The organism is Acinetobacter sp. YH12233, from assembly GCF_013417725.1.
Taxonomy (GTDB): Bacteria; Pseudomonadota; Gammaproteobacteria; order Pseudomonadales; family Moraxellaceae; genus Acinetobacter.
Map to the genome: position 1 here is coordinate 1 of NZ_VPDK01000016.1, position 55568 is coordinate 55568.

The window sequence follows — 55568 nt, forward strand, 5'->3', positions numbered from 1 at the left end:
TATATTTCTGTGACCCACATTCGCCATGGCAGAAAGGTACATGCGAAAATATGAATGGTTTAATTAGGCAATATTTACCTAAAGGGATTGATTTAAATCAGGCAGATCAGCATTATTTAAATCAAGTCGCCATGTCACTGAATACTCGTCCTAGAAAAGCGTTAGATTGGCTTACACCATTAGAGAAATTTGCTCAGCTTGTTGATTATCATAAGGCTTTTGAAACTGTCGCACCTCATGTTTGAATTCGCCCAGCCTCTAAAAGAGCGGTTTCAATATCCCGGTTAAGATGACAGCCATCTGCCACTTTCTTCTGAATCGGGGTGAGTAAATGCTGTAAGCGCTGAATGTTGAGATGCTCTCGGTTTAATACATGCTCAACCAGATGAAAATGGCCGCCTGGCTTCAGAACCCAGTAAATTTCATGCAGACTTTGGTGCAGATCTGGAATACTACATAAGGTCCAGGTTGATACGATATTTTCCAAACTATTCTCTGCAAAAGGCAGGGCTTCTGCACGGGCCTGAATCTGTTCGACCGCAAAAGGGCTTTGACTGATACGCTGCTGAGCTAGTTTAAAAATGTCCGGGTTAGGTTCCAGCGCATAGACTTTATCGACGGCCTGATAAAAAGGCAGATTTAATCCTGTACCGAAGCCAATTTCCAGGACTTCACCTGTAATAGGCAATAATAATTCGCGGCGTAAATCCATCAGGGATGGGGTCTGCATGACCTGATTTAGCAAATGTGGAAAAATATGTTGTTGATAGAATTTATACAGCATGGTCGCATTCAAATGATTCTTAGACAGGCTTAGATTAACCGAAAATAATCAGATTAGCTAAAGCCCTCCGCTCACCAAAATTGATCAACTTGTTACTAATTTCAACTATTTATTCATTAAAAAAATCGTACTATCAAGCAAGATATTCTTGAAAAGATTTGATGGAATAAAGACAGAATTATGTTCAAACATCTTCGATACTATGCTTTGGCGGCCAGTCTTTTACTACCGCTTTATGGTCACACTTCTGTAGACCATAATGTTGCCAAAGGACTGCCACCGATGGCTAAAGACCAATCTATTTCAGTCTTGCAGCCGTTTAAAGGTGATTTCCGCATTCTCGGATCAAAAATTTATACCGACGATGAGCAGGCCAAGTTCTCTCCGATCGATTATGCGGTGAGTTGGGGGCTGTTTGCACAACCTGAAATTGCCCGGCACATTACAGTCAACCAGTATAACCGTTACCTGAACTGGAAAATGGATCGCGTGCCAGTGCCTATTGAACAGGCTAAACAGATGGTATCCAATATGCACATCATCCCTGCCAATCCACAAATTGCCAAAGCAATTAAACAGGTAAAACGGGGTGACCTGGTGCGTTTGCAAGGGGAACTGGTGGAAGTACGTGATAAAGACCTCGTCTGGAAATCCTCTTTAACTCCAACCGATACCGGTGATGGCGCTTGTGAAGTGTTTCGGGTCAGCTCAATCAAGTGGATTGAGAAAGTAGGTAAAGGTTAACACTGGAAAACTTAGAGCTTTCTGAAAGGGGCGTTTAGAGTGCTTCTGGGTGACCAGGCTTTATTGATATTTAATTTATTTGTAGCCTCAGAGTTTTTCATTTTTAAAGTGAACTACTTTTTCCAAAAAATAATTTTAATCTTAAATATGAATGTCATTTTGTTCTGTTATTTTGATATAAAAAACCGCCAGAAATAGGCGGTTTTTTATTTGGCAGAATAACTTATTTGGCAGCCAGTGCTTCACCTTCAAACGCAATGCCATCCCAGCCATTTTGCATGAACTGGCGGATATTCTGATGATCCGTTGCTTCTGGTGTTGCCAATACAGCCGCATAGTGTTCTGCAAACAGGCTCAAGGTTTGTGCCTGATCTAGGCCATTCAGTTGGGCAAATGAAAATACTTTGGCACTGCCTTGGTTTTCAGTGGCAGCATTAGCCTGTTGACCATTTTTAAAAGCAGTGGGTGTATGAGCATAGCGCGCATCGATATATGCAATCACATCTGCAAATTTAGCTTCGCCCGCAGCCAATTGAGCCAGTAATTCCTGAGCCATGTGGATTCCCTCTAGACTTAAATCAATTTGAATGGCGTCGAATATACCAATTTTTTGGCAAAGATCCATGTTCATTCTGCAATTTTAGGTGCATGATGTTATTCATTATTCTCGTCCCACATAGTGGCTGACGAAAGTTAAGATCGGATAAGGATGGTGTAGACATGAACTGGCTATTGGTGGCAATGGGCGGGGCAATCGGGGCAACACTGCGTTATGGAACAGGAATGTTAATTGCCAAGCCACAGATGATATTTCCGTGGCCGACCTGGTGGATCAATGTTATAGGCTGCCTGTGTGCCGGGATTTTCTTTGCCTTTAGCCAGAAATACAGTTTCCTGCAAACTGAAGCACGGCTATTTTTGATGGTAGGCATCTTGGGCGGCTTTACGACTTTTTCCAGTTTTGGCCTAGAAACTTTTCAGCTGCTTAAGCAGGGTGCAGTCACGATTGCCCTCAGTTATGTGATCTCTAGTGTGATTGTCGGAGTATTTATGCTGGGTGTGGGCTTTTATTTCACCCAGTTGGCTTTAGCGCAGGCATAAAAAAGTCAGGAAATTGGAGGTAATTTCCTGACATAAACCACGATTTAAATTGAGAGAAAAATTGGAGGTTTTAAGTTTAACCACGTTTAAAACGGGCAAAACGTTTGTTAAAGCTCGCTACGCGACCTTCATTACTGGTTTGACGTTGCTCACCGGTATAAAACGGATGTGAAGCACTCGAAATATCCAGGGTGACATAAGGATAGGTCTTACCTTCATATTCCTTGGTCTGGCTAGAAGTCATGGTGCTGCCAATCACGAAGTAGGCATCAGCATTGGTGTCATGAAATAAGACTTCTCGATATTCGGGATGAATGTCTGGACGCATCGTAATATTCCTCTTGTAATTTAAGAGTAATGTTATAATGTAACATTTGATATTTCAAGTGAAGTAGGGTTACAGCTTGTAAGCTTATTACTTCAATCTAACTGCGACTTGGCACAATTTCCTCAAATACATCACTCAAATCATCATGTACTTTCAAATGAATCAGATTCCAGTATTGTCCGGAAATAGTACGGTTCACCATCAGGGTATCTGGCGACGGTTTGAATACATCCCAATATTTTAGAGAAGGTTTGAGCAATTCCATTCCATCATGATGTGCTGAGTTTTCAGCAAAATCATAATTGGTAGTTAAAGGACGCATCAGTACTTCTAGCCATTGTTCATACAGATCGGCCGGGAATTTTCCGGTTTCTGTCAGGGTATGCAAGGCATCCAGTTGCTGTTCAATGGTCGAAATATCCTTGTCACGGGCTGCATGGATCAACTCTTTGAAATGAGTAATGATCTCGGTAGAAAGCGTTTTAACACCGCCGTAATCGTAAATAATCACCGAGCCATCTTCACGGAAGGCAAAGTTCCCTGGATGCGGATCACAATGGAAACGTTTCAGATAGAAAATTTCCTGACCAATCGCACGGAATAAACGGCGGCCTAGGGCATTACGGGTTTCTAGCGGCCATTGGCTGGCTGTTTCCATACTTTCACCCTGTTCCAAGCTTAGGGTCAGAATATGGCGGGAAGAATATTCACTAAATACTTTCGGAATCACAATTTGGTGATCGAGCGATTCATGAAAGGCACGTGCCACTTCCAGATTCTGAGCTTCAATTTCATAATTGAGTTCATTGTCCAGACTATGCTGGATTTCCTTGAATAGCTGATCCTGCAATTTGCGGTCAATTTTTAGTACACCCATCAAACGCAAGGCCAGACGAACCTGTTTCAGGTCACTTTCACAGGCTTCTTCCACTCCCGGATATTGCACCTTGACCACAACCTGCTGACCATCGGGTAGAGTCGCTTTATGCACCTGTCCGATCGAGGCTGCGGCAAAAGGCTGCTCATCAAACTGCTGGAATAGGTCCTGCAAAGATTTACCTAATTCTTTTTCAACCTGTGACTGAATCTCTTTAAATGGCATCGGTGGAGCCTGACGCTGCAATTTGGAAATGGCTCGAGCAACTTCAGGCGGGAAAATATCTTTATATTGTGAGGCAATCTGGCCGACTTTCATCACCGCACCTTTCATTTCCCCCAAGGTATCAGCAATCTGTACTCCAATATCCTGAAATAATTTACTGCGTGCAGCATTTTTCTGCTCTTCATCCGCAGTTAAATTTTTAATCGAATTGGATAGGGTTTTACTTGCAATACTTGCGGTCATTCCAGCCAATTTCATAAAGCGGCGACCAGGCGTTCGAGCCGTTTTTGCCATGCGAGATTCCTCAAAATCACCATTTTTATGGGTGTATTTGATCATAGGTGACAAACTATAAATTGCCTATATTTAATTGTAGATGTTATGTTGCAAAGCTTCTCAAAGTATTCATATTTGCTTGATATTGTTTATTTGATTTATGCAATTTTTAAACCAACTCGGCGTATGTACGGCAGTTTTTAAATCAATTATTTAATTATTCTGGAGAGAGCAAAGCATGATTTTTAAGTGCCTTTCCATGATGAAAGTCTTAAAATAATCGCATCTCAAGATCAAGAAATTTCAATGAAAGTCTATCGATATTTTACTGGTAAAGATGATGTGAATTTTTGTGCCCGTGTGACCAAGGCACTCAATGAAGGCTATGAACTTTATGGTGCACCGACCATGACCTTTAATGGAACAGATGTCATTGTCGGGCAAGTGGTGATTAAGGAAGTGGCGGATGAGTCGGAAATTCCACAGGGATTAAAAGATGCGTTAAATCAGTAATTCAATGCATCTTTTTAAATAATAAGAGGATTAGGCATGCTGGCTTAAACGTTTATTATTACCATAAAGCCGTGCCAGCAGCAGGACACAAGCCACACTGAGACCGACAATCAGTCCGACCCAGACGCCTGCCGCCCCCATATCTCCAAACCGGGACAAATAAACCCCCACCGGGAAGGCAATCACCCAATAGGCAATCATGGTGATCCACATTGGGCCTTTGGTATCCTGCATACCGCGTAAGCAACCTGCAGCACTGATCTGCCAGGCATCCATCAGCTGATAGGCCACTGCAAAGAGCACCAGATAAAGCGCAATCTGGGTCACCATAGGATCAGAGGTATAAAGCGCTACGATTTCACTACGGAACACCCAGAGTAATAACATGATGAGCAGAGCCAAAATCGTCGCGGTCATCAGACCTAAGCCTTGTACTCTACGCATGGCATCCCAGTTCTGTGCACCATAATAAGTTCCCACCCGAATGGTTAGTGCAATGGCGAGAGACATCGGAATCATGAACAGCTGTGAGGTAACAGAAATAGCAATCTGGTGAGCGGCCACAATGGTTTCACCCAATGGGCTCAAGACTATCGCTGCGGTACTAAAAATACTCACTTCAAAGAAAATTGCCAGTCCGATCGGAAAGCCCAGCTTTAAAATCCGTTTCAGCCAATATCCGTTCAGCTTTTCCCAGTGACTAAATGGCTGACTACTTTGATAAACCCGATTTTTAAAAATATACAGCGCCAAGCTGAGTAACATTAACCATTGCAGAATTGCTGTGGCAAAACCACAACCGGCACTGCCCAGTGCCGGAATAGGGCCAACTCCATACATAAAAATGAAGTTTAATGGAACCAAAAGCAGTAGCGCCATGAGGCTAATAGCAGTGACCGGACGTGGATAACCAATGGCTTCAGAATAACCACGTAAAGCCGCATACATGGTCACAGCAGGCATACCAAAGCCGATGGCATGTAGGAACAGACCAGCCTTAGGTTGCAAGCTTTCTGGGACACCTAGTAAAGGTAAAGAGAGGGGCAAAACTTGTAAAACCAGACCCGCAATCACCCCAAGGATGAATGCGACCCACAATGATTGCCGCGCAATTGTGGCAATTTTCTCAGGTGTACGTGCGCCTTTCGCTTCCGCTACCAAAGGTGTAGTAGCAATCATAATGCCACTAAACAGTAGCATGACTGGAATCCAGAGGCCGACACCAACCGCAATCGCTGCCAGATCAGTTGGTGAGAGACGCCCGGCCATAATGGTATCAATCAGGCCCAAACCTGCCTGGGAGAATTGTGTGACCAGAATGGGCAACATCAGATGGAACAGCTGTTTTAATTCATAACGACGGGTTGTGGCTGTCAAAACATTCGACACAAAAATTACTCATTAGTGATCATGTGCTTAGAGATAAGGTTTAGCGTTGTAAAGTGAGAAGCACACCAATAAAAATCACCACGCCACCTAAAAGACGTTGCCAGTTCACCGGCATTTTTTCATTGCCCAGCAGACCAAACTGATCGACGATCATGGACATCACCATCTGACCAAAAATAATCATTCCGGTCAGTGTCAGGAAGCCCATTTTAGGTGCAGCATAAATGCTCATGCTGATCGCATAAACACCCAAAAAACCACCTAACCAGAGATACCAGGGAATTGCCATCAGCTCCTGTAAGCCTGGTTTGGGATGTGACTGAAACAGCACGATGCCGGCAAGCACTATTGTACCAATCAAAAAGGAAAAAAATGCAGCTTGAATAGGAGAATATAAATATTCTTTTAATTGGGTATTAATAGCCGTCTGTAAGGTCAGCAAGACCCCGATTGCAAAGACCAAAGGCAGTAAAATAAGGAGCTGGGAGGATATTTTCATAATTTTAACTATCTAATTCTATTTAAATTTTTAAGCATTAGGTGATGGCGATTTTAATTTTAGCAGTGTTGTTGCCGAGTCATGTTAAAATTACGCTAGATCTTGTAGTTGTTTTTGAGTAGTTCTTTGGCTGAATTGAATCCTGCACTTATTCCCTTATCCCTGTATATCCATATGCCGTGGTGTGTACGTAAATGTCCGTACTGTGACTTTAACTCGCATGCCGTGCCTGATGGGGAATTGTCTCTCGAGCTGGAGCAGGAATATCTGCATGTGCTGGTAGAGGACTTTAAAACTCAGGTTGATTTTGCCCAAGGCCGTTCGATTCATAGTGTATTTATCGGTGGGGGAACGCCATCACTGATCTCTGCTGCAGGTTATCAGTGGCTGTTTACCGAACTGAAAGCACTGATTCCTTTTGAAGAGAATTGTGAAATCACACTGGAAGCCAATCCAGGTACGGTGGAGCATGATCCATTTGCTGGCTATTTAGCAGCTGGTATTAATCGTCTTTCTATTGGCGTGCAAAGTTTTAATACCGAGCACTTAAAAAAGCTGGGCCGAATCCATAGCAATGAAGATGCGATCTCGGCGATTGGCCTGGCGCGTGATGCTGGTTTTCAACGGATTAATGTGGATTTGATGCATGGCTTACCTGAACAGACACTAGAGCAGGCACTCAATGACCTGAAACTGGCAGTCGAGAATGGTGCTACGCATATTTCCTGGTATCAGTTAACTATTGAGCCGAATACTGTGTTTTTCCGTACTCAGCCGATTTTACCGGTCGATGAAGTACTGGAAGAGATTCAGGAACAGGGCGAGGCTTATTTAAAAGCCAATGGCTTTATCAATTATGAAGTCTCTGCCTGGCGTAAAGAATTACCATCGGCACATAACCTGAATTACTGGCAATTTGGTGATTATCTGGCCATTGGAGCAGGGGCGCATGGCAAAGTGACTCAACCGGATGGTGTTTACCGTTTCCAGAAAACCCGTTTGCCCAAAGACTATTTAGCCAAAGTGCCAGCAGAACATTTGCAGTTTAAGCGCATCGAAGCGGCAGATATGCCGTTTGAATTTATGATGAATGCCTTACGTTTAAATGAGGGTGTGGAAGCGAAGCTTTATCTTGAACGAACAGGTTATAGTCTGGATACACTGGATGAATTGCTGACTTCATTGCGCCAACGTCAATTAATGGTAGAAGATGCAGAACGTCTGGCATGTACTGAGCAAGGTCACATCTTTTTAAACTCTGTGCTGGAAGAGTTTCTTTAATTGCCTAATCTATCCGAATAATTAATCCAGTTTAAAAAGAAAAAGCCCGATGAGTTACATCGGGCTTTTTCTTCTCTCTCCACTATGCATTTAAGCCATTCGGATTAACGATACTTAGGTGGCAACTTGTGATGCGGGCCATTGTGATGATTTTTGTTGAAGAAGCCTTTATGGTCTTTCTTGCCAAACTTATCATGACGATCATGCTGGTTAAAATGCGCTTTAGGAGGTGCTTTATGGAAACCCCCTTTATGCGGCATTGGTTTCTTATCAAAATGATGCGCTGCTGGCGTTGGATGACGATGATCCGGTCCAGGAGCTGCCATTACTGACATGGTAGCTGTTGTTGCGATCAAGCCAATCATTAAAGAAGAAACTAATTTTTTCATGATCATACTCATATTTATTCAATGAGTTCATCATAGGAGTCAGTGATGTAGGGAAGATGGAGCCGTAGACAAGACTTTTGTAAATTTCAGAATTTCTTTTAATTTCGTATATAAGTAATTAATAAATAACAATTTTTATTAAAGCTTCTATATTTTTATGGGCAATTTTTGATTTTAAAATCATCAAAATTCTTCTCAGTTTCTTCATGTTTTAACCTGACTAAAATCAGATGAAGAAATTTAGGACAAGATGATGAATGAAAAGCGAATATTTAATTATCTTTTAAATTTAATTAATTGATCTGGAAACTAAAATTAGTCAATTTAAGGTACAAAAAAAGCACTCTAATGAGTGCTTTTTTTCATCTTCGCAATATTAGATTGCAGTGATGTTAGTCGCTGTAGGACCTTTTTGGCCTTGAGCTACGCTGAAAGAAACCTTTTGGCCTTCAGCTAAAGTTTTGAAACCTGAACCTTGGATTTCGCTGAAGTGAGCGAAAACATCTGGACCATTGTCTTGTTGAATGAAGCCAAAACCTTTAGTTTCGTTGAACCACTTTACTGTACCGGTAACTGTGTTAGACATAATATAACCTATTGAATCTTATGGATTTATAGTCAAAATTTCAGATGACTAGCTGTAACTTTGAAAAATAAAAAGGATGGAGCTTATTGATCTTTAAAACGAAGGTTTATGACTAAAACTGCGATACTTAAAAGAAGACTAACCAAAACAAGAATTTTTCTAGTTATCGCCATCATACCCTGTATTTATAGATATTCAAGTAAATTATATGGATTATTTAATAGACGTCTGAAAATTATAGATATAAATTTGTGTAGTTTGTGTACGCAGCAGATTTTTCTTTGTATCCAGTCATCATTTTGACATATGAAAAAGAGCGCCGTAGCGCTCTTTTTAAAGCTAAAACCTAAACTTTTGACTTAGTAATCAAAACTGAAGTGTTCTGCTGCCAGTGAAGTCATGGTTTTGGATGGATTCACCATTGCTTCAGCATGGCCTTGGGCACGTGGCAATAAACGCTCAAAGTAGAAATCAGCAGTTTTAATTTTCGCTTTGTAGAACTCTGGAACTTCTGCACCATCACCAGCAACCAGTTTCGCTGAAGCCACTGCAGCTTGTTGTGCCCAGAAGTAAGCCATCATTACATAGCCTGAGAACATCAGGAAGTCCACAGAAGCAGAGGATACGATGTCACGGTCTTTACGTGCTGCCAGCATGATACGTACAGTTAACGCATTCCACTGTGCACATAGCTTGGTCAGGTCCCAGGCAAAACGGCGCATGTATTTATTGCGTGCATGCTGTCCACAGAATTTCAGAATTTCAGCGGTGTAATCACGAATCACTTTACCTTTAGAGGTTAGCAGGACCTTACGACCAATCAGGTCAAGTGCCTGAACGCCAGTCGTTCCTTCGTACAGGGTAGAGATACGTGAATCACGAACGATTTGCTCCATGCCCCATTCTTTGATGTAACCATGACCACCAAATACTTGCATACCGTGGTTCGCTGCTTCATAACCCATTTCAGTCAGGAAGCCTTTCAGAATAGGGGTATAGAAACCTAAGTGATCATCCTGCTGTTCAAATTCAGCAGTATCACCACGCAGCAGAGCATCATTCATGTTATCTGCGATTTGTGCAGCATGATAGATCATGGCACGACCACCTTCAGCAATCGCTTTCTGGGTCAACAGCATACGGCGTACATCAGCATGGTGGATAATCGCATCCGCCACTTTTTCTGGATCTTTTTTACCAGACAGGGCACGCATCGACATACGTTCTTTGGCATATGGCAATGCGCCCTGGAACGATAGTTCTGCATGACAGATACCTTGGATTGCGGTACCAATACGCGCGGTATTCATGAAGGTAAACATGGCATGCAAGCCTTTGTTTGGCTCGCCAATTAAATAACCTACTGCATTGTCAAAGTTTAGTACCGCTGTTGCAGAGGCACGGATCCCCATTTTGTGTTCAATCGAACCACAGTTCACCGCATTGCGTTCACCAATACCGCCATCTTCAGTGGCAATAAATTTCGGTACGATGAACAGGGAAATGCCTTTAGTGCCTTGTGGCGCATCTGGAAGACGTGCCAAAACGATGTGCACGATATTTTCAGTTAAATCGTGTTCACCCGCAGAAATGAAGATTTTAGTGCCAGAAATCGCATAAGTACCATCAGCTTGCGGTTCTGCTTTAGTTTTTACCTGACCCAGGTCGGTACCACATTGTGGCTCAGTCAGACACATGGTTCCTGACCAGGTACCTGCAACCAGATGCGGTAGATAGGTGTTTTTCTGCTCGTCAGTACCATACTGGATGATGGTATTGATACAGCCCACGCTCAAACCTGGATACATCTGGAAAGACCAGTTTGCTGTACCCATCATTTCGGATTTGATCAGGTTTAAAGACATCGGCAGGTTTTGACCGCCAAATTCTTCAGGATAAGACAGACCTTGCCAGCCACCTTGCACGAACTGATCATAAGCTTCCTTGAAGCCTTTAGGTGTGCGTACTTCGCCATTTTCAAAATGACAGCCTTCTGCATCGCCGGTCTGGTTCAGTGGAGAAAGTACATTTTCACAGAAATCTGCCGCACCTTCTAGAATCATGTCTACCGTATCTGCATCGGCATATTCGCCATTTGACAGTTTTTGGTAATGTGCAGGGTAATCAAGCACTTCATTCATTAAGAAGCGAATATCACGTAAAGGAGCTTTATATGCTGGCATGCGTTTAATCCTGATTAAAATAGTTTTGGATTATCTGTATCGACTCTATGATTATTCACATTGGGGATAAAAAAACATTGATAAAGACAACAAATAAAAATGTCAGAAAAGCGAATCGAGAAGATCAGACAAGTTTAAAGATTAAATAACGGAACTCTCCATCTTTAAATAAGGCACTTCTATTTAAAAATGCTTATCTGTCTGGACTTTAATCAACATTTAGGGAGATTGTCTAGGGGTATTTTTGTATGAATTGTACACGAATGTTAGGGTCTAATCATTGGATAAATCATGTCATTAAATCCAATTTAATTTTATTATTTTTAATGAAAGGAAAAGAGCGAACGGATTAATGGCTAACCCGTTCATCTCAAAAATATTCAGAATTAAAGAAAATCTTTCAACTCAGGTTTTACTCCGTTCCAGATATAAAAAGATTCAATGGCCTGACCGACTAGCATGCCGAAACCTTCAGAGGTAGGGACGCCACGAGCTTGAGCTTGATCCAGAAAAGTGGACGGTTTGCCATAGGCCATTTCATAGGCATGTTTAAACTGTAGAGCTTCAGGTAGTACCAGCGCATCACCACTAAGACTGGCAGAAGTCGCATTAATTACAATATCAAACTCACCGGCTAAATCAGTTAAGGCAATCGCTTGTAACTCCGCTTGAGGCACAGCGTCTTTTACATCGGCAACCAGTTGTTCTGCACGTGACAAGGTACGGTTAGCAATAACAATCTTCTTCACACCGGCCTGTAGCAATGGATAGATCACGCCGCGAGTCGCGCCACCAGCACCAATAATCAGGATGTCGGTATTTTCCAGAGTCCAGTCAAGAGCACGAATAGCCTCGACTAAGCCTTGTCCGTCAGTATTGTCACCATGCAGAATGCCATCTTTCATCCATAGGGTATTCACGGCTTTGGCGATTTTGGCACGTTCGGTAAGGACCTGGCACTGGGCAAAGGCCTGTTCTTTGAAGGGCACAGTCACATTCATGCCAATACCGCCCTGAGCAAAAAATTCCTGGATATTGGCTGTGAAACCATCCAGAGGGGCAAGGCGTTTGGTATAGGTCAGATCGACCCCGGTTTTGGCAGCGAAAGCCTGATGCAGTTCAGGAGAGCGTGATTGTTCGATGGGGTTGCCAATGACGGCAAATTGCTTGCTCATTTCACCATGTCCATGTGCGGAAATGGCCATTAATATACGTGAAAATGCAGGAGGGCTAAAGCCTGTCAGCAGTGAAAAGCAGGCTAAAGATTAAAGGTTTAGGAACTACAGATCTCAATAATATGTTCGACAAAGAGCAAGGCCATACTAAATAAGGTTCCGGCAATCGTGAGGACACTCACAGAAATGGCAACTACATCTAAAATCAGGTTATGACTGATAACAGCGGTACTAATCGCACTAATACCAAGCGCCAGAAATAGCCAAAAGGCCAACGTAGCAGGATTAAGGTGAAGCTTAAACATTGTTATTTTTACCTAGCAGAATTTATCTTTATCAGAGTTAAGATCAAGGAGTAGATCCTGAAATATCTTTCTGAGTTGCAGTATAGAGGATTTATCCATTAAAAAAGCCCTCGATCTGAGGGCAATTTGTATTTAAATATTTTGATTGCTTTATTTTGTTTTTAATTCTGTTAACCAGTCATATGGTTTAAGGTAGTAATCGGTCAAGCGTTTTTCTGGTGATCCTTCGGCCCATTCTGGACGGTATAACCAGCCGGTAAGAGGTGGCAGGCTGACTAGAATTGATTCAATCCGGCCACCGGTCTGCAGACCAAACAGTGTGCCACGGTCATATACCAGATTGTATTCCACATAACGGCCACGACGATACAGCTGGAAATCACGTTGTGCTTCAGTATATGGCTTGTCCTGATTGCGCTGGAAAATTGGCAGAATTGCTTCGAGATAACCATTGCCTACAGCCTGTATATATTGAAAACAGGTTTCAAAATCCCATTGATTCAGGTCATCAAAGAATAGGCCACCGACACCGCGCTGCTCATCACGGTGTTTTAGATAGAAATAATCATCACACCATTTTTTATGTTCTGGATAAACCTCTTCGCCAAAAGGCGCACACAGGTCATATGCGGTCTGGTGCCATGACAGCACATCTTCATCATTTGGATAGAAAGGGGTGAGGTCAAAACCGCCACCAAACCACCAGATCGGATCCTGACCTTCTTTTTCCGCTACAAATAAACGTACATTGGCATGTGAGGTCGGGACGTTCGGATTTTTAGGATGGATAACCAAAGATACACCCATGGCTTGAGCTTTAGCTCCGGCTATATTCGGATGGCGTTCAGTGGCAGAAGCGGGCAGTTTGGAAATATTGATGTGAGAGAACATCACACCGCCTTTTTCAATCACCGTACCATTTTGCAGCACACGTGAACGGCCACCGCCACCTTCAGGACGTTCCCAGTCATCAATCAGGAATTCAGCTGTACCGCCACCGGCACGTTCCTGCTGTTCCAGCGCGGCACAAATCCGGGCTTGCAGGTCGAGGAGAAAATCGCGAACGCGTTGAATATCTGCAGAGGTAGGATGCTGCATCAGAACCCTCATAGGGAAATAAAAAGACTGCTTACATCAAAGCATAAAATGGCCTAAAAATTAAGGTGTTTTTCTGGAGGCTCACCATCTGTAACAACATTCAATCTAATGTTTTAGAGCAATTTGCTTCAGCTCAAATCCGACCACACTACTAGGTTGAATTCTTTTTTTGAGCTCCGCACAATAACCCTAACAGCGCTCTATGCAGCGCATTAACCTGACTGATAAGGTGGTAGGCATTCATGACTGTGCAGGCAAATTCTCTCATTCAAAAATATAATGTCCCCGGTCCTCGCTACACCAGTTATCCAACTGTACCTTATTGGGAAGAGTCAGGATTTTCACTAGAGCTTTGGAAGCAGACACTAAAACGTTCTTTTCAGGAGTCGAATGCGACTGAAGGCGTTAGCCTGTATATCCATCTACCATTTTGTGAAAGCTTATGCACCTTTTGTGGCTGTCATAAACGGGTGACCAAACGTCATGAAGTCGAGCTGCCTTATATACAAGCTGTGCTGAAAGAATGGGAGTTATATTGTGAGCTGTTGCAAGAGAAACCCATCATCAAAGAAATTCATCTCGGCGGTGGGACACCAACGTTCTTTTCTATTGAAAATTTAACCCAGCTCATTCAAGGTATTTTGTCCAAAGCCGAGATTGCAGCAGAACATGAATTCAGCTTCGAAGGTCATCCAAACAATACCACGCGTGAGCATTTGCAAGGCTTATATGACTTGGGCTTTCGTCGGGTCAGTTATGGCGTGCAGGATTATAATGAAACCGTACAAAAAGCCATTCACCGCATTCAACCTTATGAAAATGTTAAACAGGTGACTGAATGGGCACGTGAAATTGGTTATGAATCGATTTCGCATGATCTGGTTTTTGGTCTGCCATTTCAAAGTCTGGATGATGTTTTAAATACTATTGATCAGACCAATTCATTGTTACCAGACCGTCTGGCCTTATATAGCTATGCACATGTGCCTTGGATTAAAGGGAATGGCCAGCGCGGTTTTAAAGATGCGGATGTGCCAAAAGATGAGATCAAGCGTCAATGTTATGAAGAGGGTAAGAAAAAGCTCCTAGCGCATGGTTATCATGAAATTGGTATGGATCATTTCGCGCTAGAAAAAGACAGCATGTACCAATCCTTTCAATCCGGAACTTTGCACCGCAATTTTATGGGTTATACCGCGTCTAAAACTCAGGTGATGATCGGACTCGGAATCTCTTCGATTAGTGATAGCTGGTATAGCTTCGCACAGAATGTGAAAACCATTGAAGAATATTATGAACTGCTAGAGCGGAATCAGATTCCAGTGGTAAAAGGGCATATCCTGACTCAGGAAGACCTGATCATTCGTAAACATATCCTGAATCTGATGTGTAGTTTTACTACTTCATGGGAAAGTGGAGACATACAGTTTGCTGAAATTGATGAAGTGCTAAAGCAGCTTGAGGAAATGCAGCAGGATCAGCTAATCAAAATTGAAGACTCTTCAGTCACGATTTTGGAGAAAGGGAAACCATTTGTACGCAATATTTGCATGGCTTTTGATTTACGTTTAAAGCGTCGTATGCCAGAGAACCGGATTTTCTCAATGACGATTTAAGAATCCCTCTTAGGATCTTATAAATCCCTCCAAACCTCCCTTTAAAAAAGGGAGGCTTCCCTATACTTATATAAAAGGAAATTTCCCCTCTTTGAAAAAGAGGGGGCAGGGGGAGATTCTTTTAAAAATCTTCCTTCTGATACATATGTGCCATACGCTCATGCTTGGTTTTGAGGTATTGCTCATTGAATGGATTCAGACCCACAGTGAGTGGTACACGGTCCACTACATTAATGCCTTGCTCTTTCAGTGCATCAATTTTTAAAGGGTTATTGGTGATCAGGCGGACGGCTTTTACACCTAGGTGATCCAGCATGATGCTGCACATATCATATTGACGTGCATCTGCCGGTAAATTCAGCATCAGATTGGCATCGACCGTATCATGACCCTGGTCTTGCAAGGCATATGCACGGATTTTATTGGTCAGGCCAATTCCGCGTCCTTCCTGACGTAAATAAAGAATGACACCGCGACCCACTTCATTAATCAGTTTTTGTGTTGCCTGGAGTTGAGGGCCACAGTCGCATTTTAATGAAGCAAAGGCATCACCGGTTAAACATTCAGAATGTACACGGACCAGCACAGGTTCATCACTTGGTTCTTCGAGGCCTTTAGAAAGAGCGACATGTTCTTCGCCAGTTTTAGGGTCTTGAAAAACAGTAATTTTAAATTCACCATGAGCGGTCGGTAATCTTGAAGTTGCGACAAATTCGATAGGCACAGCTGAACCCGTAAAATCCTAATAAAGTAGCTAAAGTATAGCGTAATGCTTAAACATTAGTAGAATTGCTCAGCTGAATTTATGAAGAACATTTTCTTTTTTGTAGAAAGCGAACGATAATAGTTGATAAATAGTAAGATTATTCAGGATAATCGTAGCCTGCAAATTTTTCACCCCGACGAGATCGCTGTTTAATATTGCATCGCTAGAAGCGTAGCTGAATTGAAGCTGCTACAATTCAACTATATGATCGGTTATTCCCCATTGACCTAGCTTAAGATTTTGCCAGGCTTTAGAAGGCTTTGCCATATATGCTGTATACAGAAATACCAACTCAACGCCCTGTAACACCGTTGCTTGATGCGATCGATCATCCTGAGCAACTGCGTGCACTCGAGCAAAGCCAGCTCACTCAAGTGGCAGATGAGTTACGTCAATTCATTTTGTATGCTGCGGGTCAGAGTGGTGGACACTTTGGGGCCAATCTGGGTGTGATTGAGCTCACAGTCGCTTTACATTACTGCTTTAATACGCCACATGATCGCCTGATCTGGGATGTGGGTCATCAGGCTTATCCGCATAAGGCGTTGACTGGACGTCGTGAACAGCTCACTACAATCCGTGCCAAAGATGGTCTGGCCGCATTTCCAGCGCGTGAAGAATCTGAATTTGATACTTTTGGGGTAGGACATTCATCTACCGCCATTTCTGCTGGCCTTGGCATGGCTTTGGCCCGCCGTTATCAGAACAATCCGTGTGAAGTCGTATCAATCATTGGTGATGGGGCCATGACAGCAGGCATGGCTTTTGAAGCGATGAATGATGCTGTGGCACATCAGGCTGACCTGATGGTGATTCTGAACGACAATGATATGTCGATCTCTTGCAGTACTGGTGGTTTTGCCAAGCATCTTGCTGCAATCTGGGAACGTGGCGAATTCGTCAACGTGACTGAAGATGGTGAGGCTTATGTACAGCCACATCCGGAATGGCTATATAACTCTCGTTTACATCAGGCTGCAACTGATGCCGCAGATAACCTGTTTAAAGCCATTGGTTTTGATTATTTTGGTCCTTATGATGGCCATGATGTCAAACAACTGGTACACGTCTTTAAAGCCTTGAAAAAACGTAAAGGTCCGCGCCTAATTCATATCTATACCAAAAAAGGTAAGGGCTTTGCACCAGCAGAATGTGACCAGATTAAATACCATGCGATTAGTAAACTCAATGCAGTTGCAGTAGCTAATCCAGCACCGAAATATTCGGATGTATTTGGACAATGGTTATGTGATGAAGCAGCACAGGATAAACGCCTATTGGCGATTACTCCGGCGATGTGTGAAGGTTCAGGTATGGTGCAGTTTGCCAAAGAATACCCTGAACGTTTCTTTGATGTGGCCATTGCAGAACAACATGCAGTGACGCTGGCAGCAGGTATGGCTTGTGAAGGTTTAAAACCGGTCGTCGCAATCTATTCAACTTTCCTGCAACGGGGTTATGATCAGTTGGTGCATGACGTGGCACTGCAAAATCTGGATGTGACGTTTGGGATCGATCGTGCCGGTCTGGTTGGTGAAGATGGTCCAACGCATGCCGGCGCCTATGATTATGCCTATATGCGTACCATTCCGAATCTGGTGATCATGGCACCAAAAGATGAGAATGAATGCCGTCAGATGTTGCATACGGCTTATCTGTATCATGGTCCGGCAGCAGTGCGTTATCCGCGTGGGAATGGACTGGGTGTGGAAATCCAGAAAACCATGACCGAGATGCAGATCGGTCAGGCAGAATTGTTGCTCAGTCTGAACGAACAGTATGACGAATATGTTTCTATTCTGGCATTCGGTAGTCGGGTTCAAGCCGCAGTGGAAGCTGCTCAGGTATTTGCCAGCAAACATGATGTGGGCGTACGCGTAGTGAATATGCGTTTTATCAAACCATTGGATACCAAAATATTAAACCAGCTGGCCAATTCAACCAGTCTGTTTGTCACTGTTGAAGAACATGCAGTCATGGGCGGCGCAGGAAGTGCTGTGAATGAGTATCTGGCTGAAGCTCAAATCGTTAAACCAATCCTGAACCTAGGTCTAGCGGATAGCTTTATGGCACAAGCAACACATAGCCAGATGTTGCAGCAGGCAGGACTTGATAGCCAAGGCATTGAAAAATCAATCAATGAGGCCTGGTTAAAGCTAGGTCAAAGCGTTCTGTTATAAACGCTTAAAAAGTTTCGACACATTTTTTCCCAAAAAGCCCGGATATTTGCTAAAATATGCGGGCTTTTATGCATTATTCTTTATCAGTATCTTCAAATTTGTAGTGGGTGTTCAATGGAACCTATGGTGGTGATGGCTGCGCGTGCGGCTCAATTAGTTGGTCAAGAGCTTTTAAAAGCGCATCAAAATCGTCATAAACTCGATCTGCAAGTCGAAGAAAAAGGCATTGATGGTCCGGTAACGCGTGTAGATCGTTATCTGGAACAGTTGACCATCGATACTCTACGTAAAAGCTATAAAAATCACAGTTTCCTTGGTGAAGAATTTGGTCTGCAAGAAGGTAAAGGTCACGACGCTGATTGGTGTTGGGTGATCGATCCGCTTGATGGCACACTAAACTTTATCAACGGTTTTCCGCATTTCTGTATCTCTATCGCAGTTCAGCACAAAGGTGTAACTCAACACGGTGTTATTTATGACCCTGTGAAAGATGAGCTATTCTCTGCGAGCCGTGGTCGTGGTGCGATGCTGAACCAGCGCCGTATCCGTGTAAATGTTAAAGACAGTCTGAACAATACTTTCCTGGCAGTTGGTCATGCTTACCGTACTAAACGTAATGGTGAAGTAGTCTCTTATGCCAAGAATCATTTTGATGCATTGCTCAATGTGACTGAAGCAGGTGCACAATTCCGTCGTGGTGGTTCAGCTGCCTTGGATCTGGCTTATGTCGCTGCTGGTCGTCTTGATGGTTACTTCGAGCTTGGCTTGAAACCTTGGGATATTGCAGCAGGCGAGTTAATCGTGAAAGAAGCGGGCGGTACTGTGGTTGATGCGCGTGGTGGTAGCGATTCTATGGAAAATGGTCAAGTTTTGGCTTGTTCAATGAAAATGCTGAAACCTCTTATGCAAGCAGTTGTTCCTGCTTGGGGTGACGCAGCGAAATAATCGGGTTTAACGCCGTAAATCGAATATTAAAAAGGTATCTCTCGGGATGCCTTTTTTATTTTTTAAAAATAATTACGAGATAAATATCCTAATATTTAGATGATTTACAGCTTTGGTAAAAAGAAAATTGACCGGCTGGAGAATTAATTACATTTCTTTTCTTGTTTAAGTCTTAGAAATTGATGAAGAAATTAGCAGTTAAACAAAATAATCTGAAAAGCGGATGACTTTATGAATAATCCTGCTATAATCTGCGCACGCACTTAATTTCTGTTCGTCACCTGAACATTTCTCTTCTTATCATTGTGTATGCGCGTGCGGTCCAAAGAGAGGACGATATCTCGCGCCCCAATCGCTAAAGCGATTCCTTCAGGTTATGCCGTAATCATGCGTGCGTTATATCACATCGTCGTTACTCGGATCGCCGCTGAATCATCTCTTTTCAGCGTTTAATTGCTGTACCGCTTTTTGTCGATGTCCATTTGACTTTATTTTTAATGGAGCACCCAATTTCCGGGTGGAATACTCTATGAGCAAAACTTTTGCTGAATTTTCTTTGCATGAATCGTTACAACAAGCCCTTCAAGGCTTAGGTTTTACTACTCCGACTCCTGTACAAGAACAATCTATCCCTGCTGCACTAGAAGGTAAAGACCTTTTAGTATCTAGCCAGACAGGTTCGGGTAAAACCGCTGCGTTCCTTCTCCCAACTTTGAACGCACTTGCTAACCAAGATACTTTCGTACCATTTAAAGAACGTATGAAAGCGGTGACTCAACCAACTATTCTGGTGATTTCACCAACTCGTGAATTGGCACAACAAGTATGCCAAGACGCGATTGCATTTGTACGTCACATGAAAGGTGTTCGTATTGCTGCAATTATGGGTGGTATGCCATTTGGTAAACAAATCCAGCAGTTAAAAGGTGCACAGGTTGTTGTAGCAACTCCAGGCCGTTTACTTGACCTTGTTAACCGTCGTCAAATCAAACTTGACAAAGTTGACTCGCTGATCGTCGACGAAGCTGACCGCATGCTAGACCTTGGCTTCTCTGAAGACCTGGAAGCAATCGGTGACTTGGCTGCAAACCGTAAACAAACACTGATGTTCTCTGCAACTTTCGCTCCACGTATCATTACCCTTGCTGAACGCATGATGAATGAGCCAGAGCGTATTGCAATTGAAACTGGTCACTCTACCAATACTGACATTACCCAGACTTTACACTGGACTGATGGCTTTGAGCACAAGAAAAAACTTCTTACTCACTGGTTAAACGAAGAAGATGTTGATCAGGCAGTGGTCTTTGCTTCTACTCAAGAAGATACAGATATGCTGGCTGAAGAACTTGCTGAAGCAGGTTTATCAGTTGTTGCTCTGCATGGTGCGATGCCACAAACCGTTCGTAACCGTCGTCTGCGCAGTATCCGTGAAGGTCGTGCAAAAATCCTGGTTGCAACTGATGTTGCAGCACGTGGTCTAGACGTACCGACAATCTCTCACGTGATCAACTTTGGTCTTCCTATGAAGAACGAAGACTATGTACACCGTATCGGTCGTACAGGTCGTGCGGGCCGTACCGGTAAAGCAATTACTTTAGCGACTTATCGTGAACGCGGTAAAATCCGTGCACTAGAAGACTTCCTTGAAGCTCGTCTAAATGTATCTGAAATTGAAGGTCTTGAGCCATCTCCACCTCCTGCACGCGGTAGCCGTGATGGCGCTGGTCGTGGTCGTGGCGGTCGTCGTGATGGCGGTCGTGGCTTCGGTGGTGGTCGTCGTTTCGAAGGCGAGAGCAATTTCAAACGTCGTGAAGGTGGTGATGACCGTCCACGTCGTAGCTTCGATGACAAACCTCGTGGCGAACGTCCTGCGTTCGGTGGCGAAGATCGTCCACGTCGTGACTTCAACAGCGATCGTCCACGTCGTGAAGGCGGTTTCGGTGATCGTCCACGTCGTGACTTCAATGAAGACCGTCCACGTCGCGAGTTTAACAATGATCGCCCACGTCGTGACTTCGGTGACCGTCCTCGTTTCGAAGGTAATGATGACAACCGCGGTAATCGTGTAGATTACAAACCACGTCGTGAAGGTTCTTTCGGTGACCGTCCTAAACGTGATTTTGGTGATCGTCCTGCTCCACGTCGTGAAGGTGGTTTCGGTGACCGTCCTAAACGTGATTTCGGTGATCGTCCAGCACGTCGCGAAGGTGGTTTCGGTGATCGTCCAGCACGTTCATTCGGTGATGACCGTCCAAAACGTGACTTTGGTGACCGTCCAGCGCGTCGCAACTTTGATGACAAGCCACGTGGCGAGCGTTCATTCGGTGAAGATCGTCCACGTCGTAAATTCAATGACTAATTGAATAACGTCTGAAAAAAAAACCAGCCTGAGTGCTGGTTTTTTTTATGCATTGATTTTTTGTTTTTTCAGCATAAAATGCCTAATTCATTAACTTTTTCTAGGTTTATGATGATCCGTAATCTGAAAGTGTCTTTTTATAGTCTTTCATATTATTGAGGGGTACATGTCCTACATTGCGGTAACTTTGCTTTTGTTCAATCTGATTTATTATGTATATCGTTTTTTAAATGGATCATAGTCTGTTAAAATCGCGTCGAAATAAAATTTTTGATTACTAGAAATATATGGCCAGGCATGGAGCATTATGTTTTCCATGAACTTGACCCTTCATTTTCAAATGCTAACATGTTGAACTTCGTTCTTTTGTCATATGCATGCTGAAAAAATGCAGGAATAAACTCAGCTATGAAAAATCAAACAGCGCAGGATCCTCAGTCTTTGATTGAAGTCAAGAATTTGAGTTTCAAGCGGGGTGAGCGTGTAATTTATGACGATGTCAGTTTAAACATTCGTCGTGGGCAGATTACCGCCATTATGGGACCTTCCGGAACTGGTAAAACCACTTTATTAAGATTGATCGGTGGGCAACTGACGCCTGAACAGGGTCAGGTTTTACTGGACGGTAAAGATATTGCCAAGATGTCCCGTTCCGAGCTTTTTTCCGCACGTGCACGTATGGGGATGCTGTTCCAAAGTGGCGCTCTGTTTACCGACATGAGCGTCTATGAAAATGTTGCCTTTCCGATTCGTGCGCATACCAAATTGCCTGAACATCTGATTGCTGAAATTGTGGCTTTGAAACTCGAGTCAGTAGGACTACGTGGTGCAGAGCAAATGATGCCTTCAGAGCTGTCTGGTGGGATGAATCGCCGTGTCGCGTTGGCTCGCGCGATTGCACTGGACCCTGAACTGATCATGTACGATGAACCTTTTGCCGGGCAGGATCCGATTGTGATGGGGGTTTTAACTCGACTAATCCGCTCTCTACGTGAAGCACTGGATTTAACAACCATTATTGTTTCGCATGATGTGGCAGAGACTTTATCGATTGCCGATTACATTTATGTAGTCGCAGAAGGCAAAATCCAGGGTGAGGGCACAGCAGAAGAATTGAAAAATCATCCTTCAGCCTTTGTGCAGCAGTTCCTAACCGGTTCGGTTGAAGGCCCGGTAGATTATCAGTTTAGTCATCAGGCTTATTTAAGTGATGAGGTACGTTCATGAATGCCATTGCTGCCTTAGGTAGACGCGTTATTGAACGTGTTCAGGGAATTGGTGTTGCAACACTGATGCTGTTGCAGATTCTCTTTTCCATGCCAACCTGGCTTGGAGTAAAGCTGTTTGTTTATCAGATGTATCGGGTCGGGGTACTGTCGCTCTTGATCATTGCGGTATCTGGCTTGTTTATTGGTTCAGTACTCGGTTTGCAGATGTATACCATTCTGTCGACATTTGGTAGTGAAGCGATGCTTGGTACTGCAGTGGCTTTAACCTTGTTACGTGAATTGGCACCTGTGGTTGCTGCCTTACTATTTGCTGGTCGTGCCGGTTCTGCCTTAACTGCCGAAATTGGTTTGATGAAAGCGACCGAGCAATTATCCAGTATGGAAATGATCGGGGTCGATCCATTAAAACGGGTGATTTCACCACGCCTTTGGGCCGGTATTTTTAGCTTGCCCATGCTCTCAGTGATCTTTGCTGCGGTCGGGATTATGGGCGGAAAAATGGTGGGTGTTGATTTTCTAGGTGCAGATGAAGGCGCATATTGGAGTGGCATGGAAAGTACCGTGCGATTCTATAAAGATGTCCTGAATGGCACCATTATCAAGAGTTTTGTTTTCGCATTAATTTGTACCTGGATCGCGGTTTATCAGGGTTATGCCTGTGAACCAACATCAGAAGGTATCGCAACTTCTACAACACGTACGGTCGTCTATTCTTCGCTGTGCGTATTAGGTTTTGATTTCGTGTTGACTGCGGTCATGTTCGGAGGTATTTAATGAAATCACGTACTAGTGAGCTGGCCGTTGGTGTTTTTGTCATTCTTTTCGGTATCGCCCTGTTCTTCTTGGCGATGCGTGTCAGCGGTCTGGTGGGCACCAATATTTCTGATAGCTATCAGATGACAGCGACTTTTGAAAATGTAAATGGCATCAAGCCACGCGCTAAAGTTGCTTTAAGTGGGGTGAAAGTCGGTCAGGTCGATAAAATTACACTGGATCCGGTGACCCGTTTAGCCACTGTCCATATGACGCTAGATGGCTCTCTGACTTCTTTTAATGCCGAGCAGCTCAAGCAGGTTCAGCAGGAAGCATTGGAAGAGTTACGTTATAGTTCAGACTATACCGCAGCCGATCTTGCGCAACAAAAAACAATGGAAAAACAACTATTAGATAACATGAAATCCATCACCAATATTGATGAAGATGCTTACATTATGGTAGCAACAAATGGTTTATTGGGTGAAAAGTATCTGAAAATTATTCCAGGTGGCGGTCTGACTTACTTGAAACGTGGTGAGCAGATTGCGAACACTCAAGGCACCATGGAAATTGAAGATTTAGTGACGAAATTTATTACCGGTGGTGCCGGAAAATCGTCAGATAGTCAGGAAAGTGCCTCAGAAGAAGCTGCATTTTCAGAAACAACAAATGCAGAACCGGCATTTGTTGAATAACAGATTGAGGAGATTTGAGTGAAGACTTTAGTAAAACAAACGCTTGCTGCAAGCATTCTTTCAACAATGGTTGCTGGTACAGTGTTTGCTGCACCGTCTGAAGCCCCACCTGCTTTTATTAAAAGAGTTGCAGACAATTTGATTGATCGTCTTAAAACCGATCATGCCAAATTGCAGAATAATCCTGCGCTTGTGAAAACGATTGTCCGTCAGAACCTTGACCCGTATATCGATTCACAATCGTTTACCCGGATTGTGATGGGGACTTATGCGACCAATCAGTATAGTACTGCGGCGCAGCGTGCACAGTTTGAAAAGAACTTCCGTGAAACCCTGATTGAAAATTATGGTACGGCTTTCTCTAAGTTCAGTAACCAGACTTACAGCGTTCGTCCTTACAAGGCGACTAACAGCAAAAATCCTGTGGTGACTATCGACTTTAATAACAAAGGCGAGAAAATCCCGGTTGCTTTCCAGCTGGTTGATAAAGGTTCACAATGGAAAATCCGTAACATCAATGTTTCTGGTATTGACCTAGGTCTGCAGTTCCGTAACCAGTTTGCGGCTACAGTAAAACGTAATGGTGGTAATCTGGATAAAGCCATTGCTAACTTCAAGCCAGATGCAGAAGCGGCGATTGACAAGAAAAAATAAGATAGGTGAGCTGTGATTCAATTCAATAATCAGGAACTGCAGGTTTCAGGCAAGATTGACGCTGACAATGCGCAGAACTATTACCTAGATGGTCTGCGCGTCATTCAGTCACAGGACAAGTTTCCTGTGATAGTTAATTTGGCTGGACTTGAGCAGGGAAGTACTTTGGCTTTGGCAGTTCTGGTGCGCTGGTTGCGCCAAACTCCGCAAGCACGAGGGCTACAGTTTAAAGCGGTTCCTGAGAAAATGATGAAGATTATTCAGGCCTGTCATTTGCAGGATGATTTACAGATCATTCAGTAAATAAAAAAGCACCGAAAGGTGCTTTTTTATTGTTTTTCAAATAAGCATGAATCAGATGAGGAGCGTTTCTTGCACTTCGCTTTAAAAGCAGTGCTTTAAAGCTCGCTCAAATCCACTTCTTCCATCTAAAGTAAATCAATGGCCCAATCAGGAAGCCCATAATAATAATGTTCACCATCACAAAGCTCATCGAACCTTGAGCGAAGGGCAAGACATCAGTGTTCATCCCGTAAATACTGGCAATCAGCATGGGTGGCGCAAGCATACTCGGTAAAATCGAGAAGCGACGGATCGTATCATTCTGTTCAGTGTTAATGAATCCGGACGTGGTATCCAGCAAGAAGCGGACTTTCTGGAACAGGAAGGCATCATGCTCGACCAGTGAGCGGACGTCTTCACTGAGTTCTCGAATATCCGCATCATAAATATGACTGCCTAAGGCACGTGGACGTGACAGGAAGGTAAGTACACGGCGTAAATCGATCAGACAGAGCTGAGCTTTCCCGAGCATATCTTCCAGTTGGGCCAGACGGGTAATCATGTCATCCAGATCAAGGATCTGTTCACGATGCCGGTTATTCAGAACTTCGGTTGAGTATTTTTCCAGATCCTTATGTACGTCTTCCAGAATATCGGCCAACTCATCCAATTTAGCTTCGAGCAAACCCAGCAGAATCCAAGTTGGATCTTTATAGTCAATATCATAATCATTGCGACGCGCACGGGCACGAAAGGCCCGGAAAGCTACCAGCTTTTCACCACGCAGGGTAAAGAGCCGGTCCTTATGCAAAATGAAAGCGACTGTCTGAACCGTCGCGAGGATGCTGGCATCATCCTCATGTTCACTTTCGACCTGATAATTTTTATTTTTCGTTAAGAAATAGGTACTGATGTGCAAAATACCGTCATCATCACGGTAAAATCGGGCACTCGAAGAAATATCTTCCAGAGATTTTAAGGTGGGCAGGTTTTGCTCATAGGCATCCAGAATCCATTGCTGTTCTTCCTGTGAAGGCGCAATTAAATCTATCCAAACCAGTTCCGGATGCAGGTCGAAATCACCATTGATGGTGGCATCTTCTAGGCTACCGCGCTCTGTGGCGTAAAAGGCTTCAAGCATGCTGTCTTTTCTCCCTTGCGCAGTATGTTAATCTAAATGCGTGTATTTTAGACAAGGAATTGAATAAAAACACTGATTGTGCAGTTATTTTTGAAAAAAAACTCTCAGGCGCTGCCTGCGTACTATATACCGGCAATGCAATGGTGAAAATGATGAATTCTATCGCAATTTTCTGTGGCTCAGCGCTAGGTTCTGAACCTGGTTATAAACAAATTGCCGAAAAGGTAGGCCAAACCCTGGCAAAAAGACAGCAAACACTGATTTATGGTGGTGGTCGTTCCGGATTGATGGGCATTGTAGCGGATAGTGCCTTAGCTGCAGGGGGCGAGGTCATTGGTGTCATTCCAAGACCCCTAGTGAATCGCGAACTGGCACATCCACATATTACCAAGCTGTATGTGGTCGATAATATGCATGAACGTAAGACCAAAATGTCAGAACTCTCCGATGGTTTTATTGCCATTCCGGGTGGTGCAGGAACGCTCGAGGAAATTTTTGAGCAATGGACTTGGGCACAGCTCGGGATTCATAAAAAACCTTGTGCTTTTCTCAATGTCGATGGCTTTTATGATGATTTGCTTAAATTCATTCAGATGACCACGGACAAAGGTTTTACCAAGCCACGTTTTACTAAATCCCTGATCGTAAGTGAGGATTTCGAAGAAATTTTGCAGAAATTTCAAGACTACCAGCCGCCTGAAGCGAAATGGGGTATGGTCGATCAGGAAGATCTCGTAAAATAAGTATTTCCCATTTGATCGTTCCGAATTCATGAAAATTATTACTGTCGCAGCTGCCATTATTTTGAATTCAGATCAGCAGCTGCTGGTGGTTTGCAAGAAAAATACTGACTGTTTTATGCAAGTTGGTGGCAAGCTGGAACCGGATGAAGCACCTGAACGCACCATGCTACATGAAATTCAGGAAGAAATTGGTTGTCAGGCTGAGATCCAGCAATTTATCGGGTGTTTTGAAACTCAAACTGCCAATGAACCGGATCATCAACTGGTCAGTTATGTTTATCTGGTGCAATTAGATGGCGAGCCACATATTGAGGCTGAGATTGCCGAGATGAAATGGGTGGATCTAGATCGGGAAGATGTAAAACTTGCACCACTGACTACAGAAATTGTCATACCTTGGGTTAAAAAGAACTTACTGGCACAAGCCTGATTTAAAGTTTGGCTCCCGCCAGACAGGCGGCATAAATCTGCTGACAGCCCAGTTTTTCCAGTTGCTGGCTCAAAGCTCGAATTGAGCTGCCAGTCGTAACCACATCATCAATAATTAAAACCTTACGATAACGGACTTTTGAAGAGATAGTGACCCTGAACTGGGCTTCAATATCTTCGATACGTTCCAGACGGCTTAAGCCTTTTTGTGAATGTTGCTTGAGTCGTTCAATTGGTTGCCAGACGGGAACTTGCAAGTGTTTAGCTACATGCTTGGCCAGCAACAAAGATTGATTATAGCCACGTTCAACCAGTCGTTCGGTTGAAATCGGCATAGGAACCACTGCACTGACTTTAGGAAATTTTAAGGTTAGTAATGCACCTGCCAATAATGGTTCCAGATGCAGCTTCTGCTCATATTTAAATAATTGAATCAGGCGATCCATCGGGTAGGCATAGTCACACGCCACCTGAAACTGCATTTCCTGATGCTGAATAGTCTGATGTGTCCAAGGTAACTTTTGCCAGCAATCCTGACAGACAGAATGCAGGTTTTGATAATCTGTCTGGCACAGCTGACAAGGCTGTAAACGATTCAGCCAGAGTTTACCCTGTTGTAACAGCTTAAACATAGGCATAGCGTGGAGCCTCAGGTAGCCAGCGTTTTAATAATGCATCCGCCTGTTTCGGATAATCTTTTAACATCTGCTGGGCGACATAGTGCGCCTGATTCAGCAAGTGATCATCACGTGCCAGTTTGGCTACACGGAAACCCATATCACCGGTCTGTTTGGTTCCTAACAATTCACCCGGACCACGTAATTCCAGGTCTTTCTCGGCAATGATAAAGCCATCATTGGTTTCGCGCATGATACGCAGACGTTCCTGACCATTTTGTGACAATGGATTTTTATAGAGCAGGGCACAGAAACTGGCTTTGGCACCACGACCCACCCGACCACGCAGCTGATGTAGTTGTGACAGGCCAAGCCGTTCGGCATTTTCAATCACCATAATCGAAGCATTCGGGACATCAACACCGACTTCGATCACAGTTGTAGCAATGAGTAGCTGCAGTTTATTGTCTTTGAATTCCTGCATGACTGCCTGTTTTTCATCGGCTTTCATTTTGCCATGTACCAGACCGATATTCAGTTCAGGGAAGCGTTCCTTGATCTCGGCAAAGGTTGCTTCTGCGGCTTGAGCATCCAGAGTTTCCGACTGTTCCACCAAAGTACAGACCCAATAAGCCTGTTTACCTTCAGCACAATTCGTGGCAATCCGTTGCAGAACCTCTTCGCGACGATCCAGCGGAATGGTCACAGTCTGGATCGGAGTACGACCCGGTGGCAATTCATCAATAATTGACGTATCCAGATCGCCATACGCCGACATAGCAAGCGTGCGTGGAATCGGGGTTGCGGTCATCACCAATTGATGCGGCGACATGCCATCCAAGCCTTTATTTCTCAAGGCTAAGCGTTGATCGACCCCAAAACGATGCTGCTCATCAATAATTACTAAGCCCAGTTTGGCAAACTCGACATTTTCCTGAAACAGGGCATGTGTGCCCACCACCAGATGCGCGCTACCATCACGGATCACTTGCTCTGCTGTAGTACGCGCTTTACCTTTCTGCTTGCCGGAAAGCCAGGCGACATTTAAACCGAGTGGTTCGAACCAGCGCTTGAAGTTGAGGTAATGCTGTTCGGCCAGAATTTCAGTTGGCGCCATCAGCGCGACTTGCCAGCCTTCTTCTAGGGCATGACAGGCTGCTACGCCGGCAACCAAGGTTTTTCCTGCACCCACATCACCCTGCACCAGACGTAGCATCGGTTTATTCTGTTTCAGGTCTATAGCAATTTCCTTAGATACGCGTTTTTGCGCACCGGTCATTTCGAAAGGCAAACCGGCCAAAAGCTGTTTGGCATAGGTCTTACTTGGAGAAAATGAAGGGGCTTCAATCTGCTGAATAAAAGCACGCCGGGTCAGCAAACTGATTTGATGTGCCACCAGTTCCTCAAAAATCAGACGCTGCTGTGCCGGATGTGAGCCTTGAGTGAGCTGCAACATATTGGCGTCCAATGGCGGATGATGAATATATTCCAGTGCCTGCTTCAGGCCATAACCATTGCTAAATTTTTGTGGCAACAGTTCAGGCAAATCATCACTGTGCAGTTCTAGTGCCTGTTTAATATATTCCCGCAGCTTGGGCTGAGTCAGTCCTTCGGTTGCCGGATAGATCGAGGTGAGTTGGGTATGAGGCAGAGGCGTATGTTCAGTAATGACTTGCAGCTCTGGATGATACATTTCCAGACCACGGGCACCGACTCGCACTTCACCAAAGACTCTTAAACGGTTACCGAGCTTGCAGCGATCGGTAATGCCTTTATAAATATGATAAAAACGCAACGTTACTTTGCCAGAATTATCATCCAGTAAAACTGCCATGGACTTACGTTTACCAGGTGGGAAGTCAATTCCTTTCACGACACCTTCCAGCAAATAGCTGCGTCCCACTGTCAATTGATTCATGGGAATGATCGTGCTACGGTCTTCATAGTCACGTGGTAGATGAAAAAGCAAATCATCAGTATTAAAGATATTTAGTTTTTCGAGTAAAGCAGCGGCGGCATTGCCAACGCCTTGTAACTGATGGACTGCAGCCATGTCCCCTCAACCAGGTCTGTGATTCGGTGTCGAATGCATATTTTATTTATTGGTTATGGTAAAACATCCGAGCGGGTAGCTAAACAATTATTTGAGCAAGGTCATCAAATTAGCACAATTAGCCAAAGTCCCAAAACAGATTCATTCGCAACTCATCTGATTCAGGATGTGCATACTCTAGATTTAAGTGCAGTCGCTTCGATTGATTGGGTCTATGTGTTACTCAGTCCCAAACAGAGTGGTGTCGAAGCCTATCAGCACATTTATCTGGATTCGGTTCAGCCAATCGTCACTGCCTTGAAATCCCATCCGGTAAAAAGAATTGTGGTGGTTTCATCAACCCGGGTTTATGGACAGAATGCAGGTGAAAGCGTGGATGATGAAACTGAAATTCATCCGAATGATGCTCAAGGTGAAATTCTGCATCACATGGAACAGGCGTATCTCGCGGCTTATCCTGATCAATGTACCATTATCCGCCCAAGTGGGATTTATGGGACTTCTGTGGCACGTATGCAGAAAATGGCAACCTCAATGATCAGTTATCCAAATCTGCACTGGTCGAATCGTATTCATATTGAAGACTTATCACGTTTTCTAGCTCATATGATTCACGTGGAACATCCTGATTCTTCATATATTTTGACTAATAATCAGCCACAACTTTTGCATGAAGTCTTGCAATGGTTTCAGCAGCAGATGGGTTTATTTATATTGAAAGTGGAAAGTGACAGGGTGGCGGGTAAAAAGCTGTATGCCACAAGAATGGAAAAGATAGGCTTTGAGTTAGAGCATCAGGATTGTTTTCAGGATTATTTAGAGTTGATGAATAAGACTGATTTATAAATTTGGAAGTTCCTCCTCCCTCTGGGAGGAGGTTAGGAGGAGGGTTTTTTTAAAATCACCTCTCCCTTGCGCAGCAGTGCTGCTTGTCTCCTAAAAGGAGAGGGAATATTTATCATTTTTATTAATTCTCAAGTAAAAAAAGAGAGGCCAAAACCTCTCTTTTTCTTTAAGTAAACTTTACTTTTTCTTGCGTTTCGCACGTTTCTTGGCTTGTTCAGCCGCAACCGCATCTAGTGCTTCTTTCAACTCTTCATCGGTAAAGGAGGTGATGTGATGCAGCATTTGCAGCTTCACTTCATCCAGTACCAGATCTGCATACTGCGCAACATTGGTCAGCTGCTCATCATAGACAATGGCATTGTCTTCGTTGGTACAAATATAGCCTTTTTGCGTCAGAACTTTGATAAAGCTTTGGAACAAGGCCTTGTCAAAGAATTCTGGCGAGTTGAATTCATACAGTACAGAAAGACGTTGCCCCACCAGATGACTCAGCTCTTCCACCTGACGGGTTGAAATATTGCCTGGGCCACGCTGGGTGATCAAAGCCAGTGTCATGTAATAGCGTTCCAGACTTTGGGTTACTGGAGCAGCCAGAACTTCAAGCTGGTGATGCGCTTCAGTATTCGGTGCTGGCGCTACCAGATTTTCACCATCTGCACTGATCAGATTGGTTGCAAGTAAAGCATCGATATAAGCATCAACATGTTGCTGAATTTCGTCTTCTTTCCATTTCAGGAATAGCTCAGCTTTCAGGAATGGATAGAGTGTACTGCTAGCGTTGATCGCATCTTCACGGCGAATCATGCCATTGTGTTCTACCAGTGCCGCAATCAGGGACGGCAATACAAAGCTATGCACGATGTTATTACGGAAATAAGTCAGCAATACGGCCTGATTATCTTCAATGGCAATGATATCGCCCAGAACGTGTTTCACCCGTTTAATCAGCTTGAGCTTCATTGCATAGGCAATAATCTCTTTACCTGAAAGTGAGGTAATTTGCATACGCTCATCATAAGGTAAAGCCACCAGCAGATTACGGTAGGTATCCAGCTGCTTGATACAGATTTCTTCGTCCAGCGTATGTTTCGGTGTTGCCAATAAAATAAGTGACAGCAGTGAAACCGGATTCACCACGACTGCACGGTTGATATTTTCCAGAATGGCTTGGGCAGAACTGTTGACTGCGTCGGATACTGGCTGCGGAATCGGATCATCATTCTTTTCAATTTTGATATGTTCTGCACCATGCTGTTTCAGGATGTCATCCAGAAATACCGGTTCACCGAAGTTCAGATGGACCTTGCCAAAAATACGTTCAATTTTGCGCAAGGTTTTCAGGATGCCAAAAATAGATTCTGCTTCTTTCGGCTTGCCATTCATCTCACCGACATAAGTACCACCTTCCATCAGGCGTTCATAGCCGATATAAGTCGGAACAAAGACAATTGGCTTAGCTTTGCCACGTAAATGACCATGTACGGTCATCGCCAGCATGCCGGTTTTTGGTGGCAGCAGACGACCAGTACGTGAACGGCCACCTTCGATAAAGTATTCCAGTGGGGTATTACGCGACAGCACGCTATACAGATATTCTTTAAATACGGTGGTATAGAGTGCATTACCGCGGAAGGTACGACGGATAAAGAAAGCACCGCCACCCCGTAAGATCTGACCCACAAATGGCATGTTCAGGTTATCACCTGCCGCAATATAAGGCACCATCAGACCACGACGATAAATCACATAAGACAATAACAAATAATCGATATGACTGCGGTGACATGGCGTATAGACAATTTCGTAATCTTTGGCCAGTTCACGCACGGTACTGAAATTATGTACTTCCACGCCGTCATAGAGCTGGGTCCATAAACGGGTCAGGGCTTTATCGGCGAAACGTACGGTAGAGTGAGAGTAGTCCGATACAATTTCATTCAGATAGCCAATCGCACGACGTTCTGCTTCCAGCATGCTGATTTTGCTGCGGATGCTTTCATTACGAATAGCCGCCTGTACATCCGGAGATTTAATCAGGCCATGCATCACATTACGGCGGTCTGACAGGTCAGGGCCGAGGATCACTTCACGCTGTGCATCCAAATAGTCATTCAGACGGCTGACAATATAGGTCGCTGGCGCTGAATTTGGATAAGTTTCTTTGGCAAATTCCATGAGGGCGCGCAAAGATTGTGGCTCATGAAACTCCAGATAAGACTGGCGACCATGCAGACCGATATTGACCAGCTGTTTGACCCGGCTTGGCGTAGACCAGGTATCGGTAAATAAAAGCTTGAACCAAGAATCTTCTTTTTCAGGATCACGACCCCAAAGTACAGTCACCGGTACCAGTTCCACATCCAGTTCGGGATTTTTTTCTAGGACTTCAATCAGGCGTAACAGGCGCGGAGGAAAAGCATGTGGTGGTGAGCTAAGCAGATTATTCTCATCATGATGCTGCAGGAACAGCACCGAAGCCTTTTCCTTGCTGTCACCAATCTGTAGAGGGTCAAGCGCGGGCGGCATGTTTAAACGGCGAGTTTCCGCATCGACCACCAATGCATTACTGCGTGAATGATTCTGCAAGATATAGCAGACGATTTTCTGCTGTGCTGCCGGAGTCTGGTCAGCAGTAGGAGTTGTCACTTCACTTGGTACTTCCCCAAGAACATGCGGGGTGACCACAAGATCAAGTAGCTTACTTGAAAGCTTGCGATACATTTGACCAAAGCCACTCTTGGACATAGTTACTCCTAATTTTACTGACCAAAACTACAGAATTTCTGAGGGAATTTATTTTGATTGATTATAAAAACAAACAATATGTCATTTTCTGACAAATTCAATCGAAGTGGTTCAATTTTAGCGCGAAAGCAGATGTTTTTCCTAGTAAGTTGCAAGATCAGTTGACAGAACAGTCAATCAATCTTTAGAAGATTGCTTGGATTTTATGGCAGAATATTCAGAATAAATTGTATAGATTTATTTCTACACTTCTGGATCTTGCCAATATCACACAGGTTGCTTATGAATGCCTTAACACAGGAACTGGTCGAGCTGCTCAGTTTAGAAAAGTTAGAAGAAAATATTTTCCGGGGAATTAGCCGTAATCTGGTAGGCAAGCGCGTATTTGGTGGGCAGGTTCTGGGACAGGCCCTACGTGCTGCCTCTTATACCACAGATCGTCCTGCGCATTCACTGCATGCCTATTTCCTGTTTGGTGGCGATGTCAATGCACCGATCATTTATGAAGTGGACCGTATCCGTGATGGTAAAAGTTTCGTCAGCCGTCAGGTTCGCGCCATTCAGCATGGCCGTACCATTTTCATGTGTATGGTTTCCTTTGCGCATCAGGAAGAAGGTCTGAACTATCAGATTTCAGAACCTGAGTATCCACCAGCAGAAAGCCTGAAAAATGAAGCAGAGCTCACCCGGCAGATTATTGAATTTATTCCGGAAAATGTGCGTGCGTCTTTCATGCGTGACCGTCATGTCGAAATTCGCCCTGTAATGCCAGTGAATCCATTCCAGCCGCAACCGGAAGCGCCAAATTATGCGCACTATATCCGTACTCATGGAAAGATCGCTACAGAAGTGGATGAAATTTCCTTGCATCAGGCGATTGCTGCTTTCTATTCGGACTTTACCCTAATGACCACGGCGCTACGTCCGCATGGTTTAAGTTATCTGTCTCCAAGCTTGCAATGTGCCAGTATTGACCATGCCATGTATTTCCATAAACCATTCCGGGTAGATGAATGGATGTTATACGACATGGATGCTACTCAAAGTGCCAGTTCACGTGGTCTGAACTTTGGCCGCATGTGGCAAAATGGTGAGCTGGTCTGCAGTACCACACAAGAAGGCCTGATCCGTTTACGTGAAATTGAAACTCAATAAAGCATACTTTTAATTTAAATAAAGCCGGATCCCAGATCCGGCTTTATACATTTTTAAACACGGCTCTTTATAAAAAATTACTCGATTCTCCAGTACTTGCATGGCATAGTGCCTTTAAGATCAATATTAAAAATGCATGTAAAATGAGCTTAAATACGCAGATTTTAATTGCCGCCGTATTGGGGGTACTGTTTGGATTTTTACTGACTTTATTTCCGCAAAGCACATTTTTTGATATCGGCCTGTACGGGATCGGAATTGCCAGTAGCCTTTTTATTGGTCTGCTGAAAATGATTTTGATTCCCCTGATTTTTACCTCAATCGTAGTTGGGGTGTCTAATCTGCAGGCGGGGGGACAGCTGAGTCGAACCTGGAAAATTACTTTGCTGTGCTGTGTGACCACCACCTCATTGGCACTGATTTTAGGGCTAACCTGTGCGCATCTGTTTAATGTGGGGAGAGGTGTGGATGTGGTGATGTTTCAGGATGCTATGGCTCAGCATCAGACTCCTGATACTTTAACGCCGTCGTCTTTCTTTACCAATTTTATTCAGAATACCCTGATCAATCCCTTTAAAGCCTTTGCTGATGGCAATGTTTTGGCTGTTGTGATTTTTGCTCTGTTTATCGGTGTGGCGCTGGTCGCAGGTGGAGACAGCTTCCGTACTGTGCGTAAGCTGAGTCACCAGTTTTTTGACATCATGATGTTGATGATTGGCTGGATCATGAAACTGGCACCGATTGGGATTTTTGCATTACTCGCCAAGTTAATTGCCACTGAAGATATTTCAGTGCTGAGCCGTCTGGCCGAGTTTGCGGCAGTGGTGACAGGCACTACAATTTTCCACGGAATAGTGGTGTTGCCGTTATTGCTATGGATCTTCGGAAAAATGAATCCGCTGACCTTTTTTAAAGGCACCCGTAGTGCATTAATTACTGCCTTTGCCACCAGCTCCAGTTCGGCAACCATGCCGATTTCTTTAAAATGCGCGCAGGAAAATCTGGGCGTACGTCCGCAAACAGCTGGTTTTGTGATTCCTCTTGGCACGCAGCTGAATATGGATGGAACGGCACTTTATGAAGCTGCAGCAGCTTTGTTTATTGCCAATTTGATGGGACTGGATTTAACCTTAGGTCAGCAGCTGGTGGTTTGTGCCACGGCAATGATTGCGTCCCTAGGTGCACCAGGCATTCCAAGCGCTGGCATGGTCACTATGATCATGGTACTGCAATCAGTGGGTTTACCTGCTGAAGCGATTGCGATTTTACTTCCGATTGACCGTCTACTCGATACGGTACGTACAGTAGTGAATGTACAGGGCGATATGATGATTAGTGTGGTGGTAGATCGACATACCCGCGAGCCTGAAGTGCCGGTTTAATCTTTGTCTAATTCAGCTTTATCTAAGTCCGGATTCCAGACAATTTCCCAGAGATGACCATTGGGATCCTGAAAATAACCTGCATATCCGCCATAAAAAGTCGTGTGTGCAGGTTTAATAATTTTAGCGCCGGCACGTTCAGCCTGTGCCATTGCCTGGTCGACTTCTAAGGGACTATAGACATTATGCCCCAGAGTCATTTGCGTCGGACAGATTGGGCTTGGCTCCAGACCGGTATCTTGCTGGATACTACGCTCTGGCCATAAGGCAAGCTTAAGACCAGGTTGTAATTGAATAAAAGCCACCGCGCCATATTCAAACTCTTCACCCATAATTCCTTCACTGGGAAAACCCAGTCCATCACGGTAAAAGCGTAGTGAAGCTTCCAGATCGAGCACACCGAGGGTAATCACAGAAATCCGTGCTTACATAAGTCCCTCCTGATTATGATTGTTATATTTCTATCTTAGGACAAATAAAAAGCAGGGAAGCGATCCCTGCTGTTAGAAATTGTAATAACAGGCAAGCTTAAGCGACTTTGAGAGTAGCGCGTTTGGCTGCCTGTGAATGGTTGAGATAATGCAGCGCATCATCGGTACTGCCTTCATGCACCGGATCATACCAAGGCATTAAATAACCGAGCTGTTGGGATACTAACCACAGCGGGTTAGGCAGAAGGCGGTTATCTGACTGGGAAATACGCAACCATTCTTTCCAGATCCAGGGTTTATATACGGCTGGCTTATACTGCTTGAAACGTGAATCCTGCGATAACAGATGTGCAGCACCATCCACCCAAAGGCCAATTACACCAATAATGACCACCACACTTAGATAATAACGGGCAATATAGCCGCCACCTAGGTGACGATATAAATCAAAAGCCACACTACGATGTTCAATTTCTTCAGCACCATGCCATTTCACCAGATCCAGCATATTCGGATCAGCACCCAGACGTTCCCATTCAGTATTGTAGAGTGCGTATTTACCTAGGACACAGGTCATGTGTTCTATCGTCGCAATGATACCGAGACGGAACAGATCCCATTGGTGTTCTAAGATTTTAGGAATTTTGAGACCGAATGGCTGATCGGCGAGCAGCTTGTTAAATAGGAAATGCATGATGTGCAGATTGCGCTGGATATCAATCTGACGTTCAGATAAATATTCTTTATTGGCCGAATTATGCGCTTGGGCATGCATGGCTTCCTGACGGATAAATGCCTGCACATCATGCTTTAATTTTTCGTCAGTGATCTGGGGGAGGACTTTGTTATATAAACGGCAGAACCAGAGTTCACCCGCGGGCAGAATATTGTTAATTTCATTGACGAAGTAACTGGCAAAGGGCTGATCAGGAATCCAGTCGACTGGAGTGTCTTGCCATTCAAAGCTGACTTTGCGAGGCTGGATAAAATAGGAAATGGAAGAGCCAATTCTTGTTGTTTTGAAGCGCGAAAGTAAAGACATGGTGTGAATCCATCACTGCTTGATCAAGACAGTATGAAAAAAATATCCCGAATTGCAGCAGGCAATACGGGACATTCTTTTATCCGATGAAACACATTCGGCTTATTTTTGTGGATCCTGTTCGACAATCTTTGTTGGATCGACTTCCACAGGCGCGTCCAGATCATTCAGTTCACTGGCACTGACTTCATGAGCGCTGTTGGTCTCATCTTCATCTTCTAATAATTCAATTGGTTCATCAGCTTCGTTTAAATCATGCATTGAAGCTTCAGGAATGCTGTCCAGATCAAATTCAGGTGCTTGATTCAAAGTGAAGTTCAAACGCCCGCCCATCACACTGGCCAGTTCTTCCAGACCTTGCTTGTTTAGAGAAGAAAACAGTTGAATCGAGAAATCCAGCTTCATCTTTTTCAGTTTGGCTTTCACTTCTTGTAGCGCTTTCGAAGCAGGGCCACGGTTCAGCTTGTCGGCTTTGGTCAGCAGCACATGTACGAATAATTTACGTGAATAGGCCCATTCCAGCATCATCACATCAAAGTGTTGTAGCGGATGACGGATATCCATCAGCAACACCAGACCTTGCAGGCTCTTGCGGTGAATCAGATAGTTTTCCAGTTCTTTCTGCCAGACAATTTTCATGGCTTCTGGGACCGCTGCATAGCCATAACCCGGTAAATCGACCAGACGCTGATCCGGATTGCCAAGGCTAAAGAAGTTGATCATCTGGGTACGGCCTGGTTTTTTGGACGCACGGGCCAACTGTTTCTGATTGGTCAGGGCATTGATGGCACTCGATTTACCCGCATTGGAACGGCCAGCAAAAGCCACCTCATAACCGGTATCTTCTACACACAAGCTGAGCTTGGGTGCACTCATCAGGAACTCAGCTTTGCGTAACCAGTTGAGGGCTTGTACCGAATATTCAGTAATGGCTGGATCGACCTTTTTTTCATAGCTGATCTTTTGCTTTGGGGCATTTGATGCCTTACTGTTTTTCGACTTTCCTCTGCTGTGATGCATGGCTCAACTTCAATGACTAATTATACAAGAAGCTATTATAAAGGAAGTCGGGCGGGCAAGCGAACTTTAGAATTGCCCAATAGAATAAGGGTATTAGAGATTGATCAGGCTAATTGGTGACTGGATACTAAAATGTTCCTTGGTCGGTTCAACGACATCACCCAGAATATATTGATCGAGACTGGTGTAGAACTGCTCCACCGCCTGATCCAGAATGCCTTTTAATCCGCAATTGGTACGTAATACACAGGGTGGATCATTACATTCCACAATCTGGTTGTCACGTTGCAGAATACGCACAATCTGTCCTAGCTGAACTTTCAGGGCAGCCGGATTAAGACGGATTCCACCGCCTTTACCGCGAGAGGTAATGAGCCAGTCCTGTTTCGCCATAAAGTAGGCAATTTTCATGGCATGGTTCTGTGAAATCTGTAAGCGCTCCGCCAGCTCGGCAATCGTATAAGGCAGATCGCGGGGTTGTGCAACATACATCAGTATGCGCAGCGCATAGTCAGTAAATTTATTCAGTTGCATGATAATACTGATGTTTTTGATGAAAAAAATTAGGGTTAGTCTAGCATACCAGGCTAACCCTCTGTTTTTATTTTAAGCTGAAGAAGCAGTTAGTGGCGTACACCACCTGTGCCAAAGGCTTCGCTATGAATGTTCTCAGCAGGAATTCCGCGAGCGACAAGCGCCTTTTGCTGTTCAGCCATAAATGGCATTGGGCCACAGAGATAGTAGTCTGCATTGGCTGGTAATAATGCGCTATCTACAGTGCTTAAGTCCAGTCGACCGGCAACATCATAATCCTCGCCCAGTTTATCGCTTGGGTGCGGGAATTCATAAGCAGTCATTGTGCTTAAACGTGGATATTTGGCTTTCAGGTCATGAATATGCTGTTTCATCGCATGAACCTGTTTGCTACGGCAGGCATGGATGAAAGTCACAGGTTGTGGCATGTCCAGAGTCACCAGCTGGTTTAGCATGGCCACCATTGGAGTTAGACCTACACCGCCACTGATGAACACATTACGTTTATTCGGATCAATCAGGTAGAAGTTACCTGTCGGTGCAGAGACTTCAATTTCTGAACCTTCTGGAAGGCTATGTAAAGTATTCGATACCCAACCTGGAACCATGTCGCCTTTCTGGTCTTCACGTTTCACCGAGATACGCAGGTAGTCTGCTTGTGGGCAAGTCGACAGGGTATATTGGCGTGGTTGTCTCAGATTTAACTCAGGTACAAACACACGTACAGAGATATATTGGCCAGCTTCATATTTCGGTAATGGACCGCCGTCGACTGGAGCCAGGTAGAAAGAAGTGATTTCGTCACTTTCCACGACTTTCTTGGCAATCTTGAAGTTGCGCCAGCCTAACCAGCTGCCTTTAGTCTGTTCATGCTGGTCGTAAATCGCTTTTTCAGTTGCAATGAACAGATCCGCCAGTTGACCGTACGCTGCAGCCCAAGCATCAATCAATGGATCATCCATCGAAATGTTCAGCACTTCACTGATCGAATGCAACAGGTTTTCCCCAACAATACCGTAATCCGGTGCCTTAATGTTTAAGCTCACGTGTTTATGTGCGATCAGCTCAACCACGGGTAACAGCACAGATGGATCTTCGATATTTTCAGCATAAGCCAGAACCGCACCTGCCAAGGCTTGTGCTTGAGCTCCACTGCGTTGATGTCCCATGTTAAAGGTTTCTTTCAAATCAGGATTATTGCCTAGCATGCGGTTATAGAAATAACCGGTCAGGGCAACCCCATTTTCACGAAGTACAGGAACAGTGGCTTTTACAAGGTCAATTTGCTGTGGAGTCATAGCTGATCTCTCATGGCTGTTATTTATAAGATGTATTTAGAATACATCTTATAAAATGCTTTTACAATATAGTAAAAGCATAAAACCATAAAAAAATTATGGGATATAAAAATATCCCATAAAAATGATGTTTTCGATCGGAGAAAGGAAGGTTATTTGCGCCCGAAGAGGGAACCTAATAGACCACGCACAATTTTCTGTCCGGTACTACCACCTAGACTACGTGCTGCACTTTTGGCAAAGGTGCCGACAATATCCTGAGTCAGTTTTTCTCGTTGCTTGGCTGCGCGTTCAGCTTCTTTTTGCTGTTCTCGTGCCAGACGTTCCTGTTCTTTAATTTGCTGCTTGGCAAGAGCTTCCTGTTCCTTGCTTTGCTGTTTGGCAAGTTCGGCGGCCTGAGCCTGTTGCTGGCGTTCTGCGACCTTGTTTTGCAGCATTTCATGGGCGCTATCCCGATCGACTGGCTGCTCATAAATACCGGCGACAATACTTTGCTGCATGAGAGCCTTGCGTTCTTCAAGCGAGATCGGTGTAAAGGATGAATGCGGCGGCATGACCCAGCCACGCTCTACTATTTGCGGAATGCCTTTTTCATCCAGGCAGCTAATTAGGGCTTCACCGACAGCAAGTTCGGTAATCACCTGATCGACTTTAAATTCAGGATTGGCTCGGAAAGTCTCTGCTGCGGTTTTCACTGCTTTTTGATCTTTGGGAGTGAAAGCCCGCAAAGCATGTTGAACCCGATTGCCGAGCTGGCCTAAGACACTTTCAGGTAAGTCCAACGGATTTTGCGTGACAAAATAAATCCCTACACCTTTCGAGCGAATTAGACGCACCACCTGCTCAATTTTTTCTTGCAGGGCAGGGCTGGCATTATCAAAGAGTAGGTGGGCTTCATCAAAGAAGAACACCAGTTTCGGTTTGTCCAGATCACCCACTTCTGGTAACTGTTCAAATAACTCTGACAGCATCCATAGCAGGAAAGTGGCGTACAACTTCGGTGTATTCATCAGCTTGTCGGCAGCCAGCAAATTGATATTGCCGCGGCCTTGGCTATCCGTTTGCAGGAAATCCATCAGGTCGAGTGCTGGCTCGCCAAAGAATTTATCCCCGCCTTGATCTGCAAGTGCCAATAAATTGCGTTGAATCGCACCGAGGCTGGCGGGGGAGAGATTGCCATATTCCGCTTTAAAGTCTGCAGCATGTTCGCTGACATAGCTGAGCATGGCTTTCAGGTCTTTAAAATCGATCAGTAACAAGCCCTGATCGTCGGCAATCCGGAAGACTGCCGAGAGAACACCTTCTTGCGTGTCATTCAGGTTCAGGATGCGGGCAAGCAAGAGTGGCCCAATTTCAGAAATCGTAGTACGGACCGGATGGCCTTGTTCACCAAACAGATCCCAGAATACGACCGGCGAAGCTTCAAAAGGAATCGAATCAATATTCAGACTTTTAATACGTTCATCAAACTTAGGATTACTTTCGCCTGGCTTGGCCAGGCTGGAAACATCGCCTTTGGCATCGGCAAGGAACACGGGTACACCAATGCGAGAAAAGTTTTCTGCCAAAACTTTCAAGGTTACCGTTTTGCCGGTTCCGGTCGCGCCGGCAATCAGTCCGTGACGGTTGGCAAGCTGTGAGTGCAGTACAATATCTTGCGTAGTATCACTGGTTTTTTTTGCAATAATGATTGGTGTACCCATAAATTTTCCTGTTGTTATTTATTCATTTTTAAGTTTTTTCATTTCTTGTAGTGCATGCTGAATATCTTCAATCAGATCTTCCGGATGTTCCAGACCAATACAGAAACGAACCAGAAAACCCTCCTTCAAATGTGAATGTTCAAGCACACGCATTTCTTTTAAGTTATATAGCATGACCAGACTGACAGGACCACCCCAGCTAAAGCCAAGCTTAAACAGTTTTAAGCTGTCACAGAAATTGCGAATATCTTGCAACTTGTAGTTATTGTCAAAAATTACGCTGACCACTCCGGCACTGTGTCCTTGCTTGCAAATTTCTTTCCAGTTTTTATGGCCAGCATTGTCAGTATCAGCCGGATGTAAGACCTGAACAAATTCTGGTTGTTGTTTGAGCCAGTCTAATAAGGTTAAGCAGCTTTGTGATTGATGTTCATATCGGAGTTGCATTGAAGCCAGACTACGTTGTACCTGAGCGACATCATCACCTGATACTGAAATACCCTGAATGGCATGGGCACGGAACAATTTGTGATGTAATTCTTTATCGCGGGTAACCACTGAACCCATCAGAATATCACCGCCACCACTTGGATATTTAGTCAGGGCATGCACGGTCATATCGACACTTAAATGATCCTCACCAAAATCAAATGCATTAAAGGCGAGACCTGCGCCCCAAGTATTGTCCAGCGCAGTGAGGATATTGTTGGCTTGAGCCTTCTTGACCAAGCGACTCAAATCAGGAAATTCTAAAGTCACGGAACCCGCCGCTTCCAGCCAAAGCAGTTTGGCTTTTTCCGAGGGCTGAAAAGTATCCGTGTCTATCGCATTATAGACTTTGACCTGAATACCATAGCGGGTTTCCAGATTGCGTAGATGTTCCATGTTTGGACTATAGATATTATCTGCAACCCACACTTCATCGCCCTGGCTTAAAAAACAAGAATTCACGAGATTAATCGCGGATAAACCACTCGGTGCCAGCAAGCAATATTGACCGCCTTCGATCTGGGCAATGCTATCGCCTAAGGTAAATGTCGTCGGTGTACCATGCGTGCCATAGCTATAGTCATAGTCATCAGTCCAGTGGCGATTAAATAGGGCATCAGTATTGTTAAAGATGATGGTGGATGCACGAAACAGGGGAGGTTGAATACTGGAAATATATTGCGGGGCCTTTCGTGGTGCATGAATCAGCGCTGTTTGAGGATTTTTTTTCACGTGAATGCTCTTAAATGTAATCAAATATTGCTTTAGCTTAAGAGAATCTCATTATTGCTGCCAGTTATGTTGTGAAATGTTGAAAAAATTGACATTGCTAAAAAGTTGGCTTCATTTTTGCAAAACCTAAAATCAGAGAGCTACAACAAAAGGTTTAGGCGCATGAAGTCGCAGTTAAAAGTACATTATTTTCAGCATATTGCTGGCGAGGGTTTTGGTAGTTGTATTGATTTTTTAAAGCAGCATCAGGCGCAAATTACTGCGACTGAATTCTTTGCTTTACCCGTCGATCGTCCACTCGATATAGAAGCTTTACCAGCAGTTGAAGAAGTTGATTTGCTGATCATCATGGGAGGCACCATGAGTGTCAATGATGAGGCAAATTATCCATGGCTCAAGATCGAAAAACGCTGGTTACGCCGTTATCTTTCTCAAGGCAAACCGGCGATTGGCCTATGTTTAGGTGGGCAGCTGATTGCCAATGCCTTGGGTGCGGCCGTCAGCCGTAACCAGGAGCAGGAGTTAGGCTGGACCACGGTACGCAAAGTCGCGCATGTACCCGAGGATTGTTTTATTTTACCTGAACAGTTTGAAATTATGCAGTGGCATAGTGAAACCTTTGAACTACCTAAAGGGGCAATTCATCTGGCAGAAAATGAAGCCTGTCGTAATCAGATGTATCAACTCGGCAAGAATGTCTTGGGGTTCCAGTTTCATCCGGAAATCACCCCGGAAACTTTAAAGCTGTTTTTGGAAAATGAAGAAGAAATTTCACAATTTTCTGGAAAATATGTACAGAACATCCAACAACTGAAAAGAACAACCAAAAATAATTTTATCCAAGGAAATCAAATACTAAATCAAGCTATTCAGTATGTTTTGGAAAAAACAGCCTAGTGAGTAAAAAATAAACAATTGATTTCCCGAATAAATTGAAATACAGCAAGAAAAACCGTAAAAGGGATTTGCTTATGCAATAAACAATGGCTATAATAAGCGACCCTTCGAGAGGAAGGGGGTTAACTGCGAAGAAAGTAGTTAACTATCGTTACAGTCGTGGCATCGATCACGACCTTAGTGATATTTCACTGCTCTTGACACTTGCCTTAAAATAGTGGGGTGAGATGCGTCAAGAGTGATTCTTTATATATTTGGCTTGGAGTTAACTGGTATGTCTAACCAGAGAATTCGTATCCGTCTTAAGTCTTTTGATCACCGTCTTATTGATCAATCAGCTCAAGAAATCGTAGAAACAGCAAAACGTACTGGCGCACAAGTTTGTGGTCCAATTCCAATGCCTACACGCATTGAACGTTTTAACGTTTTAACATCACCACACGTTAACAAAGATGCGCGTGACCAATACGAGATCCGCACTTACAAACGTTTGATCGACATCGTTCAACCTACAGACAAAACTGTAGATGCATTGATGAAGTTAGATCTTGCAGCTGGTGTTGATGTTCAGATCGCATTGGGTTAAGGCTTTCGGGTTAATTAACGCTCTAAGTTAATTAGGCCGCTTTTTTAGAGGTTTATGCACATGGCTATTGGTTTAGTCGGTCGCAAGTGCGGTATGACACGTATCTTTACAGATGCTGGTGTTTCTGTGCCTGTTACAGTGATTGAGGTTGATCCTAACCGCATCACTCAAATCAAAACGCTTGAAACTGATGGTTATCAAGCGATTCAAATCACTACTGGTGAACGTCGCGAATCTCGCGTAACTAACGCTCAGAAAGGTCACTTCGCGAAAGCTGGTGTTGCTGCTGGTCGTCTGGTTCAAGAATTCCGCGTTTCAGAAGCTGAGCTTGAAGGTCGTGAAGTTGGCGCTACTATCGGTGTAGATCTGTTCACAGTGGGTCAAATTGTTGACGTAACTGGTCAGTCTAAAGGTAAAGGTTTCCAAGGTGGTGTTAAGCGTTGGAACTTCCGTACTCAAGACGCTACTCACGGTAACTCTGTTTCTCACCGTGTTCTAGGTTCTACAGGTCAAAACCAGACTCCTGGTCGCGTGTTCAAAGGCAAAAAAATGGCTGGCCATTTAGGTGCTGAACGCGTAACTGTACAGGGTCTTGAAATTGTATCTATCGACGCAGAACGTTCAGTTCTAGTAGTTAAAGGTGCGATTCCTGGCGCTACTGGTGGCGACGTAACTGTTCGTCCTACGATCAAGGCCTGAGGGGAAATAACGTGAATTTAAATACTGTTTCCGGCTCTGCTGTTGAATTATCAGAAGTTGCGTTCGGTCGTGAATTTAATGAAGCTCTTGTACACCAAGTTGTTACAGCTTACTTAGCTGGTGGTCGTCAAGGTTCTAAAGCTCAGAAATCACGTGCAGACGTTTCTGGCGGTGGTAAAAAACCATTCCGTCAAAAAGGTACTGGCCGCGCTCGTGCTGGTTCTATTCGTAGCCCAATCTGGGTTGGCGGTGGTAAAACTTTTGCTGCTCGTCCACAAGACTGGTCTCAAAAAGTAAACCGTAAAATGTACCGCGGTGCTATGCAATGCATCCTGGCTGAACTTGTTCGTCAAGATCGCTTAGTTCTAGTTGAAGAGTTTGCTGTTGCAGCTCCAAAAACTAAAGAATTGCTTGCAAAACTTAACGACTTGAATGCTACTCGTGCATTGATCGTTACTGATGCTGTTGATGAGAACTTGTATCTAGCTGCTCGTAACCTTCCACACGTTGATGTGGTTGATGCGACTGCAATCGATCCTGTTAGCTTGATCGCGTTCGATAAAGTTGTTATGTCTGTAGCTGCTGCTAAGAAAATTGAGGTAGAACTCGGATGAACAACGAACGTTTATATCAAGTCCTGCAAGGACCTGTTTTCTCAGAAAAAGCACAAGTTTTAGGTGAAACTGCTGGTGTTCAAGTATTCAAAGTTGCACTTGATGCAAACAAGCTTGAAATCAAAAAAGCAGTGGAACAATTGTTTGGTGTAGAAGTTGTTAAAGTTAACACTACGATCACTAAAGGTAAAACTAAACGCTTTGGTAAAACATTAGGACGTCGTTCTGATGTTAAAAAAGCATACGTCACCCTGAAAGCTGGCCAAGATGTTGAAATGGCTGACTTGGGCGATGCCGCTGAAAGCGCAGCGGAATAAGGACGAAAACTATGCCTATTCAAAAATGTAAGCCAACGTCTCCAGGACGTCGCTTTGTAGAGAAAGTGGTTCATGATCACCTTCACAAAGGCGCGCCTTATGCTCCACTAGTTGAAGCTAAAAAACGTACTGGCGGCCGTAATAACAACGGTCACATTACGACTCGTCACGTTGGTGGCGGTCACAAACAACACTACCGTTTAATCGACTTCAAACGTAACAAAGACGGCATCCCAGCTGTAGTTGAGCGTATTGAATACGATCCAAACCGTACTGCGCACATTGCGTTGTTGAAGTATGCTGACGGTGAACGTCGCTACATCATCGCGCCTAAAGGTTTACGCGCTGGTGATTCAGTTCAATCTGGTAACGATGCTCCAATCCGTCCAGGTAACTGCTTGCCACTTCGCAACATGCCTATCGGTTCTACTCTTCACAACATCGAACTTAAAATCGGTAAAGGCGCGCAGTTAGCTCGTTCAGCTGGTACTTCTGTTCAGTTGTTGGGTCGTGACGGTTCCTACGCTATCGTTCGTCTTCGTTCAGGCGAGATGCGTAAAATTCATGTTGAATGCCGCGCTGTGTTAGGTGAAGTATCTAACTCAGAAAGCAACCTTCGCTCACTAGGTAAAGCTGGTGCATCACGCTGGCGTGGTGTTCGTCCTACCGTTCGTGGTATGGCGATGAACCCAGTTGATCACCCACACGGTGGTGGTGAAGGGCGTAACAAAGGTATTCAACCTGTAAGCCCATGGGGTCAAAAAGCTAAAGGGTACAAAACACGTACCAACAAGCGTACGACTAAGATGATTATTCGCGACCGTCGCGTTAAGTAACAAGTAAAGGAATCTGACAATGCCTCGTTCTCTGAAAAAAGGCCCATTCGTCGATGCGCACTTGTTCGCTAAGGTTGAAGCGGCTATCGCGGCTAATAACCGTAAGCCGATCAAAACTTGGTCGCGTCGTTCGATGATCCTCCCGGATTTTGTTGGTTTAACAATTTCTGTACACAATGGCCGTAACCATGTTCCAGTGATCATCTCTGAACATATGGTTGGACACAAGCTTGGTGAATTTGCACCGACTCGTACCTACCGTGGTCACGGTGTTGACAAGAAATCTAAACGTTAATAGGTGCTATGATGGAAGTAACTGCTAAATTACGCGGTGCCGCTATCTCGGCACAAAAAGCTCGTTTGGTTGCAGATCTTATCCGCGGCAAATCTGTTGCGCACGCTCTTAACATCTTAAACTTCAGCAACAAAAAAGCTGCAGTATTGGTTAAGAAAGCGTTGGAATCTGCAATTGCAAACGCTGAACATAATAACAGTTTAGATGTAGACGACCTTAAAGTTTCTACGATCTACGTTGATGAAGGCATGAGCCTGAAACGTATTATGCCACGTGCTAAAGGCCGTGCAGATCGTATTACTAAGCGTACTTGTCACATCACCGTTAAGGTAGGGGTTTGATATGGGTCAGAAGGTTCATCCAATCGGTATCCGCCTAGGTGTTGTGAAACGTCATAACGCTAACTGGTATGCGAGTCCGAAACAATACGCTGAATACTTGCTTAAAGATTTGCAAGTTCGTGAGTTTTTAACTAAAAAACTTAAGAATGCAATGATCAGCAATATTCTTATCGAACGTCCAACAGGCGCTGCTAAAGTAACTATTAGCACTGCTCGTCCTGGTATCGTAATCGGTAAAAAAGGCGAAGACATTGAGAAATTACAACGCGAATTAACATCTATTATGGGTGTTCCTGCGCAAGTAAGTATCAACGAAATTGATCGTCCAGACTTAGACGCGCGTCTAGTTGCTGAAGCTATCGCTTCTCAATTGGAAAAACGTGTAATGTTCCGTCGTGCTATGAAGCGTGCGGTTCAAAACACTATGCGTGCTGGTGCGAAAGGTATCAAAGTAGAAGTTTCAGGCCGTTTAGGTGGTGCTGAGATTGCTCGTACTGAATGGTATCGTGAAGGTCGTGTACCTCTACATACTCTTCGTGCAGATATCGACTACGCGACTATGCGTGCTGAGACTACTTACGGTACGATTGGTGTTAAAGTTTGGATCTTCCGTGGCGAGATCTTGGGTGGCATGAAACAAGTCATGAACCCAGCTCCAGCTGAAGAACGTCCAGCTAAACGCGGTCGCGGTCGTGGTGAAGGTCAAGAGCGTCGTGGTCGTCGCAATGATCGTTCTGCTGAAAAAGGAGAATAATCCATGTTGCAACCTAAACGTACTAAATTCCGTAAGGTGCAAAAAGGCCGTAACACTGGTCTAGCTCACCGCGGTAGCTCAGTATCTTTTGGTACTATCGCACTTAAATCAATCGAACGTGGTCAAATGACTGCACGTCAAATTGAAGCAGCGCGTCGTACAATTAGCCGTCGTATTAAACGTGGTGGTAAAATCTTTATCCGTGTATTCCCGGACAAGCCAATTACTTCTAAACCACTTGAAGTGCGTATGGGTAAAGGTAAAGGTTCTGTGGAATACTGGGTTTGCCAAATCAAACCAGGTAAAGTCTTGTACGAAATTGATGGTGTTAACGAAGACCTAGCTCGCGAAGCGTTCACGCTTGCTGCTGCTAAACTTCCGTTTAAAACCACTATCGTGACTCGGACGGTAATGTAATGAAAACTAAAGATCTACGTGAAAAGTCGGTAGAAGAGTTGACAGCTTTGCTTGATGAGCAACAGCTAAACCAATTCCGTCTTCGTATGGCGAAAGCAACTGGTCAATTGGGTAAATCGCACGAAGTGCAATTGACTCGCAAGACTATTGCTCGTATCAAGACCCTCCTTACCGAAAAACAGGGGAACGGACAATGAGTGAAAATACAGTCCGCACGTTAACAGGCAAAGTAGTAAGCGACAAGATGGAAAAATCTATCGTTGTTCTTATCGAACGCCGTGTTCAACACCCGTTGTATGGCAAATCAATCCGCCGTTCAACAAAATTACATGCTCATGATGAGAACAACACAGCTAAAGTTGGCGACGTTGTAACCATTAAAGAAAGCCGCCCAATGTCTAAAACTAAGTCATGGACTTTAGTTGAAGTTGTTGAAGCAGCTGCTGAGTAATTAACGTTCTTGTTGCATCATCGGTCAATTTCGAGTACTCTTTGAGCCTTTCGAAATTGTGACCGGTGATGCTCGGTTTTGGAGTAGGGCAATGATTCAGACCGAAACTATGCTCGACGTAGCAGACAACAGTGGTGCTCGCCGCGTACAATGTATTAAAGTACTTGGTGGTTCACATCGTCGTTATGCTTCTGTTGGCGACATTATTAAAGTTACTGTAAAAGAAGCAATTCCACGCGCACGTGTTAAAAAAGGTGACGTGATGAATGCAGTAGTTGTACGTACAAAATTCGGTATCCGTCGTCCAGACGGTTCAGTGATTCGTTTCGACGATAACGCTGCTGTTATTTTGAACAACAACAAAGCGCCGATTGCAACTCGTATTTTCGGACCAGTGACTCGTGAACTTCGTACTGAACAGTTCATGAAAATTATTTCATTGGCTCCTGAAGTTCTATAAGAGGCGATCATGGCTAAGATTAAAAAAGGCGATCAAGTAATTGTGATCGCAGGTAAAGAAAAAGGCAAACAGGGTACTGTTCTGTCTGTTTCTAATGACCGCGTTAAGGTTGAAGGCCTTAACTTGGTGAAGAAGCATCAAAAGCCGAACCGTGTTACTGGCGCTGAAGGCGGCATCGTAACTCAAGAAGCTTCGCTTCACATTTCAAACGTGGCAATTTTTAATGCTACAACCCAAAAGGCTGACCGTGTTGGTTACCAAACGATTGACGGCGTGAAAACTCGCGTATTCAAATCTAATGGTGAATCAGTGGCGGTAGCGAAGTAATAGGTTGAAAAAGGCAATGGCCAGACTTAAAGCACGTTACAACGACGAACTTAAAGCTCAATTAAAAGAACAATTGGGAATTAAGAATGTGATGGAGATCCCTCGCATCACTAAAATCACTATCAACATGGGTGTTGGTGCAGCTTCTGCTGACAAGAAACTCCTTGATGGTGCTCTTTCTGATATGCAAGCTATCGCTGGTCAAAAACCAGTTCTTACGTTAGCTCGTAAATCTATCGCTGGTTTCAAAATCCGTGATGGTTGGCCGATTGGTTGTAAAGTTACTTTACGCGGCGAACGTATGTACGAATTCTTAGACCGTCTGATCTCGATTGCGATTCCTCGTATCCGTGACTTCCGTGGTTTCTCTGCGAAATCATTTGATGGTCGTGGTAACTACTCAATGGGTCTTAAAGAACAGATCATGTTCCCTGAGATCGATTTTGACAAGATTGACCGTATTCGTGGTATGGACATTACCATCACTACGACTGCTCGCACCGATGACGAAGGCCGTGCGCTAATGCGTGCATTCGGCTTCCCGTTCAAATAAGAGGTCGAAATGGCTAAGAAAAGTATGATTAATCGCGAATTGAAACGCGAAGCTACTGTTGCTAAATACGCTGCAAAACGTGCTGAATTAAAAGCAATTATTGCAAACGTAAATGCTTCAGATGAAGAACGTTTCGATGCGATGATGAAATTACAGGCATTACCACGTAATGCATCTCCAGTACGTCTACGTAACCGTTGTGGTTTAACTGGTCGTCCTCATGGTTACTTCCGTAAGTTCGGCTTAAGCCGTAACATGGTACGCGATAAAGTAATGCAAGGTGATGTACCTGGCGTTGTTAAGGCAAGCTGGTAAGGAGCACTATAAATGAGTATGCAAGATACCGTTGCCGACATGCTAACACGTGTTCGTAACGCACAAATGGCAAAGAAACAAACTGTTTCTATGCCTAATTCTAAGTTGAAAGTTGCGATTGCTAACGTACTTCAACAAGAAGGTTATATTTCAAACGTAGAAGTTGCTGAAGTTGAAGGCAAAGCAACTCTTACTTTGACTTTAAAATATTTTGAAGGCAAGCCAGTTATCGAAACTGTGAAACGCGTAAGCCGTCCAGGTCTACGTCAGTATCGCGGTAAAGATGCACTTCCAAGCGTTAAGCAAGGTTTAGGTATTGCAATTGTTTCTACAAGCAAAGGCATCATGACTGATCGCGCTGCACGTGCTGCAGGCGTTGGTGGTGAAGTTATTGCTTTTGTTTCTTAATAGGTGATTCCTCATGTCTCGTGTGGCTAAAGCCCCAGTAACTGTACCTAACGGTGTAACAGTTACTCAGAACGGCCGGCAGGTCGAAGTGAAAGGCAGCAAAGGTACATTGTCTTTCAACCTGCATGCGCTGGTCGAGCTAAAACAGGAAGACGGTACTCTAGTTATTGCTCCTAAAGCTGAATCTAAAGACGCTTGGATGCAAGCTGGTACTGCTCGCGCTGTGCTTAACAACCTTGTAAAAGGTGTAAGCGAAGGTTTCGAACGTAAGTTACAACTTATCGGTGTTGGTTATAAAGCTGCGGTTAAAGGTAACGTTGTTAACCTTAACCTTGGTTTCTCTCACCCGATCGACTATACGCTTCCTGAAGGTGTAACTGCTGAAACTCCAACTGCAACTGAAATCGTACTTAAATCTGCTGATAAAGCAGTTCTAGGTCAAGTCGCTGCAGATATCCGTGGTTACCGTCCACCAGAGCCTTATAAAGGTAAAGGTGTTCGTTATTCTGACGAAGTTGTACTTCGTAAAGAAGCTAAGAAGAAATAAGGCGCGAGGTTCTTATGAACGAAAAGAAACAATCCCGTTTGCGTCGTGCGAAAAGCACACGCTTGCACATCCGTGCATTGGGTGCGACTCGTTTGTGTGTAAACCGCACTCCGCGTCACATCTATGCTCAAGTTATCTCAGCAGATGGTGGCAAAGTATTAGCGCAAGCTTCTACTCTAGACGCTACTTTACGTGCGGGTACTACTGGTAACGTTGAAGCAGCTCAAAAAGTAGGTGCTTTAATCGCAGAACGCGCTAAAGCAGCTGGTGTTACTAAAGTTGCATTTGACCGTTCTGGTTTCAAATATCATGGTCGTATCAAAGCCTTGGCTGATGCTGCCCGTGAAAACGGCTTGGAGTTCTAATCATGGCTAAAGTTGAACAAAACGAAGGTCTTGTTGAAAAGCTGGTTGCCGTTGATCGTGTAGCCAAAGTTGTTAAGGGTGGTCGTATCTTCTCTTTCACAGCATTAACTGTTGTGGGTGATGGTAATGGTCGCGTAGGTTTTGGTCGTGGTAAAGCGCGTGAAGTTCCAGCTGCTATTTCTAAAGCACTTGAAGCTGCTCGTCGTAACATGATTACTGTTGACCTTGTTGATGGTACTGTTCAGCACCCTATCAATGCTCGTCACGGTGCAAGCCGCGTTTACATGCAACCTGCTTCTGAAGGTACTGGTGTAATTGCTGGTGGCGCGATGCGTGCAGTTTTAGAAGCTGTTGGCGTACGTAACGTATTAACTAAATGTTATGGCTCTACAAACGCTGCTAACGTAGTAAACGCGACTTTTAATGGTTTGCGTGATATGACTTCTCCTGAGAAAGTTGCTGCGAAACGTGGTTTAACAGTAGAACAAATTCAAGGGTAATCAATCATGAAAACGATTAAAGTTACCCAGACTAAATCTGCATCGCACCGCTTGAAAAATCACAAGCTGAGCCTGAAAGGTTTAGGTCTGCGTCGTATTGGTCATACTGTAGAAGTGCAAGATACGCCTTCTAACCGTGGTATGATCAACCAAGTCTACTATATGGTTAGTGTAGAGGAATAAGCCATGACTCTGCGTTTAAATACAATTGCACCTGCAGAAGGTGCTAAGCGTGACAACCTTCGTCTAGGTCGTGGTATCGGTTCTGGCGTTGGTAAGACTGGTGGTCGTGGTATCAAAGGTCAAAACTCACGTAAGAGCGGTGGTACTCGTCCAGGTTTCGAAGGTGGTCAAACTGCACTTTATCGTCGTTTGCCTAAATTCGGTTTCACTAGCCAATTGGCTTTGAAAACTGCTGAAGTACGTTTATCTGAGCTTGCTAAAGTTGAAGGCGACATCGTGTCTCTTGAAACTTTAAAAGCTGCGAACGTTGTACGTAAAGACATGACTCGTGCTCGTATCGTACTTTCTGGTGAAATTACTCGTGCATTCACTGTACAAGGTGTTGCATTGACTAAAGGCGCTAAAGCTGCTGTTGAAGCTGCTGGCGGTAAAGTCGAGGAGTAATCCCCAGTGTCTATGACTCCTAGTTCTTCAGGTCATGTCAACATGATGAAAGGCCAACCATTTCATGTGAAATACCGTGAAATTATTCGTCGAATGATGTTTCTCATTGGTGCGTTGTTGGTGTTTCGACTAGGAGCGCATATTCCAGTACCAGGGATTAATAATGCCGCGCTAGAAAATCTGTTTAATGCAAACCAAGGTACCATCCTTGGTTTGTTTAACATGTTTTCGGGTGGTGCATTAGAGCGAATGTCGATTCTTGCTTTAGGGATTATGCCATACATCTCTGCATCGATTATTGTGCAGTTAATGTCTACAGTGGTTCCATCGCTCGAAGCTTTGAAAAAAGAAGGCGAGCAGGGCAAACGTAAGATTAACCAATACACACGACAAGGCACGCTGTTCCTTGCACTTGTGCAAGCAATTGGTATGTGTGCTGGCCTGATCAGCCAGGGAATTACCCTGACCTCTGGTCTGGCTTTTTATGTTCCTGCGGTGACCTCTTTGGTTGCGGGGACCATGTTCTTGATGTGGCTGGGTGAACAGATTACCGAGCGTGGGGTGGGCAATGGTATTTCCATGATCATCTTCGCAGGTATCGTTGCAGGATTGCCGACTTTAGTTATGCAGTCTCTAACTTCAGTTGATAATGGCCAGTCTAGTCTAATTGGATTAGCAATTTTTGGTCTGTTATCGATTGCTGTACTTGCAGCGATTGTGTTTATCGAGAAGGCGCAACGTCGTATTCCGGTGAACTATGCTCAAAAGCAGCAGGGACGTCGTGTATTTACTGCACAGCAAACGCACTTGCCATTAAAAATTAATATGGCGGGTGTAATTCCGGCAATTTTTGCCAGCTCTTTACTTTTGTTCCCAGCGAGCTTAGGTCAATGGGTTGGTAGTTCGGATCCAAGTGCAGGAATTATCAAGCGTAGTCTACAAGACTTGGCATTGGTGTTATCGCCTGGTCAGCCGTTGTATTTGGTGCTCTTTGGTGCGTTAATTATCTTTTTCTGTTACTTCTATACAGCACTGGTATTTAGTCCTAAAGAAGTGTCAGAGAACTTGAAACGCAGCGGAGCTTACGTGCCTGGTATTCGTCCAGGTGAGCAAACTGCTCGTTACTTAGATCATATTCTCAATCGTTTGACCTTTATTGGCGCGATATACATCACTGTCATCTGTTTAATGCCGATGATTCTGCAAAGCTCTTTTGGTATTCCATTTAGCTTGGGTGGAACATCGTTGCTGATCGTGGTAGTGGTGGTGATGGACTTTATGGCTCAGCTTCAAGCACATCTCACCTCGCACCAGTATGACAATCAAACGTTAATGAGAAAAACGACTGCTCATCCTAAGGGATAAGCGCACTTAGAGGTTTCATCATGAAAGTACAAGCTTCTGTAAAGAAAATTTGTGGTAGCTGTAAAGTTATCCGTCGTAATGGGGTTATCCGCGTAATTTGTAGCGCAGAACCTCGTCATAAGCAGCGTCAAGGTTAATCTGATCAAGACCTGTTGATTTCAGTAGGCGAATTGGGTTATTATCCGCCCCTCAAGATTTTTGTGGGGCGGTTGATTATCTCTACTGCCTTTTTGGAGAAAATTGAATGGCTCGTATTGCCGGTGTAAACATTCCGGATAACAAGCATGCTGTTATCT

At 44.2% G+C, this 55568-nt stretch carries 67 protein-coding genes and 1 pseudogene (1 of these 68 running past the window's edge); 44 read left to right on the top strand and 24 right to left on the bottom strand.

The window, feature by feature from the left end; all coding sequences use genetic code 11:
- Positions 1-245 (top strand): IS30 family transposase (locus FTV12_RS08720; RefSeq protein ID WP_180033861.1); only part of this gene is annotated, 245 nt, incomplete at its 5' end.
- 5 nt (positions 246-250) lie between these two features.
- Here FTV12_RS08720 and FTV12_RS08725 read toward each other — a convergent pair.
- Positions 251-784 (bottom strand): annotated as a pseudogene (locus tag FTV12_RS08725) (class I SAM-dependent methyltransferase); the annotation flags it as partial.
- Positions 785-964: 180 nt separating this feature from the next.
- On the opposite strand from FTV12_RS08725, the gene FTV12_RS08730 reads away from it, so the two are divergent.
- Positions 965-1528, top strand: a complete 564-nt coding sequence (locus tag FTV12_RS08730) for a hypothetical protein (protein ID WP_004787012.1) — start codon at positions 965-967, stop codon at positions 1526-1528.
- A 223-nt stretch (positions 1529-1751) separates the two neighbouring features.
- Here the strand turns inward: FTV12_RS08730 and FTV12_RS08735 are convergent, their stop codons facing one another.
- Positions 1752-2084 (bottom strand): HopJ type III effector protein, encoded by a 333-nt coding sequence (locus tag FTV12_RS08735; protein WP_180033862.1) that lies wholly within the window; start codon positions 2082-2084, stop codon positions 1752-1754.
- Positions 2085-2248: 164 nt separating this feature from the next.
- Between FTV12_RS08735 and crcB the strand changes: the two genes are divergently transcribed.
- Positions 2249-2629 (top strand): fluoride efflux transporter CrcB, encoded by a 381-nt coding sequence (crcB, locus tag FTV12_RS08740; RefSeq protein WP_180033863.1) that lies wholly within the window; start codon positions 2249-2251, stop codon positions 2627-2629.
- A gap of 76 nt (positions 2630-2705) precedes the next feature.
- On the opposite strand, the gene FTV12_RS08745 is transcribed toward crcB, so the two are convergent.
- Together FTV12_RS08745 and FTV12_RS08750 are read right to left on the bottom strand one after the other, a co-directional pair.
- Entirely contained in the window at positions 2706-2957 is a 252-nt protein-coding gene (locus FTV12_RS08745; RefSeq protein ID WP_004787006.1) for a type B 50S ribosomal protein L31, read from the bottom strand.
- 97 nt (positions 2958-3054) lie between these two features.
- A complete protein-coding gene (locus tag FTV12_RS08750) occupies positions 3055-4353 on the bottom strand; it encodes an AarF/ABC1/UbiB kinase family protein (RefSeq protein ID WP_004787005.1) in 1299 nt (432 codons plus the stop codon).
- 288 nt (positions 4354-4641) lie between these two features.
- Between FTV12_RS08750 and FTV12_RS08755 the strand changes: the two genes are divergently transcribed.
- Complete coding sequence (locus tag FTV12_RS08755; protein ID WP_034701512.1) at positions 4642-4848, top strand: DUF1737 domain-containing protein; 207 nt, start codon at positions 4642-4644, stop codon at positions 4846-4848.
- 30 nt (positions 4849-4878) lie between these two features.
- Here the strand turns inward: FTV12_RS08755 and FTV12_RS08760 are convergent, their stop codons facing one another.
- Positions 4879-6237: an MATE family efflux transporter gene (locus tag FTV12_RS08760; protein ID WP_180033864.1), complete on the bottom strand. Its 1359-nt coding sequence runs from the start codon at positions 6235-6237 to the stop codon at positions 4879-4881.
- Between the two features lie 40 nt (positions 6238-6277).
- On the bottom strand, positions 6278-6736 hold the full coding sequence (locus FTV12_RS08765; protein ID WP_004786999.1) for a DMT family transporter: 459 nt from the start codon (positions 6734-6736) through the stop codon (positions 6278-6280).
- A gap of 126 nt (positions 6737-6862) precedes the next feature.
- Here FTV12_RS08765 and hemW point away from each other — a divergent pair, with 126 nt between their 5' ends.
- Positions 6863-8017, top strand: coding sequence for a radical SAM family heme chaperone HemW (hemW, locus tag FTV12_RS08770; protein ID WP_180033865.1), 1155 nt, complete (start codon positions 6863-6865; stop codon positions 8015-8017).
- 104 nt (positions 8018-8121) lie between these two features.
- Here the strand turns inward: hemW and FTV12_RS08775 are convergent, their stop codons facing one another.
- The 6 genes from FTV12_RS08775 to hemF form a co-directional block, all read right to left on the bottom strand.
- Positions 8122-8406: a hypothetical protein gene (locus FTV12_RS08775; RefSeq protein ID WP_159122646.1), complete on the bottom strand. Its 285-nt coding sequence runs from the start codon at positions 8404-8406 to the stop codon at positions 8122-8124.
- A 376-nt stretch (positions 8407-8782) separates the two neighbouring features.
- Complete coding sequence (locus FTV12_RS08780; protein WP_004786992.1) at positions 8783-8992, bottom strand: cold-shock protein; 210 nt, start codon at positions 8990-8992, stop codon at positions 8783-8785.
- 359 nt (positions 8993-9351) lie between these two features.
- The gene (locus FTV12_RS08785; RefSeq protein WP_166135889.1) at positions 9352-11175 is read right to left on the bottom strand and encodes an acyl-CoA dehydrogenase C-terminal domain-containing protein; all 1824 of its coding nucleotides are present in this window, start codon (positions 11173-11175) and stop codon (positions 9352-9354) included.
- 386 nt (positions 11176-11561) lie between these two features.
- Positions 11562-12350, bottom strand: coding sequence for a shikimate dehydrogenase (gene aroE, locus FTV12_RS08790; RefSeq protein WP_180033866.1), 789 nt, complete (start codon positions 12348-12350; stop codon positions 11562-11564).
- A gap of 98 nt (positions 12351-12448) precedes the next feature.
- Positions 12449-12655 (bottom strand): hypothetical protein, encoded by a 207-nt coding sequence (locus tag FTV12_RS08795; protein WP_004786985.1) that lies wholly within the window; start codon positions 12653-12655, stop codon positions 12449-12451.
- Positions 12656-12805: 150 nt separating this feature from the next.
- Positions 12806-13753, bottom strand: coding sequence for an oxygen-dependent coproporphyrinogen oxidase (hemF, locus tag FTV12_RS08800; protein ID WP_180033867.1), 948 nt, complete (start codon positions 13751-13753; stop codon positions 12806-12808).
- Between the two features lie 242 nt (positions 13754-13995).
- Between hemF and hemN the strand changes: the two genes are divergently transcribed.
- Entirely contained in the window at positions 13996-15369 is a 1374-nt protein-coding gene (hemN, locus tag FTV12_RS08805; RefSeq protein ID WP_166135898.1) for an oxygen-independent coproporphyrinogen III oxidase, read from the top strand.
- A 121-nt stretch (positions 15370-15490) separates the two neighbouring features.
- Here hemN and ribA read toward each other — a convergent pair whose 3' ends face one another.
- Complete coding sequence (ribA, locus tag FTV12_RS08810) at positions 15491-16093, bottom strand: GTP cyclohydrolase II (RefSeq protein WP_004786979.1); 603 nt, start codon at positions 16091-16093, stop codon at positions 15491-15493.
- A 311-nt stretch (positions 16094-16404) separates the two neighbouring features.
- Here ribA and dxs point away from each other — a divergent pair, with 311 nt between their 5' ends.
- From dxs to FTV12_RS08850, 8 genes are all read left to right on the top strand, one after another.
- Positions 16405-18315, top strand: coding sequence for a 1-deoxy-D-xylulose-5-phosphate synthase (gene dxs / locus FTV12_RS08815; RefSeq protein ID WP_166135901.1), 1911 nt, complete (start codon positions 16405-16407; stop codon positions 18313-18315).
- 114 nt (positions 18316-18429) lie between these two features.
- Positions 18430-19260 carry an inositol monophosphatase family protein gene (locus FTV12_RS08820; protein WP_005233698.1) on the top strand — a complete coding sequence of 277 codons (831 nt, stop codon included), beginning with the start codon at positions 18430-18432 and terminating at the stop codon, positions 19258-19260.
- 529 nt (positions 19261-19789) lie between these two features.
- Positions 19790-21622, top strand: coding sequence for a DEAD/DEAH box helicase (locus FTV12_RS08825; RefSeq protein ID WP_180011177.1), 1833 nt, complete (start codon positions 19790-19792; stop codon positions 21620-21622).
- Between the two features lie 408 nt (positions 21623-22030).
- The gene (locus FTV12_RS08830; protein ID WP_005233709.1) at positions 22031-22849 is read left to right on the top strand and encodes an ABC transporter ATP-binding protein; all 819 of its coding nucleotides are present in this window, start codon (positions 22031-22033) and stop codon (positions 22847-22849) included.
- On the top strand, positions 22846-23625 hold the full coding sequence (gene mlaE / locus FTV12_RS08835) for a lipid asymmetry maintenance ABC transporter permease subunit MlaE (protein ID WP_004786970.1): 780 nt from the start codon (positions 22846-22848) through the stop codon (positions 23623-23625). The genes FTV12_RS08830 and mlaE overlap by 4 nt, the downstream gene beginning before the upstream one ends.
- Positions 23625-24302, top strand: coding sequence for an outer membrane lipid asymmetry maintenance protein MlaD (locus tag FTV12_RS08840; RefSeq protein WP_179992763.1), 678 nt, complete (start codon positions 23625-23627; stop codon positions 24300-24302). The genes mlaE and FTV12_RS08840 overlap by 1 nt, the downstream gene beginning before the upstream one ends.
- Positions 24303-24320: 18 nt before the next feature.
- Positions 24321-24956 (top strand): phospholipid-binding protein MlaC, encoded by a 636-nt coding sequence (locus FTV12_RS08845; protein WP_004786965.1) that lies wholly within the window; start codon positions 24321-24323, stop codon positions 24954-24956.
- Between the two features lie 12 nt (positions 24957-24968).
- A complete protein-coding gene (locus FTV12_RS08850) occupies positions 24969-25259 on the top strand; it encodes a lipid asymmetry maintenance protein MlaB (RefSeq protein WP_180011179.1) in 291 nt (96 codons plus the stop codon).
- Between the two features lie 106 nt (positions 25260-25365).
- On the opposite strand, the gene FTV12_RS08855 is transcribed toward FTV12_RS08850, so the two are convergent.
- Complete coding sequence (locus tag FTV12_RS08855) at positions 25366-26379, bottom strand: CorA family divalent cation transporter (RefSeq protein WP_159122636.1); 1014 nt, start codon at positions 26377-26379, stop codon at positions 25366-25368.
- Positions 26380-26531: 152 nt separating this feature from the next.
- Between FTV12_RS08855 and FTV12_RS08860 the strand changes: the two genes are divergently transcribed.
- Positions 26532-27122, top strand: coding sequence for a TIGR00730 family Rossman fold protein (locus FTV12_RS08860; RefSeq protein ID WP_180011182.1), 591 nt, complete (start codon positions 26532-26534; stop codon positions 27120-27122).
- A 28-nt stretch (positions 27123-27150) separates the two neighbouring features.
- Positions 27151-27552 carry an NUDIX domain-containing protein gene (locus FTV12_RS08865; protein ID WP_180011184.1) on the top strand — a complete coding sequence of 134 codons (402 nt, stop codon included), beginning with the start codon at positions 27151-27153 and terminating at the stop codon, positions 27550-27552.
- 1 nt (position 27553) lies between these two features.
- Here FTV12_RS08865 and FTV12_RS08870 read toward each other — a convergent pair whose 3' ends face one another.
- Positions 27554-28189 carry a ComF family protein gene (locus tag FTV12_RS08870; RefSeq protein ID WP_180011186.1) on the bottom strand — a complete coding sequence of 212 codons (636 nt, stop codon included), beginning with the start codon at positions 28187-28189 and terminating at the stop codon, positions 27554-27556.
- The gene (recG, locus tag FTV12_RS08875; protein ID WP_179992766.1) at positions 28176-30221 is read right to left on the bottom strand and encodes an ATP-dependent DNA helicase RecG; all 2046 of its coding nucleotides are present in this window, start codon (positions 30219-30221) and stop codon (positions 28176-28178) included. Before recG ends, FTV12_RS08870 begins: the two co-directional genes overlap by 14 nt.
- 33 nt (positions 30222-30254) lie before the next feature.
- Here recG and FTV12_RS08880 point away from each other — a divergent pair, with 33 nt between their 5' ends.
- Positions 30255-31067 carry an NAD-dependent epimerase/dehydratase family protein gene (locus FTV12_RS08880; protein ID WP_179992767.1) on the top strand — a complete coding sequence of 271 codons (813 nt, stop codon included), beginning with the start codon at positions 30255-30257 and terminating at the stop codon, positions 31065-31067.
- 177 nt (positions 31068-31244) lie between these two features.
- Here FTV12_RS08880 and plsB read toward each other — a convergent pair whose 3' ends face one another.
- A complete protein-coding gene (plsB, locus tag FTV12_RS08885; RefSeq protein WP_166135528.1) occupies positions 31245-33812 on the bottom strand; it encodes a glycerol-3-phosphate 1-O-acyltransferase PlsB in 2568 nt (855 codons plus the stop codon).
- Positions 33813-34094: 282 nt separating this feature from the next.
- On the opposite strand from plsB, the gene FTV12_RS08890 reads away from it, so the two are divergent.
- Together FTV12_RS08890 and FTV12_RS08895 are read left to right on the top strand one after the other, a co-directional pair.
- Positions 34095-34967 (top strand): acyl-CoA thioesterase II, encoded by an 873-nt coding sequence (locus tag FTV12_RS08890; RefSeq protein ID WP_166135531.1) that lies wholly within the window; start codon positions 34095-34097, stop codon positions 34965-34967.
- Between the two features lie 143 nt (positions 34968-35110).
- Entirely contained in the window at positions 35111-36349 is a 1239-nt protein-coding gene (locus FTV12_RS08895) for a dicarboxylate/amino acid:cation symporter (RefSeq protein ID WP_180011188.1), read from the top strand.
- Here the strand turns inward: FTV12_RS08895 and FTV12_RS08900 are convergent.
- From FTV12_RS08900 to FTV12_RS08930, 7 genes are all read right to left on the bottom strand, one after another.
- Positions 36346-36768, bottom strand: coding sequence for a VOC family protein (locus tag FTV12_RS08900; protein WP_373687227.1), 423 nt, complete (start codon positions 36766-36768; stop codon positions 36346-36348). The two genes, FTV12_RS08895 and FTV12_RS08900, sit on opposite strands and share 4 nt — an antisense overlap.
- Before the next feature lie 109 nt (positions 36769-36877).
- Positions 36878-37822, bottom strand: coding sequence for a metal-dependent hydrolase (locus FTV12_RS08905; protein WP_180011193.1), 945 nt, complete (start codon positions 37820-37822; stop codon positions 36878-36880).
- Positions 37823-37924: 102 nt separating this feature from the next.
- Positions 37925-38842 carry a ribosome biogenesis GTP-binding protein YihA/YsxC gene (yihA, locus tag FTV12_RS08910; protein WP_125278969.1) on the bottom strand — a complete coding sequence of 306 codons (918 nt, stop codon included), beginning with the start codon at positions 38840-38842 and terminating at the stop codon, positions 37925-37927.
- Positions 38843-38935: 93 nt separating this feature from the next.
- Positions 38936-39376 carry an Rrf2 family transcriptional regulator gene (locus tag FTV12_RS08915; protein ID WP_004786937.1) on the bottom strand — a complete coding sequence of 147 codons (441 nt, stop codon included), beginning with the start codon at positions 39374-39376 and terminating at the stop codon, positions 38936-38938.
- Between the two features lie 89 nt (positions 39377-39465).
- Positions 39466-40674 carry an NO-inducible flavohemoprotein gene (gene hmpA, locus FTV12_RS08920; protein ID WP_004786935.1) on the bottom strand — a complete coding sequence of 403 codons (1209 nt, stop codon included), beginning with the start codon at positions 40672-40674 and terminating at the stop codon, positions 39466-39468.
- 152 nt (positions 40675-40826) lie between these two features.
- The gene (locus tag FTV12_RS08925) at positions 40827-42377 is read right to left on the bottom strand and encodes a helicase HerA-like domain-containing protein (RefSeq protein WP_180011195.1); all 1551 of its coding nucleotides are present in this window, start codon (positions 42375-42377) and stop codon (positions 40827-40829) included.
- Between the two features lie 18 nt (positions 42378-42395).
- Entirely contained in the window at positions 42396-43598 is a 1203-nt protein-coding gene (locus FTV12_RS08930) for a PLP-dependent transferase (RefSeq protein WP_180011197.1), read from the bottom strand.
- Between the two features lie 162 nt (positions 43599-43760).
- Here FTV12_RS08930 and FTV12_RS08935 point away from each other — a divergent pair, with 162 nt between their 5' ends.
- The 25 genes from FTV12_RS08935 to rpsM all read left to right on the top strand — a co-directional run.
- Positions 43761-44495, top strand: coding sequence for a type 1 glutamine amidotransferase (locus tag FTV12_RS08935; RefSeq protein WP_180011199.1), 735 nt, complete (start codon positions 43761-43763; stop codon positions 44493-44495).
- Between the two features lie 274 nt (positions 44496-44769).
- Positions 44770-45081 carry a 30S ribosomal protein S10 gene (gene rpsJ, locus FTV12_RS08940; protein ID WP_000070912.1) on the top strand — a complete coding sequence of 104 codons (312 nt, stop codon included), beginning with the start codon at positions 44770-44772 and terminating at the stop codon, positions 45079-45081.
- Between the two features lie 60 nt (positions 45082-45141).
- A complete protein-coding gene (gene rplC, locus FTV12_RS08945; protein WP_005233737.1) occupies positions 45142-45780 on the top strand; it encodes a 50S ribosomal protein L3 in 639 nt (212 codons plus the stop codon).
- An 11-nt stretch (positions 45781-45791) separates the two neighbouring features.
- Positions 45792-46394 (top strand): 50S ribosomal protein L4, encoded by a 603-nt coding sequence (rplD, locus tag FTV12_RS08950; protein ID WP_004786925.1) that lies wholly within the window; start codon positions 45792-45794, stop codon positions 46392-46394.
- Positions 46391-46711, top strand: a complete 321-nt coding sequence (gene rplW / locus FTV12_RS08955) for a 50S ribosomal protein L23 (protein ID WP_004786923.1) — start codon at positions 46391-46393, stop codon at positions 46709-46711. The genes rplD and rplW overlap by 4 nt, the downstream gene beginning before the upstream one ends.
- 11 nt (positions 46712-46722) lie before the next feature.
- Complete coding sequence (rplB, locus tag FTV12_RS08960) at positions 46723-47547, top strand: 50S ribosomal protein L2 (RefSeq protein WP_005233738.1); 825 nt, start codon at positions 46723-46725, stop codon at positions 47545-47547.
- 19 nt (positions 47548-47566) lie between these two features.
- Positions 47567-47842 carry a 30S ribosomal protein S19 gene (gene rpsS, locus FTV12_RS08965; RefSeq protein ID WP_004673001.1) on the top strand — a complete coding sequence of 92 codons (276 nt, stop codon included), beginning with the start codon at positions 47567-47569 and terminating at the stop codon, positions 47840-47842.
- 11 nt (positions 47843-47853) lie between these two features.
- Positions 47854-48183 (top strand): 50S ribosomal protein L22, encoded by a 330-nt coding sequence (rplV, locus tag FTV12_RS08970; protein ID WP_001982638.1) that lies wholly within the window; start codon positions 47854-47856, stop codon positions 48181-48183.
- Position 48184: 1 nt separating this feature from the next.
- The gene (gene rpsC / locus FTV12_RS08975) at positions 48185-48937 is read left to right on the top strand and encodes a 30S ribosomal protein S3 (RefSeq protein WP_004786918.1); all 753 of its coding nucleotides are present in this window, start codon (positions 48185-48187) and stop codon (positions 48935-48937) included.
- 3 nt (positions 48938-48940) lie between these two features.
- The gene (gene rplP / locus FTV12_RS08980) at positions 48941-49354 is read left to right on the top strand and encodes a 50S ribosomal protein L16 (RefSeq protein ID WP_004786917.1); all 414 of its coding nucleotides are present in this window, start codon (positions 48941-48943) and stop codon (positions 49352-49354) included.
- Positions 49354-49551: a 50S ribosomal protein L29 gene (gene rpmC, locus FTV12_RS08985; RefSeq protein WP_004786915.1), complete on the top strand. Its 198-nt coding sequence runs from the start codon at positions 49354-49356 to the stop codon at positions 49549-49551. The genes rplP and rpmC overlap by 1 nt, the downstream gene beginning before the upstream one ends.
- Positions 49548-49805 (top strand): 30S ribosomal protein S17, encoded by a 258-nt coding sequence (gene rpsQ / locus FTV12_RS08990; protein WP_004786913.1) that lies wholly within the window; start codon positions 49548-49550, stop codon positions 49803-49805. Before rpmC ends, rpsQ begins: the two co-directional genes overlap by 4 nt.
- Before the next feature lie 91 nt (positions 49806-49896).
- Positions 49897-50265: a 50S ribosomal protein L14 gene (gene rplN, locus FTV12_RS08995; protein ID WP_001982634.1), complete on the top strand. Its 369-nt coding sequence runs from the start codon at positions 49897-49899 to the stop codon at positions 50263-50265.
- 9 nt (positions 50266-50274) lie between these two features.
- A complete protein-coding gene (gene rplX, locus FTV12_RS09000) occupies positions 50275-50592 on the top strand; it encodes a 50S ribosomal protein L24 (protein ID WP_004786911.1) in 318 nt (105 codons plus the stop codon).
- 16 nt (positions 50593-50608) lie between these two features.
- On the top strand, positions 50609-51145 hold the full coding sequence (gene rplE, locus FTV12_RS09005; RefSeq protein ID WP_004786908.1) for a 50S ribosomal protein L5: 537 nt from the start codon (positions 50609-50611) through the stop codon (positions 51143-51145).
- 9 nt (positions 51146-51154) lie between these two features.
- Entirely contained in the window at positions 51155-51460 is a 306-nt protein-coding gene (gene rpsN, locus FTV12_RS09010; RefSeq protein WP_004786907.1) for a 30S ribosomal protein S14, read from the top strand.
- Between the two features lie 12 nt (positions 51461-51472).
- Positions 51473-51868: a 30S ribosomal protein S8 gene (rpsH, locus tag FTV12_RS09015; protein ID WP_004786905.1), complete on the top strand. Its 396-nt coding sequence runs from the start codon at positions 51473-51475 to the stop codon at positions 51866-51868.
- Between the two features lie 13 nt (positions 51869-51881).
- Entirely contained in the window at positions 51882-52415 is a 534-nt protein-coding gene (gene rplF, locus FTV12_RS09020; RefSeq protein ID WP_004786903.1) for a 50S ribosomal protein L6, read from the top strand.
- 14 nt (positions 52416-52429) lie between these two features.
- Complete coding sequence (gene rplR / locus FTV12_RS09025) at positions 52430-52780, top strand: 50S ribosomal protein L18 (protein ID WP_004281497.1); 351 nt, start codon at positions 52430-52432, stop codon at positions 52778-52780.
- A gap of 2 nt (positions 52781-52782) precedes the next feature.
- Positions 52783-53280 carry a 30S ribosomal protein S5 gene (rpsE, locus tag FTV12_RS09030; RefSeq protein WP_004786901.1) on the top strand — a complete coding sequence of 166 codons (498 nt, stop codon included), beginning with the start codon at positions 52783-52785 and terminating at the stop codon, positions 53278-53280.
- Positions 53281-53286: 6 nt separating this feature from the next.
- Entirely contained in the window at positions 53287-53463 is a 177-nt protein-coding gene (gene rpmD, locus FTV12_RS09035) for a 50S ribosomal protein L30 (RefSeq protein ID WP_004786899.1), read from the top strand.
- A 3-nt stretch (positions 53464-53466) separates the two neighbouring features.
- Positions 53467-53907, top strand: a complete 441-nt coding sequence (gene rplO, locus FTV12_RS09040) for a 50S ribosomal protein L15 (protein ID WP_004786897.1) — start codon at positions 53467-53469, stop codon at positions 53905-53907.
- Between the two features lie 45 nt (positions 53908-53952).
- Positions 53953-55272: a preprotein translocase subunit SecY gene (gene secY, locus FTV12_RS09045; protein ID WP_171505548.1), complete on the top strand. Its 1320-nt coding sequence runs from the start codon at positions 53953-53955 to the stop codon at positions 55270-55272.
- 20 nt (positions 55273-55292) lie between these two features.
- A complete protein-coding gene (rpmJ, locus tag FTV12_RS09050) occupies positions 55293-55409 on the top strand; it encodes a 50S ribosomal protein L36 (RefSeq protein ID WP_000867907.1) in 117 nt (38 codons plus the stop codon).
- A gap of 107 nt (positions 55410-55516) precedes the next feature.
- Positions 55517-55568, top strand: partial view of a 30S ribosomal protein S13 gene (rpsM, locus tag FTV12_RS09055; RefSeq protein WP_004786893.1) — the start only. Its footprint extends 305 nt past the window's final position; the window shows 52 of its 357 coding nt (coding positions 1-52); its start codon is at positions 55517-55519; its stop codon lies off the right edge, out of view.

Coding starts and splice junctions, on each gene's coding strand:
- FTV12_RS08730 (WP_004787012.1), top strand. CDS start 965: ATGTTCAAACATCTTCGATACTATGCTTTGGCGGCCAGTCTTTTACTA.
- FTV12_RS08735 (WP_180033862.1), bottom strand. CDS start 2,084: ATGGCTCAGGAATTACTGGCTCAATTGGCTGCGGGCGAAGCTAAATTT.
- crcB (WP_180033863.1), top strand. CDS start 2,249: ATGAACTGGCTATTGGTGGCAATGGGCGGGGCAATCGGGGCAACACTG.
- FTV12_RS08745 (WP_004787006.1), bottom strand. CDS start 2,957: ATGCGTCCAGACATTCATCCCGAATATCGAGAAGTCTTATTTCATGAC.
- FTV12_RS08750 (WP_004787005.1), bottom strand. CDS start 4,353: ATGGCAAAAACGGCTCGAACGCCTGGTCGCCGCTTTATGAAATTGGCT.
- FTV12_RS08755 (WP_034701512.1), top strand. CDS start 4,642: ATGAAAGTCTATCGATATTTTACTGGTAAAGATGATGTGAATTTTTGT.
- FTV12_RS08765 (WP_004786999.1), bottom strand. CDS start 6,736: ATGAAAATATCCTCCCAGCTCCTTATTTTACTGCCTTTGGTCTTTGCA.
- FTV12_RS08775 (WP_159122646.1), bottom strand. CDS start 8,406: ATGAAAAAATTAGTTTCTTCTTTAATGATTGGCTTGATCGCAACAACA.
- FTV12_RS08780 (WP_004786992.1), bottom strand. CDS start 8,992: ATGTCTAACACAGTTACCGGTACAGTAAAGTGGTTCAACGAAACTAAA.
- FTV12_RS08785 (WP_166135889.1), bottom strand. CDS start 11,175: ATGCCAGCATATAAAGCTCCTTTACGTGATATTCGCTTCTTAATGAAT.
- aroE (WP_180033866.1), bottom strand. CDS start 12,350: ATGAGCAAGCAATTTGCCGTCATTGGCAACCCCATCGAACAATCACGC.
- FTV12_RS08795 (WP_004786985.1), bottom strand. CDS start 12,655: ATGTTTAAGCTTCACCTTAATCCTGCTACGTTGGCCTTTTGGCTATTT.
- hemF (WP_180033867.1), bottom strand. CDS start 13,753: ATGCAGCATCCTACCTCTGCAGATATTCAACGCGTTCGCGATTTTCTC.
- hemN (WP_166135898.1), top strand. CDS start 13,996: ATGACTGTGCAGGCAAATTCTCTCATTCAAAAATATAATGTCCCCGGT.
- dxs (WP_166135901.1), top strand. CDS start 16,405: ATGCTGTATACAGAAATACCAACTCAACGCCCTGTAACACCGTTGCTT.
- FTV12_RS08820 (WP_005233698.1), top strand. CDS start 18,430: ATGGAACCTATGGTGGTGATGGCTGCGCGTGCGGCTCAATTAGTTGGT.
- FTV12_RS08825 (WP_180011177.1), top strand. CDS start 19,790: ATGAGCAAAACTTTTGCTGAATTTTCTTTGCATGAATCGTTACAACAA.
- FTV12_RS08830 (WP_005233709.1), top strand. CDS start 22,031: ATGAAAAATCAAACAGCGCAGGATCCTCAGTCTTTGATTGAAGTCAAG.
- mlaE (WP_004786970.1), top strand. CDS start 22,846: ATGAATGCCATTGCTGCCTTAGGTAGACGCGTTATTGAACGTGTTCAG.
- FTV12_RS08840 (WP_179992763.1), top strand. CDS start 23,625: ATGAAATCACGTACTAGTGAGCTGGCCGTTGGTGTTTTTGTCATTCTT.
- FTV12_RS08855 (WP_159122636.1), bottom strand. CDS start 26,379: ATGCTTGAAGCCTTTTACGCCACAGAGCGCGGTAGCCTAGAAGATGCC.
- FTV12_RS08860 (WP_180011182.1), top strand. CDS start 26,532: ATGAATTCTATCGCAATTTTCTGTGGCTCAGCGCTAGGTTCTGAACCT.
- FTV12_RS08865 (WP_180011184.1), top strand. CDS start 27,151: ATGAAAATTATTACTGTCGCAGCTGCCATTATTTTGAATTCAGATCAG.
- FTV12_RS08870 (WP_180011186.1), bottom strand. CDS start 28,189: ATGCCTATGTTTAAGCTGTTACAACAGGGTAAACTCTGGCTGAATCGT.
- recG (WP_179992766.1), bottom strand. CDS start 30,221: ATGGCTGCAGTCCATCAGTTACAAGGCGTTGGCAATGCCGCCGCTGCT.
- FTV12_RS08880 (WP_179992767.1), top strand. CDS start 30,255: ATGCATATTTTATTTATTGGTTATGGTAAAACATCCGAGCGGGTAGCT.
- plsB (WP_166135528.1), bottom strand. CDS start 33,812: ATGTCCAAGAGTGGCTTTGGTCAAATGTATCGCAAGCTTTCAAGTAAG.
- FTV12_RS08890 (WP_166135531.1), top strand. CDS start 34,095: ATGAATGCCTTAACACAGGAACTGGTCGAGCTGCTCAGTTTAGAAAAG.
- FTV12_RS08895 (WP_180011188.1), top strand. CDS start 35,111: ATGAGCTTAAATACGCAGATTTTAATTGCCGCCGTATTGGGGGTACTG.
- FTV12_RS08905 (WP_180011193.1), bottom strand. CDS start 37,822: ATGTCTTTACTTTCGCGCTTCAAAACAACAAGAATTGGCTCTTCCATT.
- yihA (WP_125278969.1), bottom strand. CDS start 38,842: ATGCATCACAGCAGAGGAAAGTCGAAAAACAGTAAGGCATCAAATGCC.
- FTV12_RS08915 (WP_004786937.1), bottom strand. CDS start 39,376: ATGCAACTGAATAAATTTACTGACTATGCGCTGCGCATACTGATGTAT.
- hmpA (WP_004786935.1), bottom strand. CDS start 40,674: ATGACTCCACAGCAAATTGACCTTGTAAAAGCCACTGTTCCTGTACTT.
- FTV12_RS08925 (WP_180011195.1), bottom strand. CDS start 42,377: ATGGGTACACCAATCATTATTGCAAAAAAAACCAGTGATACTACGCAA.
- FTV12_RS08935 (WP_180011199.1), top strand. CDS start 43,761: ATGAAGTCGCAGTTAAAAGTACATTATTTTCAGCATATTGCTGGCGAG.
- rpsJ (WP_000070912.1), top strand. CDS start 44,770: ATGTCTAACCAGAGAATTCGTATCCGTCTTAAGTCTTTTGATCACCGT.
- rplC (WP_005233737.1), top strand. CDS start 45,142: ATGGCTATTGGTTTAGTCGGTCGCAAGTGCGGTATGACACGTATCTTT.
- rplW (WP_004786923.1), top strand. CDS start 46,391: ATGAACAACGAACGTTTATATCAAGTCCTGCAAGGACCTGTTTTCTCA.
- rplB (WP_005233738.1), top strand. CDS start 46,723: ATGCCTATTCAAAAATGTAAGCCAACGTCTCCAGGACGTCGCTTTGTA.
- rpsS (WP_004673001.1), top strand. CDS start 47,567: ATGCCTCGTTCTCTGAAAAAAGGCCCATTCGTCGATGCGCACTTGTTC.
- rplV (WP_001982638.1), top strand. CDS start 47,854: ATGGAAGTAACTGCTAAATTACGCGGTGCCGCTATCTCGGCACAAAAA.
- rpsC (WP_004786918.1), top strand. CDS start 48,185: ATGGGTCAGAAGGTTCATCCAATCGGTATCCGCCTAGGTGTTGTGAAA.
- rplP (WP_004786917.1), top strand. CDS start 48,941: ATGTTGCAACCTAAACGTACTAAATTCCGTAAGGTGCAAAAAGGCCGT.
- rpmC (WP_004786915.1), top strand. CDS start 49,354: ATGAAAACTAAAGATCTACGTGAAAAGTCGGTAGAAGAGTTGACAGCT.
- rpsQ (WP_004786913.1), top strand. CDS start 49,548: ATGAGTGAAAATACAGTCCGCACGTTAACAGGCAAAGTAGTAAGCGAC.
- rplN (WP_001982634.1), top strand. CDS start 49,897: ATGATTCAGACCGAAACTATGCTCGACGTAGCAGACAACAGTGGTGCT.
- rplX (WP_004786911.1), top strand. CDS start 50,275: ATGGCTAAGATTAAAAAAGGCGATCAAGTAATTGTGATCGCAGGTAAA.
- rplE (WP_004786908.1), top strand. CDS start 50,609: ATGGCCAGACTTAAAGCACGTTACAACGACGAACTTAAAGCTCAATTA.
- rpsN (WP_004786907.1), top strand. CDS start 51,155: ATGGCTAAGAAAAGTATGATTAATCGCGAATTGAAACGCGAAGCTACT.
- rpsH (WP_004786905.1), top strand. CDS start 51,473: ATGAGTATGCAAGATACCGTTGCCGACATGCTAACACGTGTTCGTAAC.
- rplF (WP_004786903.1), top strand. CDS start 51,882: ATGTCTCGTGTGGCTAAAGCCCCAGTAACTGTACCTAACGGTGTAACA.
- rplR (WP_004281497.1), top strand. CDS start 52,430: ATGAACGAAAAGAAACAATCCCGTTTGCGTCGTGCGAAAAGCACACGC.
- rpsE (WP_004786901.1), top strand. CDS start 52,783: ATGGCTAAAGTTGAACAAAACGAAGGTCTTGTTGAAAAGCTGGTTGCC.
- rpmD (WP_004786899.1), top strand. CDS start 53,287: ATGAAAACGATTAAAGTTACCCAGACTAAATCTGCATCGCACCGCTTG.
- rplO (WP_004786897.1), top strand. CDS start 53,467: ATGACTCTGCGTTTAAATACAATTGCACCTGCAGAAGGTGCTAAGCGT.
- secY (WP_171505548.1), top strand. CDS start 53,953: ATGAAAGGCCAACCATTTCATGTGAAATACCGTGAAATTATTCGTCGA.
- rpmJ (WP_000867907.1), top strand. CDS start 55,293: ATGAAAGTACAAGCTTCTGTAAAGAAAATTTGTGGTAGCTGTAAAGTT.